We start from the raw sequence: 57,253 nt of genomic DNA, 5'->3' as shown, positions 1-57,253 counted from the left end.
GTCGGCACCGGTGGACAACTGGGCCGAGCCGGCGGCCAGTTTGGCATTTCCATCGGACAACTTGGAGGCACCGGCCGCCAATGCAGTGGAACCGTCCAAGAGGCCGGGGGAGGAAGGATCAGCGGGGCTGCCCTTGATTCCCGTCATCAACGAGTCCGTGCCCGCCGCCAAGCGCGACGTTCCGTCTGTCATGCTGGCAGTGGCCTTGAGGAGACCTGGGTGCTCAGGGTCGCCCGGTACGCCGTCCATGCCCACGCGGATCTTTGCTGTTCCATCGGCGAGCATTTGGGTTCCCAGAACCACGCCCGGGGACGCTGGATCCTGGCTGTTGAGTTTCTGGGCGAGAGTGGCGAAACCTGCCGTCAGCTTCCCGGTGCCTGCAGCCAGCTTCCCGGTGCCATCGGCGAGCCGTTCGGTGCCGCCGTGCAGTTGCGCCGCTCCGGCCGAAAGCTGGCCCGCCCCGGCTTGCAATTGCGAGGCTCCGGCGTCGAGGCGATGCGCGCCGTCGTTGAGGGCATTGATCTGCGCCTTCAGCGCCGCCAGGGGCACCACGCCCTGGACGCCATTGGCGGCGTCGGCGAGCTGCTGGAGCCCTTGGGCCAACGCAGCCGAGCCTGTTCCTTTGGTGGGATCGTCTCCGGCTCCCGGATACCCCTTGAGCTGATCGGTGCCTGCCGCGAGCCTGGCGGCGCCCGCGTCGAGTTGCGCAGCACCGGCGTCGAGCTGGGCGGCTCCGTTGTTGAGCTGGTTCGCGCCGTTGTTTAGTTGGGTGGCGCCGTCGCCGAGATTGTTTTCGGCGTCTCCGCCCGGCGTCGGAGTCAGTGCTGCGGAAAGTTGCAGGGCACCTGCCGCGAGCTTCTGCGCGCCGTCGTCCACTTTGTAGACTCCCGGCGCAAGCTTGGCGTTGACGTCATTCTGGATCTTCACGGCCCCCGTAGCGAGTTTGTCGGCGCCGTCCTTCAACTGCTGGGCGCCCGGGGCAAGTTTGCCCTGGATTCCGTTTTGGACCTTTGACGCGCCATCAGCCAGCTTGGCCGCGCCCGTCCCGGCTTCAGCGGCTCCGCCTGCAAGCCTCGCCGCGCCGTCCCTGAGCTGGCCCGCGCCCGCAGATGCCTGACCTGCGCCGTCATCCAGTTGCGCCGACCCTGCCGCGATCTTCCCAATGACCAAGGTGTAGAAACCGAGGAGCGCGATCAGCAGGAGTGCGAGTACGGCAATAGCGATTATCTGGGCACGGCTTCGTGTACTGGTCGAAATGGCAGGGTTCGGTGTCATGGGCAATTCCTCTCGATGACTTCCCGGCAGCGGCGCTGCTGCCAGGGATCCCCCCATGTGACGCAGCTAACAGGCGACTTGGCCTGCAGCTGCGCCACGAAACAAGTGCGTGACGTTGGTTACCGATTGGTAACTTACCGAGAGTAAAGCTAAGGCCCTGCCGATTGCAAGGGTTTTTTTGTCCACGCCGGCCGATCGCCGGGGGTGCCGGCCAGGGCGATGAGGGCGTGCGCGGCCGATTTGTGTGCATCGAAAGTCTCGGGTAAAGTAATTACTCGTGCTGAGGGGCACGGAGCGAAGGTTTAGGCCTTAGAATCCGGCCTAAAAGTGCCAATGGGATATGGTGTAATTGGCAACACTACGGTTTCTGGTACCGTCATTCTAGGTTCGAGTCCTGGTATCCCAGCTCTGAATAATCCGCATATATGTGCGGGAATTTGGAGTTTCGAAACGGTTCGCCGATTTGAAACAATGCTGAATGTATGAAATACTCATTCAGCTTGAATGCCGGAAGCGGTATTCAATAAAGCAGTAAAACAAAGTACAAGGCCCCATCGTATAGCGGCCTAGTACGCCGCCCTCTCACGGCGGTAACGCGGGTTCGAATCCCGCTGGGGTCACAAAATGAATCCCCCGGAACCATCAGGTTCCGGGGGATTTTTCTTTCCCAAGGTGCGGGTGAGACGTCGGACCCCGTACCTTTCTCCCCTTGTTTGCCGCGCGAAAGCCCAGGAATGACGCGACTTGCCGTGTCGCAGGCGGTTCCCCGTGTCAAAAGGGGGGAGAACGGTACCGGGGCAGCTCAGGTGGTCTTCTGGAGGGCTTCTGCGGCGTCCCTGACCTTGATGAGCGTGCGCAGGTTCCGTGTGGTGGTGCTCGCCTTGTAGCGGGTCTTTGCGGAGAGCTTGCTGAAGGGGCTGTCCAACGTGCCTCCCGCCGGGGCGAGCCATGCCGAGGCCTCGGGACCCAGCCGGACGTGCTCGACGCCGCCCTGCCCTGGGGGGCCGAGGGCTGTGCCGGCGTCGAATAGCTCGTCCAACATGGCAGTGTCCGAGGCGAGGGTGATGTAGCTGTGCGTGGTTTTGTCGTCGGCGGGATAGGGGCAGGCTTCCACCAGTTCGGCAACGCGTTCCGCGGTCAGGACCACCACCCAGGCGTCATAGCCAAATGCTTCCCTCAAGCATTTCTCGAACTGCTCCTTGACTCCCGCCGAATCGAGCTCGCTTTGGAGCACCACGTTGCCACTGGCCAGAAGGGTTTTGACGTCGGTGAAGGGGTACGCCTTGAGGGCTGCTTTGAGGTCGGCCATCTTGATGTTGATCCCGCCCACGTTGATCCCGCGCAGGAACACGGCAAAGCTGTTCATGCGCCTACCCTACCTGCGCCCGCCTACGGGAGGGGTGCAGAGGGGAAGAATGCGGAACCGGTTAGTCGTTGTTCTTGCGCAGGGCTTCAGTCAGTACCCGGGCGGCGTTGCAGACAACTTCGGCATGCAGACGTCCAGGCTGGCGGGTCAGGCGCTCGATGGGGCCCGAGATGGACACCGCCGCAATGACGCGGCCGGAAGGGCCGCGCACGGGTGCGGAGACCGAGGCGACTCCAGGCTCGCGTTCGCCGAGGCTCTGGGCCCAGCCCCGGCGTCGTACTCCTGCGAGGACGGTCGGCGTGAACCGGGCGTTCTGAAGTCCGTCCAAGAGGCGGTCGTGGTCTTCCCACGCGAGCAGGATCTGGGCAGCGGAGCCGGCCTTCATGGAAAGCTGGGTGCCCACCGGAATAGTGTCCCGCAACCCGATGGGGCGTTCGGCCGAGGCAACGCAGACGCGCCAGTCGCCCTGGCGTCGGAAGATCTGGGCGCTCTCTCCCGTGGCGTCGCGCAACTGGATCAAGACCGGGCCCGCAGAGGCGATGAGCCGGTCTTCGCCGGCCGCCGAAGCAAGCTCGACAAGGCGGCTGCCGAGGACAAAGCGGCCTTGGATGTCGCGGCTCACGAGGCGGTGGTGGACGAGCGCCAGCGCCAGCCGGTGCACGGTGGGGCGGGCCAGGCCTGTTGCTGCCACAAGTTGAGCCAAGGTGGTTGGCCCCGCCTCAAGTGCGTCGAGCACTTGGGCCGCTTTATCGATGACGCCGACTCCACTAGAATTGTCCATGTAATGATATTGCCGTCTCAATATCTGAGATGCAAGTTGTTTCACTGGCGCAGTTTGGATCACTGATGTTCAGTGGAAGTAGTCAAGCCAACCGCAGTGAAGGGAGCAGGCCGTGGGAAAGACACTGGCCGAGAAAGTTTGGGATGCGCACGTGGTGCGCAAGGGCGAAGGCGAAGGAGCCAACGCCCAGCCCGATCTTCTGTTCATCGACCTGCACCTCGTGCATGAGGTGACCTCCCCGCAGGCCTTTGAGGGCTTGCGCCTGGCCGGGCGCCCTCTGCGCCGCCCCGACCTCACCATCGCGACGGAAGACCACAACACGCCGACGCTGGATATCGACAAGCCGATTGCCGATCTGACAAGCCGGACGCAGATCCAGACCCTGCGCAACAATTGCAAGGAGTTCGGAGTCCGCCTGCACTCGCTCGGCGACGCCGAGCAAGGCATTGTGCACGTTGTCGGCCCGCAGCTGGGCCTCACCCAGCCCGGCATGACTGTGGTCTGCGGCGATTCCCACACCTCGACCCACGGCGCCTTCGGAGCGCTCGCCATGGGTATCGGCACCTCCGAGGTGGAACACGTCATGGCCACCCAGACCCTGTCCCTCAAGCCGTTCAAGACGATGGCCATCAACGTTGAAGGCACCCTGCGCCCGGGCGTCTCGGCGAAGGACATCATCCTTGCAGTCATCGCCAAGATCGGCACGGGCGGCGGGCAAGGCTACGTCCTGGAGTACCGAGGCTCGGCAATCCGGGCGCTCTCTATGGATGCCCGCATGACGATCTGCAACATGTCCATCGAAGCCGGTGCCCGCGCCGGCCTGGTGGCTCCGGACCAGACGACCTACGACTACATGTACGGCCGCCCGCACGCCCCACAGGGCGAGGAGTGGGATGCCGCCGTCGAATACTGGAACACGCTGCACACAGACGACGACGCCACATTCGATGTCGAGGTGGACCTCGACGCCGATACCTTGGAGCCGTTCGTGACCTGGGGGACCAACCCGGGCCAGGGGATTTCGCTCAACGAGGCGGTACCTTTCCCGGCGGACTTCGGTGACGAGAACGCCAAGCTGGCCGCCGAGCGCGCGCTGCAGTACATGGGCCTCGAAGCCGGGACACCCATGAAGCACATCCGGGTGGACACGGTCTTCCTGGGGTCCTGCACCAACTCCCGCATCGAGGATCTCCGTGCCGCCGCCGATGTCATCCGAGGGCGCGAAAAGGACCCCAAGGTCCGGATGCTCGTGGTCCCCGGCTCGGCACGCGTCCGCCTTGAGGCCGAAGCCGAGGGCCTGGACAAGGTGTTCAAGGAATTCGGCGCTGAATGGCGTTTCGCCGGCTGCTCCATGTGCCTGGGCATGAACCCGGACCAGCTGGAACCGGGGGAGCGCTGCGCATCCACCTCGAACCGCAACTTCGAGGGTCGCCAGGGCAAGGGCGGCCGCACCCACTTGGTGTCGCCGGTAGTCGCTGCAGCCACGGCGGTACGCGGAACGCTGAGCTCGCCTTCGGACCTGGAGCCTGCCTCTGTTTCCGCATCCACCACCACCGACGCCGCCTAGGAGGATCCCCATGGAAAAGTTCACCACCCACACCGGCATCGGTGTCCCGCTGCGCCAGAGCAATGTGGACACGGACCAGATCATTCCGGCGGTCTACCTGAAGCGGATTACCCGCACCGGTTTTGAAGACGCCCTGTTCGCCGCATGGCGCAAGGACGCATCCTTCATCCTGAACCAAGAGCCCTTCAGCACCGGCTCCGTACTTGTAGCAGGACCCGATTTTGGTACCGGTTCCTCCCGCGAGCACGCAGTCTGGGCATTGAAGGACTACGGGTTCAAGGCCGTACTCTCCTCCCGGTTCGCCGATATTTTCCGGGGCAACTCGGGAAAGCAAGGCCTCTTGGCGGCAGAGCTTGCCCAGGACGACATCGAGCTCATATGGAAAGTGCTCGAAAACGCGCCCGGCACCGAAGTCAAAGTGGACCTCGTGTCCAAGACCGTTGAGTGCGGTAACGTCGTGGCACCCTTCGAGATCGATGACTACACCCGTTGGCGCCTCCTGGAAGGCCTGGATGACATCGGCCTGACGCTCCAGCACGAGGAAGACATCACGGCCTACGAGGCCACAAGGCCTTCATTCAAGCCGAAAACCTTGCCGGCGCGCACCCAGTAGGGTGGCGGCACACGGCCGGAGGCTGCCTGAGTAGCTTCTGCACCTTGAAAGGACCGGCGCACCCGAAGGAACGGGTGCGCCGGTCCTTTTCGTGTGCGTGCCCGTTTCGCAGGATATGTTCATGGCCTGATCCCGGCGTTGTACAGCTTCATGGTCGTCGTTGGGGTTGGAATGAGGGGTTATCCATGGATCGGGAACTAACGCGGGGTCACTTACGGCCCATGCCGGGCGGCAACATGGGCCGTAAGTGACCCCGCGTCGCTGAAAGCCAGCCTTCGCCGCGCCCCGGCATTTCGAATCGGTAACGCCAGCTTTTATGCTTAGCTGGAGCCTTCGTAAGTGTGGGGGCATCAACTCGTGAGGAAACCGGTATAGATGAGTAGTGTTCTGACAATCCGCGGCGGCGTCCCTTTGACCGGCCGCGTCACCGTCAGAGGTGCCAAGAACCTTGTTCCCAAGGCCATGGTGGCTTCCCTCCTCGGCAACGAACCTTCGGTGTTGCGGAACGTCCCGGAAATCAAGGACGTGGAGGTGGTCACCAGCCTGTTGCAGCTCCATGGCGTGACTGTCGAGAAGGATCCCGTCACCGGCGATCTCACCCTGGATCCCAAGAATGCGAAGACGGCATCCAGCACGGCGATCGATGCCCACGCCGGGGACTCCCGTATCCCGATCCTGCTGTGCGGTCCTTTGATCCATGCCATCGGCGAAGCGTTCATTCCGGATCTCGGCGGCTGCAAGATCGGGGACCGGCCGATCGATTACCACTTGAACGTGCTCCGCCAGTTTGGCGCCGTCGTCGAAAAGCGCCCGGGCGGTATCCACATTTCCGCTCCCAAGGGTCTCCACGGCGCCAAGATCTCACTCCCGTACCCGTCGGTGGGAGCCACGGAACAAGTCCTGCTGAGCGCCACGCGCGCCGAGGGCATCACCGAACTGAGCGGCGCCGCTACCGAACCGGAAATCATCGACCTCATCGCTGTGCTGCAGAAGATGGGTGCCATCATCAGCGTCCAGACCGATCGCACCATCCGGATCGAAGGCGTTCGGGACCTGGGTGGCTACGACCACCGCGCATTGGCGGACCGCAATGAATCGGCGTCGTGGGCTTCAGCGGCCCTGGTGACCCGCGGAGACATCTTCGTTGAGGGTGCTTCCCAGCGGGACATGATGACCTTCCTCAACACCTACCGCAAGGTGGGCGGCGGCATGGATATCCGCGAGGACGGCATCCGTTTCTACCACCCTGGCGGAAAGCTGAGCCCGCTCGTCCTTGAGACCGATGTCCACCCGGGCTTCATGACCGATTGGCAACAGCCACTGGTGGTCGCCTTGACCCAGGCTGAAGGCGTGTCCATCGTCCACGAAACCGTGTACGAAAACCGCTTCGGCTTCACCGACGCCCTGACCCGCATGGGCGCAACCATCCAGGTCCACCGCGAATGCCTAGGGAGCGTGCCATGCCGCTTCGGCCAACGCAATTTCCTGCATTCCGCTGTCGTCTCAGGACCCACTCCGCTGAGGGGCACCGACATCGACATCCCCGATCTTCGTGGCGGATTCAGCCACCTTATTGCGGCGCTCGCGGCAACCGGCACGTCCAGGGTGACCGGGATCGACATCATCAACCGCGGCTACGAGCGCTTCACTGAAAAGCTCGCCGGGCTGGGCGCCGATTTCGACCTCACCGAATCCAAGTAACGGGAGACACCTTGAAGGAATCGGCCCAGAGCCGTGCCATGTTCGCTGTTCTTGCGGGAATTGCGCGACCGCTCATGAACATCCTCATGGCAAAGAAGTGGGAGGGGACCGAAAAGCTCCCTGCGGGTGGCTTCATCGCCGCGCCGAACCACTGCACCGAGATCGACCCCATTGTCGTGGGGCACATGCTCTACAACATGAAGCGTCCACCGCATTTCCTCGCGAAAGCGGGCCTCTTCAAGGCCCCCGTCCTAGGTAGCCTGTTGCGCGCCGCGAACCAGATTCCTGTAGAGCGTTCGACGACGGGGGCGAACCGCTCGTTGCAAGCCGCCCAGGAAGTGGTGGATGCCGGCGGCGCCATCATCATCTATCCGGAGGGCACTTTGACGCGCGATCCGAATTTGTGGCCGATGAAGGGTCACACGGGAGCGGCTCGCCTGGCACTCCAGACCGGTGCTCCCGTGATTCCCATTGCCCATTGGGGTGCCCATGAGGTGTTCCCCCGGTACGCCAAGCGCCTGCATGTCTTCCCGCGGAAGACCTCCCGCATCTTGGTCGGCGATCCCGTGGATCTCAGTGCTTTCCAAGGCCGGCCGCTGGACCGGGCCACACTGGTTGAGGCGACGGACGTCATCATGGACGCCATCACGGAACTTCTTGCAACCTTGCGCGGGGAAGAACCGCCCAAGGAACGCTGGGACCCTGCCGCCCACAACCAGTCCAAGCACGGCCGCTTCCAAGCGACTGAGGGAACCTCGGGCGCCGACGGCACGGACGGACAGAAGTGACCTCCGGGGAAGAACTCATAGGCGACCAAGGTGTTGTCGCCGTGCTTGGCGCAGGATCCTGGGGCACGACGTTCGCAAAGGTCCTGGCGGACGCTGCACTTGCGACCGGCGCGGAGCGCAGTATCCGCATTTGGGGCCGGCGGGACGAAGTGGTCGCCCAGATCAACGCGGAGCACCGCAACCCCCAGTACTTGAAGGACATCGCGCTGCCCGATTCCATCACGGCCTCGACAGATGTGGCCGAGGTCCTTGCGGGCGCCGGAATCGTGATCCTCGCCGTGCCGGCGCAGTCCCTTCGGCTTCAACTGCGCAAATGGAAACCGCTCGTGGCCCCGGGCGCCGTGGTCGTTTCCCTCATGAAGGGCCTTGAACTCGGTACGGATTCCCGCATGAGCCAGGTCATCTCCGAGGAACTCGATATTCCGCAGGAACGCGTGGCCGTTGTTTCGGGACCCAACCTGGCAATGGAGATCGCGCGCCAGGAACCGACGGCTTCCGTGGTGGCATGCAGCGACGAAGCCACCGCCGCATCGTTCGCGCTCTACTGCACCGCACCGTACTTCCGCCCCTACACGAGCAACGACGTGGTCGGCGTCGAAATCGGGGGAATCGTGAAAAACGTGATTGCCCTTGCAGTCGGAATCTGCGAGGGCAAGCAAATGGGCGACAACACCAAAGCATCGGTGATCACGCGCGGGCTTGCGGAGACCTCGCGGCTGGCCCTTGCTTTGGGTGGCGAAGCGCGCACGATGGCGGGTCTTGCCGGACTGGGAGACCTCGTGGCCACCTGTTCTTCGCCCCTGTCCCGGAACCACACCGCGGGGCGGTTGCTCGGCGAAGGCTTGACCCTTGAACAGGTCACCGAGCACATGACGCAGACGGCGGAAGGCATCAAATCCGGGTACGCTGTCTACGAACTAGCCGGAAAACTCGGTGTCGACATGCCGATCACTGCGGCCGTGGTAGCCGTCCTTGAAGGCAAACTGTCCGTTGATGAACTTGGGCCCAGACTCCTGGCCCGCTCCCTGAAGTCCGAAGGCGATTACTGACTGTGACCGAAGAATCCCTGTCTGCCGGAACTGCTGAGTCCGCCGGAACTGCCGAGTCCGCGAAGCCGGCCGAACATCGGCGCCCGCGCGTCGCCGTGCTCTTTGGCGGCCGATCCAGCGAGCACGCGGTCAGCTGCGTGACGGCGGCCGGCGTCATGGGCGCCATCGACAAGAGCAAGTACGACGTCGTCCCCATCGGGATTGCCAAGTCTGGCCAGTGGGTGATCCCGTCCGCTGACATCAGCCAGTGGTCGCTGAGCGCCTCGGCCTTGCCTGAGGTGGCGCCTTCCGGGAAGACCGTAACCCTCGCTGAGGTGGGTGGAGCCCACCAGCTGATCGTCACGGCACCGAATGCGGTGCCCGAAGAACTGGGCTCCGTGGACGTCGTGTTTCCGCTCCTGCACGGCCCTTGGGGCGAAGACGGCACCATCCAGGGCCTACTGGAGCTCTCGGACACCCGCTATGTGGGAGCCGGGGTCCTCGCATCCGCCGTCGGCATGGACAAGCATTACATGAAGGTTGTTTTCGAGGCCGCCGGGCTCACCGTGGGACCGTATGTCGCCGTCACTGATCGTGAATGGATCAACGACGCCGAAGCCGTGCGCAAGCGCGTGGACCGCCTCGGCTTTCCTGTCTTCGTGAAGCCCGCCCGCGCCGGTTCCTCAATGGGGATTTCCAAAGTGGATTCGATGGATGACTTGGACGCGGCGATCGAAGAAGCACGACGGCACGACCTCAAGCTGGTGATCGAGGCGGGCATTGTCGGCCGCGAAATCGAGTGCGCCGTCCTTGAAGGACGTGGCGCTGCGGCGCCGCGAACCTCCATGCCGGGGGAAATCGCCGTTGCTCCAGGCGAACACGAATTCTACGACTTCAATGCCAAATATGTGGAGGACGGCGCGGCAGCCCTTAGCTGCCCGGCCGACATTCCGGACGAGGCCATTGCGCGCGTCCGTGAGCTCGCGGCGGCTGCGTTTGATGCGGTCGGTGCCGAAGGCCTCAGCCGCGTGGACTTTTTCTACACTCCGGACGGCGAACTCATCATCAACGAGATCAACACGATGCCGGGCTTCACCCCGAAGAGCATGTATCCGCAAATGTGGGCGGCTTCCGGACTGGGTTACGCCGAGTTGATCGACGAGCTCATCTACCTGGCGCTCAACCGCAAAACCGGCCTGCGCTGACAGCCGGCTGGGGTTGACGACGTCCCCGCGCTGATAATCAGCCTGGGCTGCCTTCGCTACTTGCCCGGGGTGCTCGTCGGCAGGTTCTGCAGCAGCTCAGGCTGACCGATGCACTTGCGTACCGCCTTGATTTTCGCCGCGGCTGGCGCCAGATCGGCAAGGACCGTGGCGGAGCTGATCTTGTTCGGGTCCATAAGGATTTCGGTCGCGGGCTCGCGACCGTAGGTGGTCAGGGTCCAGACCGGGTCGCCTTCCTTGATGACCCAGTCGACGTCGTTGACAGTGACGCAGCGGTCCGTGGTGGGGCCCGGCACGTTGACGCCGCAACGCAGAATCAGGACAGACGGATCGCCCCACGCCGCCGTGGCCTGGCTGTTGGTCTTCCGCAGGGCGGCGTCGCCGATGGTGTCCGGGAGCGACACCATCATGGGTGCGCAAGCGGCGTTCGCGGCATCAGCGGCGGGCTTGACGTCGACGACGGGGGAGCAGGCCGCGAGCGTAAGAACCGAAACCGCGGCGGCCGTCAGGGAGCAAAGGGCGCGGACGTACACAGCGGCTTTCGTTTGTTGCATTGATCAAGCCTATCTCGGCTGCGGCAATCCGAGGATCGGGAAGCGGGCGCCAAGGGACAGCCTTTGTTGTCGGCGGTTCGCGATAGCGTAGAGCTGTGTCCATTGAACAACAGACTGTCGGCGAGCTCTCCGAAGGCGAGCTCCTCGCGCGCATCTTTCCGCGCCTGAACCACAGCAACAGCGTGCTGCTCGGGCCGGGGGACGACGCCGCCGTCGTCGCCGCCCCTGATGGCCGGACCCTCATTTCCATCGACACCCAGACCCAGGACCAGGACTTTCGCCTGGAGTGGAACAACGGATACCGGACTACGGGGTATGACGTCGGCTGGAAATCGGCGGCTCAGAATCTCAGCGACATCAACGCAATGGGTGGTACCGCCGTCTCCCTCGTCGTCAGCTTGACCATGCCGTCCGGCACCCCGGTGCCGTGGGTTGAGGACTTCGCGGATGGCCTGACAGCCGGCATCGTCGGCTTGGGGGCTGGCGATTGTTCAGTTGCCGGGGGAGACCTGGGCCGTGGCCGCGAAATCGCGGTGACCGTCGCCGTCGTCGGGACAATGCATGGGCTTCCTGCTGTCTTGCGCTCCGGGGCTTGTCCTGGGGACACCTTGGCCTTTGCCGGAACTGTTGGCCGCGCCGCCGCGGGACTGGCGCTCCTTGAAAGCACCATACCCGTGGGCAATCTGAACCCTGCCCAGCGCGCACTCATGGACAGCCAGTGCCGGCCGCAGCCGCCTCTCGCTGCAGGACCGCAAGGAGCCAAGGCAGGAGCGACTGCCATGATGGACGTCTCCGACGGGCTGTTGCGCGACGGCGCCCGCCTCGCCGAAGCCAGTGGCGTCGCACTCGACCTCGATCCCATCGCGCTCAAGGCCCTCGCCACACCCTTGGAAGCTGCCTCGGCTCCTCTGGGCCTCGATCCCATGGACTGGATCCTGGGTGGGGGAGAGGACCATGGCCTGCTGGCGACATTTCCAGCAAATGTTCAGCTACCTTCCGGCTTCACTGCGATAGGCTCGATCCAGGCCGTTGCCGAAGGACAGCACAGCGGCGTCCGGATAGCGGGAATGCCCGCTGACACCGTGGGATGGGATCACTTTGCAGACTAAGATTGCCGCCAATACGCACGCCATGAAGCGGTGGCTGGGCAAAGCGGAGACGACGCTCGGGAACCACAGCGACCGTCTCAACGCCATCAACATCTTCCCGGTGGCCGACGGCGACACCGGCACCAACCTCTACCTCACCGTCCGCGCCGCCGCGGCAGCATTCGCCAGCGGTTCCACTGTGGATGAACCGGCAAACGACGTCGGTGCTGTCCTGGCCGCGGCCGGACGGGCGGCCATGGAGCAGGCCCGGGGTAACTCCGGGACACTCTTTGCCGTCTTTTTGTGCGCACTGGCTGAGCCGCTGGGCGGGCACACGCGCCTTAGCGCGCCGCTGCTTGCCGCAGCCCTGAACCGGGCCCAGATCCGGGCTTGGTCGGCCTTGAGCGAGCCGGTGCCCGGCACCATGCTCTCCGTTCTCGAAGCTGCCGCAAGGGCAGCGGGTGAGTGCGATACTGCGCACAACGGCGATGACAGCAACCAGGCCTTGGGCCTGGCGCTCGATGCCGCCGTCAATGCCGCGCTGGATGCCGTGGTGCAAACCGAGGACCAACTTGCCCCGCTGCACGCCGCCCATGTTGTGGACGCGGGCGGGGTAGGCATGTTGTTGATCCTGGACTGCCTGCGTTCGGCTGTGCTCGGCGAAGAACTCCAGGATGAGCTCCTGGACGGGCTGCACGGCTATGACCTGCAGGATCCGCATATCCACGCCGGAATGCCCGACGACGACGGCGTCGAGGTCATGTGCACTATCAGCCTTTCACCGCTGGCAGCTGCCACGCTCCGTCAGCGCTTGGACGAACTCGGCGACTCCGTGATCATGAGCCAGGTAGGCAGCGCGAGCCACGTGGGCAGCCCGGCAGGACCGGACGACGCCGGGTACGACGATGATGACGACGAGGACGCCGCAGAAGTGAGCTACCGCTGGCGCGTGCACGTTCACGTTCCGGAAGCTGAACCCGCCGTCGCTGTCATCCGCTCACTCGGGGACCCCACCGACATTTCCGTCAGCCAACTGTCGATGCCGCGCGACCCAGGCCTTCCGGCAGGCCAGCACGGGCATGAATACTGAGCTTCAGCTTCCCCTTGAGCGGAGGATCGGCACACGCTCCGCTTCCGTCATCGAGAAGCACCTTGGCCTGGACACTGTCGGGGAGCTGCTGAACTACTTTCCCCGCCGTTACTTGAGCCGTGGGGAGCTGACGCCCATCAGCAAACTGCCGTTGGATGAAGAGGCCACCCTCATCGCCAGGGTCCTGTCCAACTCAACCCGGCAAATGCGGGCAAGGCGGGGATCGTTGACGGACGTCGTGGTCACGGACGAGGCCAGCGGTGAGCAGATTCCGGGAACGTTAAAAATCAGTTTCTTCAACGGCTTCCGCGCCCGCAGCGAACTCCAGCCGGGGCGCCGGGTGATGTTCTCCGGGAAGGTCAGCCGCTACGGCGGATCCTTGGGCATGACCAATCCGGACTTCATGCTGCTCGACGAGGACCCGGAGCTGGCCGGTTCCGTCGATCCGGAAAAGCTCGCGGCCATGCCCATTCCCGTGTACCCGGCCACCGCGAAGCTCACCAGTTGGTCCATCCACAAGGTCATCACCACGCTCCTGGACACCATCGATGTGGACAGCATCGAGGATCCGCTGCCTGCCGACATCGCGTCCCGGGAGAAATTCCTGGGAGTAGGGGATGCGTACCGGCTGATCCATTCTCCGGAAACGGCGGCGGACTGGCAGCGCGCCCGTGACCGGTTCCGCTACCAGGAAGCGCTGGTTCTGCAGACTGCGCTGGCGCGGCGCCGGGCCCAGTTGGCTGCCGAGGAGGCCACCGCCCGTCGGCCCCTGCCCGAAGGGCTCCTTGCTTCCTTCGACCGACAACTGCCATTCACGCTGACGGCAGGCCAATCCGCGGTCGGTAAGACGCTCTCCCACGAGCTGGCACAGGACTCGCCGATGAACCGCTTGCTGCAGGGCGAGGTCGGTTCCGGAAAAACGATCGTGGCTTTGCGGGCCATGCTGCAAGTGGTGGATGCCGGCGGGCAGGCTGCACTGCTTGCACCCACGGAGGTCCTCGCGGCACAGCACTTCGATTCCATCCGGAGGACCCTGGGCCCACTGGCCCGCGACGGTTTGTTCGGGGGCGCCGGGATGCTGGGCGGGGCCGGATTGCTGGACAGCGGCCCCGGACCGGTCCAAGTCGCCTTGCTGACAGGCTCCATGCCGGCGGCCGCCCGCAAGCAAGCCATGCTGGACGCGGCCTCGGGCAACGCCGGGATCGTGATCGGCACCCATGCGCTGCTGAGTGACAAAACATCGTTCCAGGACCTGGGGCTGATCGTGGTGGACGAGCAGCACCGCTTTGGAGTGGAACAGCGCGACGCCCTGCGTGCCAAGGCCAACCGGCCGCCCCACCTCTTGGTGATGACCGCCACTCCGATTCCGCGCACCGTTGCCATGACCGTCTTCGGCGACCTCGAAACGTCCGTGCTGGACGAACTCCCTGCCGGCCGGGCGCCCATCTCCACCCACGTCGTCGGGCTCGCAGAAAATCCGGGCTGGGCGGCGAGGATCTGGAGACGCTCGCGGGAAGAGATCGACGCCGGCCACCAGGTGTACGTCGTCTGTCCCAAGATCGGAGACGACGACGACGGCGACTTCAGCCCGGGCGAAGCAGAGCCAAGCGACGCCGAACTTTCGGAAGAGGGCCCCGCGCGCGAGCTCGCCTCGGTGACAGCCGTCGTCGAAACGCTCAGCCAAGAGCCCGCCCTGCGCGGTGTCCGGGTGGAGCCCCTCCACGGACGGCAGGATCCGGCGCTCAAGTCCGAAACCATGGCCTCGTTCACCGCCAACGAGACCCAGTTGCTGGTGTCCACCACGGTCATTGAGGTGGGCGTGGACGTCCATAACGCCACGCTGATGGTGATCCTCGATGCTGACCGCTTCGGTATTTCGCAACTTCACCAGCTGCGCGGGAGGGTGGGCCGCGGCGGTCTCCCGGGGACGTGCCTTCTGGTCACGACGCTCGAACCCGGCCATCCAAGCCGCAGGCGCCTCGATGCCGTTGCTTCCACAACCGACGGCTTCGAGCTTTCCCAGGAAGACCTGAAGCTACGCCGCGAAGGCGACATCCTGGGCGCCTCCCAATCCGGCGGGCGCTCCACCCTTAAGCTGTTGCGGGTCCTGGAGCATGAGGACGTGATTGCCCGTGCCCGAACCGATGCCCAGTGGCTCGTGGCGAACGACCCCCTGCTGGAGGGCCAACAGGCCCTGGCCGCGGCAATTGACGAATATCTGAACCCCGAAAAGGAGGCGTTCCTTGAACGCGGCTGAGGAATCCACGCCGGAAGGCGCGCCCGTGTGCGGCGCCCCGGGAGTTGGCCGGTGAGCCGGATCATTGCCGGCATGGTCGGCGGCAATCCGCTGGTCAGCGTCCCGGGAAACACCACCAGGCCCACGACGGACCGCGTCAAGGAGGCCTTGTTCTCGCGGCTCGAAGCCCTCGACGCGATCGACGACGCCCGGGTTTTGGATCTTTATGCGGGTTCGGGCTCGCTAGGCATCGAAGGTGCCAGCCGGGGCGCGCGCTCGGCCGAACTCGTGGAGTTCGACGCGCGCGCCTCCGAGGTCTGCCAACGAAACGCAGACATGGCCAACCAAGTGCTCGGACGCAGGATCGTCTCGGTCCATCGTTCCAAAGTGGAGTCCTTCCTGGAACGCGCGGCGGATGACGTCCTCTGGGACCTGGTGTTCCTGGATCCGCCGTACCCTTTGGATGAGCCTTCCCTCAAGGCTGTCCTGGCCAAGCTTGCCTTCCACCTCGATGAAGGCGCCGTGGTGGTCGTCGAGCGTTCCTCACGGTCACCGGAACCGGACTGGCCGGACACCCTCGAACGGTTTGCCGACAAGAAGTACGGCGAAACCAAGCTCTGGTTCGCCGAACCCGTCTAGCGCATGCTCGGCGACGCTGCGCTAGCCCGAAACGCGGCGCTAGCCCGATAACCAGCGCTAGCCCGAAATCCGGTCCAGCTCCACTCCGCTCAGTACAGCCGCCGGATGCGGCCCCCGGGCCAGGAGTTCCGCTGTCCAGCCGGCTGGCCACGGCCGGCGCGTCCCCACCAGGATGATGTTGCCGGGGTACCGGCCGGCGAACGTGCCGCTCTCGGCGAAGGCGGCAACGTCGGGCATCGCCCGGCGCATCGCGGCGACCTGGCTGCGCACCAGGGTCAAGGCCGCTTCGTCGCCGACATTGACGATGAGCACCCCGTCGGGCCGGAGCCGCGCCGCGGCCTCCGCATAGAACTCCTGGCAGGCGATATGCGCCGGAGCCTCGGGACCGGAGAAGATGTCCAGGATCACGACGTCGAACTCGAGTCGCGCGGGCAGTTCGGCGAGGGTTTCGCGAGCGTCGCCGATATGGGTCTCCAAGCGGGTGCCGTGCGGCATGGGCAACTTCTGCAGCACGAAATCGAGCAATTCACGTTCGAGCTCGACGGCGTGCTGTTCCGAACCGGGCCTCGTCGCCTCGATGTAGCGGGCCAGGGTCAAGGCCCCCGCGCCAAGATGAAGGGCAGTGATGGCCTGTCCGGCCGGCGCGGCCAGATCCACCACATGGCCGATCCGCCGCAGGTACTCGTAGAAGATTTCCGCGGGTTCCGCGAGATTGACATGGGATTGCTCGGCGTCGCCGATGCGCAGAATGTAGGCACCGCCGATCAGCGCGTCGGCCTCGATCGCTGCATGCTGCCCGGTGGTCCGCAGGAAGCGCCGTCCCTCGTGACTTTGGCCGGTGGACACAGTCAGAGCTTGTCCCGCAGGGTGGCCAGCCTGGCGGCCGCTTCTTCCAATACTTCGGTCTTCTTGCAGAACGCGAATCGCAGAAGGCTGCGCGTCCTTTCCGCGCCTTCCGGGTGGCAAAACACCGGGACGGGGATGGCAGCCACTCCTACGAGCCCCGGCAGTCTTCGTGCCAGGTCCACGGAGTCGCTGATGCCGAGGGGCGCGGTGTCCACATTGATGAAGTATGTTCCCTGCGGCGTGTAGACATCGAAGCCGGCGGCCCGCAGTCCCTCAGCGAGGATGTCCCGCTTGTGCTGGAGAGCGGACGCGATGCCGGCGTAGAACTCATCGGGCAGGGCGAGGCCTACGGCGATTGCACTTTGGAAGGGAGTGCCGGAGCTGTAGCTGAGGAATTGCTTGACGGTTCGGATCGCCGCCACGAGGTGGGCCGGTCCGCTGAGCCAGCCGATCTTCCATCCGGTGAACGAAAACGTCTTGCCGGCCGAGGAAATCGTGACACTTCGTTCGGCTGCTCCGGGGATGCTGGCGATCGGAAGGTGCCGCACCCCGAAGGTGAGGTGCTCGTAGACCTCATCGCTGAGGATCACGGCATCGTATTTCCGGGCGAGTTCGACGATTCGTACCAACACCTCGCGAGGGAACACCGCGCCCGTGGGATTGTGCGGGTTGTTGAGGAGCACAAGCTTCGTGCGCTCGCTGAATGCCGATTCCATGGCGTCCACGTCCGGAAGGAAGTCCGGCGCCAGCAAAGGAGCGGTCACATGCTTGGCCCCGGCGAGTCCAATGATGGCGCCGTAAGAGTCATAGAAAGGCTCGAAGGTCAGCACCTCGTCGCCCGGTTCGATGAACGCGAGCAATGAGGCGGCGATGGCTTCAGTGGCCCCGGTGGTCACAATGACCTCGGTCTGCGGGTCCGGGGTCAGTCCGTAGAAGTGTTCCTGGTGCGCGGCGATGGCTTCGCGAAGTTCAGGGATGCCTTTGCCCGGTGCGTACTGGTTGGCTCCCGCCGTAATGGCTGCTTGGGCTGCTGCCTTGATTTCCGCAGGCCCGTCCTCATCCGGGAATCCCTGGCCCAGGTTGATGGCGCCGGTGGATATTGCCAGGGTGGTCATCTCTTCGAAGATGGTCACTCCGAGGCTGCCGTCGGCCGAAAGCAGGTTTGCTCCGCTGGCGGCTCGTTGCCAAGGGGCGACGGACGTGTTCTCGCTGAGAGAGGCCGGGCTCGTCACTGTGGGGTTGCCTTCCTGGGTGCTGGCATCCGGCTCGTCCGGCCCGCCGTTTCAGCCATGGTATCGCCATAGTGCCTGCGGCCCCGGATGGGGTAGGTTCGAACCATGAGACGCGCAGTGTGCCCTGGCTCCTTCGACCCCATCCACAACGGACATTTGGAAGTCATCGCAAGGGCCGCCGGCTTGTTCGACGAAGTCGTCGTCGCGGTGTCCACCAACTACGCGAAGAAGTACCGCTTCAGCCTGGAAGAACGCATGGACATGGCGCGGGAGACCCTGGCTTCGTTGCGGGGCATCATCGTGGAGCCGATGGGTGAGGGACTGCTCGCCGAATACTGCAGGCACCGGGGAATTTCGGCGATCGTGAAGGGCCTGCGTTCGTCTTCCGATTTTGACTACGAACTTCCCATGGCCACCATGAACCGCCAATTGTCCGGCGTCGAGACTGTCTTTCTTCCGGCGGAGGCCCATTACCTGCATTTGTCCTCCACGCTGATCAAGGAAATTTCCCTCCTTGGCGGCGATGTCTCCGATTTCGTGCCCAAATCGGTGCTCAAAAGGCTCCTGGCTGGCGGGTCGGCAGCGGAGTAGCCCCGCAACGGGTAAGCTGGATCGGTACCTCGGGCAGAACGCGTTGCAATTGACCCGGTTTGAGTCCGTTCACGCGTTCAGGCTAAGATGGTACGTCGGTCATATGTTCTACAGGAGTTCTCATTAAGCGAGATGCAAGTTCGCCTTTGACGCTGGACGTCAAGGACCTCGGACGTAGTCCAGGAAGCATGCGGACGCTCACGGAACATGTACCCGCGCCAAGTGACCTTGGCGTGGCACTCATTGGCGTTCAGGAAGGCTCGGATATCGAGCTCGACTTGAGGCTTGAGGCCGTACACGAAGGAATTCTGGTATCTGGAACCGTATTCGCTGAAGTCAAGGGCGAATGCGGACGATGCCTGGATCCCCTTGCGTATGACCTTGAGGTCAATGTGCAAGAACTTTTCTTCTATGAGGGCGTCGAGCTTTCGGACGAAGAAGACGATGAAGAGCAACGTCGAGTCGAGCACGATCTAATCGATCTTGAACCGGTGTTGCGGGACGCGGTTGTAACCATGCTGCCGTTCCAGCCGGTGTGCCGGGAAGACTGCCAGGGCCTCTGCTCAATATGCGGAGTGCGTCTGGAAGACGAGCCGGGGCACCACCACGAGGACCTGGATCCTCGCTGGGCTGCCCTAGCTGAACTGGCTAAGACCGACCGGCAAACTGATTAGTAAGTGCTGACTAAAAGAGAAATGAGATAGCCGTGGCTGTTCCCAAGCGGAAAATGTCTCGCGCAAATACACGCGCCCGCCGTGCCCAGTGGAAGGCAACTGCCCCCAACCTGGTCAAGACCATCGAAAACGGCCAGGTTGTTTACAGCCTGCCGCACCAGGCAAAGGTCGTAACCGACTCCGCCGGGACTGCGCTGTTCCTTGAATACAAGGGCCGCAAGGTCGCAGACGTCTAAATCCGCCACAAGGCTGACAAGGATGTCTTCAACTGAAGAGCTTCTGAAGCGTCTCGGTGTCTCCATTGACGCCGAGACGCTTCGTCTTGCTCTGACACATCGTTCATACGCGTATGAAAATGGCGGGATTCCCACCAATGAGCGCCTCGAATTCCTGGGCGACTCCATTCTGGGCTTTTCCGTGACCGATTCGCTGTACCGCGACAACCCGGCACTGCCGGAAGGCGAACTCGCCAAGCGGCGCTCCGCCGTCGTCAGCACCCGCGCCTTGGCGGGTATCGGCCGGGACCTCGGCATCGGAGAATTCATCTACCTCGGGCAGGGCGAAAGACTCACCGACGGCAAGAACAAATCTTCAATTCTCGCTGACACCATGGAAGCGCTCATTGGCGCAACCTATCTTTCCAACGACATGGAGACCGCCCGGCAACTGGTCATGCGGCTCGTTGGTCCGTTGCTGAAGGACGCCGCAGCCCTTGGGGCCGGCACCGACTGGAAGACCAGCATGCAGGAGCTTGCCGCGAGCCGTCAGCTCGGGTCCATCTACTATGCCGTCGAAGGCTCCGGTCCGGACCATGCACGCACCTTTGAGGCAGTGCTCCAGATCGGCGGCACCGCCTACGGCAAAGGCTCGGGCCACTCCAAGAAGGAAGCCGAGCAGGAAGCCGCCGCGGATGCGTGGCGCACGCTGAACAGCAAAGTCACGCTGAACAGCAAAGCCGACGCTCCAGCCGATCCTGCGCACAGCGCCTGAGTCCGCATGCCGGAACTGCCCGAAGTCGAAGTGGTCCGCCGTGGCCTGGCACGTTGGGTACGAGGCCGGACCATCACGTCCGTGGACGTCCTGGACCCCCGCTCTATCCGCCGCCATGCGCTAGGCACGGAAGACTTTATCGGCAACCTTGAGAACTCCACGGTTTTGGACGTCGTCCGCCGGGGTAAGTTCCTGTGGATGCCCCTGCGGACCGAGGAATCCCGCAGCGCCGCTGGCACCGCCGGCGACGTGTCCGCCGAGGCGATGCCCGGCGTCGCGCTGATGGCGCACCTGGGCATGAGCGGGCAACTCCTCATGCAAGACCCCGGGGTTCCCGATGAGAAGCATCTCAAAGTCCGCCTCCGGCTCAGCAGTTCCGACGGCATGCCCGAACAGCTGCGGTTTGTGGACCAACGGATCTTCGGCGGACTGTTTGTCACCTCCCTTGTACCGACGCCCGATGGCGGGCCCGGGGGCCAAGGCGAGACACCCCTCCCGGAAATTGCCGAAGAAGCCTCCCACATTGCCCGTGATCCGCTGGATCCGCACTTTTCCTTTGACGACTTTTACCGCAAGATCAAGGCCCGCAAGACCGGGCTCAAGCGTGCCCTGTTGGATCAGGGAGTTATTTCGGGGATAGGCAACATCTACGCCGATGAGGCCCTTTGGCGGGCCAAACTCCACTATGCCAAGCCGACAGACACCCTTAAGCGGTCAGATGCCGTGAGGCTCGTCGATGCCGCCAAGGAAGTCATGAGCGACGCCCTGGCGGCTGGTGGGACGAGCTTTGATTCGCTTTACGTCAATGTCAACGGAGCGTCGGGATACTTCGCCCGGTCCTTGGATGCCTATGGCCGGGCGGGCGAACCGTGCAGGCGTTGCGCGGCTATAGGGTTGCCGGGTGTGATCAAGCGCGAGCAATTCATGAACCGCTCTTCCTACACTTGCCCAATCTGCCAGCCGAAACCCCGCAACGGCCGCTGGTAGCGGCCCGGAAATCCGTTACACGTACCTAAAACAGGTAGTACTACGCTACTCAATTCCTCCTTCCGGCTGACAGACTGCCGCTATGAAAGCCTGGGCTGTCCGGATCGCCGGATGCCACTGGTTCGGAGACGAGGGATGGGGGCGCCTGTGTACATTTCAATGGCTGACCGCACCGGCGGTAAGACGGATCCCCGCACGGCACGCACGGAACTGCAGGCCGGCCCGGGGGTGGCCTTCCGGTTGTCGCCGGTCATCCTCTGGCTTGGAATCGTCAGCATGGTCACCGATATTTCCTCGGAGTCCGTCTCGGCCATCCTCCCGCTGTACGTCACAGGGTTCCTAGGCCTCTCCACCATCGCCTACGGCTTCATTGACGGGCTCAACCAGGGCGCCAGCGCCATCGTGCGAATTGCTGCCGGCTGGGCATCCGACCGTACCGGGCACCCGAAACGGGTGGCCATGGCCGGCTACGGCCTGTCCATGCTGGCACGGATCGGGCTCCTGTTCGTCGGCGGATTCTGGTCGCTCATCGGGGTAGTCGCCGGCGACCGCATCGGCAAGGGCATCCGCACGGCGCCGCGGGATGCCCTGATCTCGGCGGAAGCCCAGCCGGAACATCTGGCCAGATCTTTCGGTGTGCACAGGATGCTGGACAACATCGGCGCCGCAACAGGGCCGTTGCTGGCGTTCCTGGTCCTCCTGCTGATCCCGAACGGGTTCGGCACGGTTTTTGTGGTCTCGGTGGCGTTCGCCGTGATCGGCGTTGCAGTGTTGGTCTTGGTGGTGCCGGAACGGAGGACGCCGCGTGCGGCAGAGGCGCGGACAAGCGCACGTCCTGCCTTTAGATGGAGCCAGCTGAAGGAACCCGGACTCACGAGGCTTCTTGTGACGGCCGGGCTGCTGGCCTTGCTGACTGTTGGAGACGGTTTTATCTACCTCGTCCTGCAGGACCGGGACTCGTTCGCCGTGCAATGGTTCCCGCTGCTTTACGTGGGAACGAATATCATCTACCTTGTCCTGGCGGTTCCGATCGGGCGGCTTGCGGATCGCTGGGGCCGGGTCCGGGTGTTCCTCGGCGGCCACCTTGCCTTGCTGGCCTGCTATGTGCTGGCGGCGGCCCCCTTCGGAGGGATCGGTGTCACGGCGGCTTGCCTGATGCTGTTGGGGCTGTTCTACGCCGCAACCGATGGAGTGCTGGCAGCGCTCGCCAGCCGCTTGGTCAGGCCCGAGAAGGTGGCCACCAGCATCGGCGCCGCCCAGACTGTCGTCGCCCTGTGCCGGATGGCGGCGTCAGCGGGCTTCGGGATCCTTTGGTTCGCCATCGGAGCGTCCGCTGCCATGCTGACAGCCGCCGTCGTGTTGGCTGCGGTGCTGGCGGCCACGGCAGTGCTCATGGGCACGTCCCGGAAACAGGCGGCCGACGCATGACGCCGCGCAGCCGGAAACCGGCCGCGGAACGGAGGGCTGCAATGCGGCCCACCACTCAGGGACGGACCGGCGAAACAACCGGGCAACGGTTGATGATCAGCAGGCAGCGCCTCATAACGCTGCTGGTGATCACAGTCACCGCGATCGTGGCGGCTGGAATCTATGCGGCGCTGGAATTCCAGGGTGCCAAAGCGAGCCAAGCCGCGCCGCCCCCTGTTGAAGTCACCACGTCGCAGGCCTTGCCGGTTGCACCTTTCGTTCTCTTCCGCAACACCGCCCCGGGCCAAGGCTTCGGCGAGGCTGCGACAGTACCGTTGACGGATCCGGGTGGCCCGAGGGCATTGAGCGGAATAGCCTGCGACCGCGTCTACGGCACGTCTGCGATGGCGTTTTGCCTGCAGACCAAACACGAGCTCGCTACAAACTTCCAAGCCTCGGTGTACGACAGCCACTGGAAGCAGACGGCGAGTTGGCCTCTTCCAGGCATCCCGAGCAGGGCACGGACCAATGCCGACGGTTCACTGATGGCCTCCACCGTTTTCGTGTCCGGCCACTCCTACTCCGCAGCCGGATTCTCAACGGAAACCGTCATCCGGGACCAGGCCGGGCCGGTCAGCGGAAACCTCGAAGGCTTCGCGCTGATCCTGGACGGAAACAGGATCAAGGCCACTGACAGGAACATCTGGGGCGTCACCTTCGTCCCCCGGCAGCCGGATGTCTTCTATGCCACGGCCTCCTCCCAGGGCAAAATCTGGCTCGTAAAAGGGAGCATCGCCGGGCGGACGCTGACTGTAGTCGGCTCGGGGATTGAATGTCCCTCCGTATCCCCGGACGGCACCCGCATCGCCTACAAGAAGAGTGACTCCGGCTCCCTGACCGGCCACCGCCGTATCGCCGTCCTGGACCTCGCCAGCGGCAAGGAGACCGTGCTGTCCGAGCAGCAGAGCATCGACGACCAGATTGAGTGGCTGGACAACTCCACCCTGCTATACGGCCTGCCGCGTAACGGCTCTGAAACCGACAGCGACATCTGGTCGATCCGGACCGACCCTTCCGCGGCACCCGCCCTCTTCATTGAGCACGCATGGTCTCCCTCAGTGGTCCGGTAATGCGCCCGGCCGCAGCCAATCCGGGCCATTCGGCGGGAGGGCGGTAGATTTAGGCCGTAAAGCAGCCACTGCCGCCATTGAAAGAGAACCGAAACACCTTGCACCTGAAAAGTTTGACTGTCCGGGGATTCAAGTCGTTCGCGTCGGCCACGACGTTCGACTTCGAGCCGGGAGTCACCGCCGTTGTCGGCCCCAACGGTTCGGGCAAGTCCAATGTGGTTGACGCGCTGGCCTGGGTCATGGGCGAACAAGGTGCCAAGACCCTGCGCGGCGGCAAAATGGAAGACGTCATCTTCGCGGGTACCTCGGGGCGGCCACCATTGGGCCGCGCGCACGTTGCGCTGACGATCGACAACGCCGACGGCGCCCTGCCGATCGAGTACAGCGAAGTCACCATTTCCCGCACACTGTTCCGGACCGGCGGATCCGAGTACGCCATCAACGGCTCGCCATGCCGCCTCCTGGACATCCAGGAACTGCTCTCGGATTCAGGCCTTGGCCGGGAGATGCATGTGATCGTGGGGCAGGGGCAACTCGACCGTGTCCTGCACGCCACCCCAGAGGACCGCAGGGGATTCATCGAAGAAGCGGCAGGCATCCTCAAGCACCGGCGTCGCAAGGAAAAGACCGTCCGCAAGCTGGAAGCCATGCAGGCGAACCTGCAACGCCTTGGCGACCTCACGACAGAAATCCGCCGCCAACTCACGCCGCTGGGCAAACAGGCCGAAGTCGCCCGCCGCGCCCAGACCGTGCAGTTCGACGTTCGTGACGCCAAGTCCAGGCTGTTGGCCGATGATCTCGTCCAGCTGACCCGGGCGCTGGAGAAGGACGTCGCCGACGAAGCCGCGTTGAAAGAGCGCCGCGAGGTGGTGGAAGCGGAGCTCGGCGCAGGCCGTCAACGCCAGATCCGTCTTGAGCAGCTCGCGGCTGAGGCCACACCCAAGCTCAATGCGGCCAGGGACAACTGGTACCAGCTGTCGGCAACCAGGGACCGGCTTCGCGCCTTGGGATCCCTCGCTACCGAGCGCCGCCGTCTCCTCGGTTCCTCCGATGCTGCCCCGGATTCAGGCCGCGACCCGGATCACCTGGACCGTCAGGCCGCCCGGGTCCGGCAGGAACAGGCGGAGCTGGAGCACGACATCCTGGCGAAGCAAGCAGCCCTGCTCGAGGCTACGGCAGCCAAACAGGAAGCCGAGAACCTTGCCGCGGCAGAGGACAAGCGCCTGACAGCCGTGTTGCGGGCAGCGGCCGATCGCCGTGAAGGCCTCGCGAAACTCGTAGGTCAGTTGGCCGCCGCACGATCGCGGGCCGAGGCCGCCGAGGCCGAGAGGGGCCGGCTCAGGGAATCGCTGGCAGCCGGCGAGGAACGCCGTCGCCACGCGCAAAGTGAGTTTACGGCCCTCGAGTCACAAGTGGCCGGCGTTGAAGACGGCGAAGAAAGCCTCGACGCCGAATACGAAGACGCCAGCACCCTTCTTGACGAGATCAACGCCGAGATTGAAGCGTTGAAAGCTGCCGAACGCGATGAAATCCGCCAACGCGATTCGCTCACCGCCCGCCGTGATGCTTTGCAGCTCGGACTCAACCGCAAGGATGGCTCTTCGCGGCTTCTGTCTTCGGACCACCCTGGAATCCTGGGCTCGCTGGCTTCCCTCCTGACGGTGGAGCCCGGGTATGAGACCGCCGTGGCCGCAGCGCTTGGCAGTGCTTCCGACGCCGTCGTGGTGGCGGACGGCGCGGGAGCCGTCGCCGCGATGCAGCTGTTGAAGGACGCCGACGCCGGACGCGCCTCACTCTTGGTGGCGGGCGCGGTCCCCTCCGCGGCTCCGGAGCCCGGCCTGCGGGAACTGCCAACGCTGCCTGACGGTGCGCGCTGGGCTGCCGAGTTGGTGGCGACTGACGCCAGCGAAGCCAGTGGCGCGGTGAACCTCCTGGCGTCCACCGCCGTCGTCGACGACTTGCATGCGGCGGCAAGCCTCATTGCCGGCAACCCGACGCTCACTGCGGTGACCCTCGAAGGCGACGTCTTCAGGGCCCTGACGGTAGACGGTGGATCGGCCACGGCGCCGTCGCTCCTTGAAGTCCAGGCCGCAGTGGACGACGCCGACACCCGGCTCCTCGAGCTCACCACCCGCCTTGAACGGGGCAAGTTCGCGCTGGCTGGAGCCGAAGCACGCCGGGCCGATGCCCAGGAACGGGCGAACGCGGCGCTCGACAAACTTCACGACTCGGACGCCCGCCTGGCGGCAGTCGCGGAACGGCTCGGCCACCTGAACTCCCAGTTGCGCAGCGCCGTCGGGGAACGCGATCGAATGGCCGAGTCCCTGGCCAAGGCCGAACTGAACATCGCCGTGGCAGAGGAATCCCTTGAGCTTGCCGCGGAACGGCTGGCCGCGGCGCAAGAAGCCCCCCAGGAAGAAGAGCCTTCCACGGAGCACCGCGATGCCTTGGCCCGGGCTGCCAGCGATGCCCGGTCCCGTGAGATGGAGGTCAGGCTGGGCTTGCGAAGTGCCGAGGAACAGCTCGCCGCGACCAGCAACCGGGCCGCATCCCTCGAACGGGCCGCCGCAAGCGAACGGCGGGCACGTGAAGAAGCCGCGCGCCGGGCCATGCGCCGCAAAGCCCAAGCCGAGCGGGCCTCCGCCGTCGCTTCCGCCGTCGAACAGGCCGTACGTTTCGTCGATGTGTCGGTGGACCTGGCTGCCCGCGCCCGCGACCTGGCCGAGGCGGTCCGGGAGCAGCGCGAAAAGGAACTCGGCGATGTCCGGAGCAGCAATGAGACGTTGGCCCAGGAACTTGCCGGACTGACGGATTCTGTTCACCGCGACGAACTCGCCCGAGCCCAGCAAAGGCTCAGGATCGAAGCGTTGGAAACCCGCGCCATCGAGGAACTCGGCTTGTCAGCGGAACAAATCGTGGCCGATTTCGGTCCGGAGCAGCCCGTTCCCGTGCCTGCCGCTTCGGTGGACAAGTGGGCCGAACTCCGAACGCCGGTGGACGAGGACGGAAACGCCATCGTCGAAGGTGTCCCCTTTGTCCGCGCCGAGCAGGAGAAACGGCTCCGCAAGGCCGAACGGGACCTCGCCGCCCTTGGCAAAGTAAACCCGTTGGCGCTCGAGGAATTTGCCGCGCTTGAGGAACGCCACCAATTCCTGAGCACGCAGCTGGAAGACCTCAAATCCAGTCGCAAAGACCTTTTGGACATCATCAAGGAAGTGGACAACCGCGTCCAGCAGGTGTTTGCTGAAGCGTTCGCCGATACTTCCAAACAGTTCGACCATGTCTTTGCGCGGCTCTTCCCGGGCGGGGAGGGCAAATTGGTGCTGACGGACCCCGATGACATGCTGACCACCGGCATCGAGGTGGAGGCAAGGCCCGCCGGGAAGAAGATCAAGCGATTGTCCTTGCTTTCCGGTGGCGAACGGTCGCTGACAGCTGTCGCGCTGCTCGTGGCGATTTTCAAGGCGCGGCCCTCGCCGTTCTACGTCATGGATGAAGTGGAAGCCGCGTTGGACGATACGAACCTGGGCAGGCTCATCACGATTTTCGAAGAGCTGCGCGAGTCCAGCCAGCTGATTGTCATTACGCACCAGAAGCGGACCATGGAGGTCGCGGACGCTCTCTACGGAGTGACAATGCGGGGCGACGGCGTGTCCACCGTCATCAGCCAAAGGCTCGGTGCCGAGGTCTAGCTTTGTGAGAAGCTAGGGGAGTGAACGATCTCCTCCCCATTATTTTGTCCATTGTCGCTGCCATCGTGGTGGTCGGAGGGCTGATTCCTGTCCTGCTCAAGGCGCGGAAGTCCTCCTCGACTTACGCTGGAACGCGCGACGCCAACGACCCCGCCGACAAGGCCCCGGCAGGCGGCGGAACGATCGTCGACGACGCCACCGGGACCGCGCCGGATCGCACGGTGCCCGGGCCCGTCGTCGAGCCCGCCGAGCTCGCCGTACCGGAGACAGACGTTCCGGACGACGCCGCAGGACTGGAACTTATCCAGGTGGAGACCCCCGCGCCTGTCGAGGGCCGCCTCAACCGGCTTCGCGCGCGATTGGTCAAATCCAACAGCATTCTCGGCAAGGGTCTCCTGGCCCTGCTTTCGAGCGACAAGATCGACGAGAACGTCTGGGACGAAGTCGAGGAAACACTGCTCCTTGCCGACCTCGGCACCGAGCCCACCATGCAGCTGGTCGATGCCCTGCGCGCACGGGTCAAGGTCCAGGGCACCCGCAGCCCCGAGGACGTCAAGGCCCTCCTGCGCGAGGAGCTCATCAAGCTCGTGGATCCCACGATGGACCGCAGCTTGAACGTGGAACGCAAGGGAGCCCACCCGGCCATCATGATCGTCGTCGGCGTCAACGGGGTGGGCAAGACCACCACCGTCGGCAAGCTCGCGCGCGTTCTCGTGGCCGAAGACAAGGACGTCCTGCTGGGCGCAGCCGACACCTTCCGCGCAGCGGCTGCCGAACAGCTTGCGACGTGGGGCCAGCGAGTCGGCGTCGCAACCGTCCGGTCGCACGTCGTCGGCGCGGACCCCGCCTCTGTCGCCTATGAAGCCGTCAAGTCCGGCATTGAGCAGGAAGTGGATGTCGTCATGATCGACACCGCCGGCCGCCTGCAAAACAAGGTCGGCCTGATGGACGAGCTCAGCAAGGTCAAGCGCGTCATCGAGAAGCTGGCCGAAGTGGACGAAGTCCTGCTGGTGCTGGATGCGACCACCGGCCAGAACGGCCTGAACCAGGCCAAGGTCTTTTCCGAAGTGGTCAACATCACGGGAATCGTGCTCACGAAGCTGGACGGCACGGCGAAGGGCGGGATCGTCGTCGCGATCCAAAAGGCCCTCGGCGTGCCGGTCAAGCTTGTCGGCCTCGGCGAAGGACCGGACGACCTCGCGCCGTTCGAGGCCGAAGCCTTCGTCGACGCCCTGCTCAACTAGGTGCATCCAGCCCAACTAAATAGCAGTTAATGTCGTTTTCAGCCCTGAAAACGACATTAACTGCTATTTAGTTGGGCTAGTCGATGCGCTCCGGGCCGCGCTGCATGGGCTCACGCGCAACGGACCAGCCGACGGCGGCGAGCAGGAGGATGCCGCCGGTTGCGCCGAACGCCCAGCCGTATCCGAGCCCATCGGCCAGGAGTCCGACGAGGACCGGGCCAACGATCGCTCCGGCGTCAGAGGCCATCTGGAAGACGGCCAGCACCTTGCCACCGGAGCGGCCACGACCGATGATGTCCCCGACGGCGGCCTGCTGGGCAGGGTTGAGCAAGCCGGAGCCGAAGCCCGCCGCCGCAGACGCCGCGAAAAACGCGGGAAGATTGCCCGTCAAACCGATGGCCGCGGTGGCCAGGCCGGTGACGACCAAGCCCAGCAACATCATGGGCTTGCGGCCGAAAGTGTCAGCCATACGGCCGGAGAAGGTCAGCGCCAGCGCGTTTCCGCCGGCAAACACTGCCAGCGCCCAACCCGCCGAGGCCGATCCTCCGGCCAGGACAACCACAGCGAACAATGGCACAGTGGCCATGCGCACGCCGAAGGTCGCCCAGCCGTTGCTGAAACTGGAGAACAGGGCGGCCCGGTACGCGGAGTCGCCCAGGGCCTCCTTCATCTGCATCGCCGGCCCCGCCGCGCCACCGCGGTCGGCTGCATTTGAACTGCCCGTCAGCTGCGTGCGCACAACCAAGGCCGCCAGGACCAGGGCTGCCGCGTAGGCAAGGAACGGGACGCGCAGGCCGAACCCGGCCAACAGGCCGCCGACCACAGGGCCAAGGACGCTGCCGATCAGGAAGGCGGAGGCATACGCGCCGGAGACCCGCCCACGGCTTTCCGGAGGGGCGAGCCTGATCAACAGGCCCATCGCAGCAACCGTGAACATCACGGAACCAGCCCCGCCAAGGCCCCGGAAAACGAGCAGCTGCCAATAGTTCTGGGCGAAGGCGCACGCTGCCGTCGACGCCGCCACAATCAGCAACCCTGCGATGTACACGGGACGCTCGCCGAAGCGGCCCATCAGGGCACCCCCGGCCGGGGCGAACACCAAGCGCATGAAGGCGAAAATACTCACGATCACCGCGGCGGCCGTCGCTCCGACGTCGAAAGTCGTAGCGAACTGGGGCAGCACGGGTGCCACGAGGCCGAAACCCAGTGCGATGAGGAACGCTGCCGCCAACATCACCTTGATGTCCCGTGGCATTTCAGCCTTCGCGGCCCTCGCTCCTTGATTGGCGGGGGATTCGGGGCTTGCGGTCATGGCGTTGGGGTCCTCTGGGTAGTTGGAAAGCAGGGGATGTGGAACTGACGAAACATATCCGTAACAAGGGTGATATGCACCATTTACGTTCGAGAAGTTCTTGTAACAGCCCCGCAATCTAAAACCTTCGCAGGTGAAACACTGCCCCGCAAAACTCTTATGTAGAACGCAATTGCGTTGGGACAGGCGGCAAAGTCCGCAACAAAGAGCAGAGAGGACGTAGACCATGGAATTCAGCGCCGGTCTCGTTTGGCTCCTGGTCGCGTCAGCCTTCGTGCTGTTCATGACCCCGGGCCTGGCATTCTTCTATGGCGGCATGACCCGTGCCAAGGCCGCCCTGAACATGATGATGATGAGCTTCATCGCCATCGGCACAGTGACCATCGTCTGGGTCTTGTGGGGCGCATCGATGTCCACGAGCAACACGGACAACTTCTTCCAGCTCTTCGCAAACCCGTTCAGCCACTTCGGTCTGCACAACTTCACGGATCCCGCTGACCTCCTCAAGGTAGGCTACGCCGCCACCTTCGCGATCATCACCGTGGCCCTCATCTCCGGTGCCATCGCGGACCGTGCCAAGTTCTCGGCCTGGACGCTCTTCACCCCGATCTGGGCAACCCTTGTCTACGCACCCATGGCCTACATGGTCTGGGGCGGCGGCCTCTTCTCCAAGGACGGCTGGTTCGGCCAGACTTTCGCTCCGGTCATCGACTTCGCCGGTGGCACCGTGGTGCACATCAACGCTGGTGTGGCTGGCCTGATCCTCGTCCTGATCATCGGCAACCGCAAGGGCTTCGGCAAGGACCCGAACCACCGTCCGCACAACGTGCCCCTGGTCATGCTCGGTGCCGCCATCCTCTGGTTCGGCTGGTTCGGCTTCAACGCCGGTGCAGCAGCAACCGTGGAGCAGGCGGGCCTCATCTGGATCAACACCCTCGCTGCTCCGGCAGCGGCCATGCTCGGCTGGCTTATCGTGGAGCGCATCCGTGACGGCCACCCCACCTCCCTCGGTGCCGCTTCGGGTGTCGTTGCCGGCCTGGTTGCCATCACCCCGGCTTGTGCCAACGTTTCTCCCCTCGGCGCCATCGCACTCGGCGTCGCAGCCGGCGTTGCCTCGGCCCTCGCGGTCGGCCTGAAGTTCAAGCTTGGCTACGATGACTCCCTGGATGTCGTCGGCGTACACCTGGTGTCCGGCATCATCGGCACGGTGGCCATCGGCTTCCTCGCCACCCCGACCCAGGGTGCTGCAGGCCTGTTCTATGGCGGAGGTACCACCCAGCTGGTTGCACAGTCCCTTGCAGCGCTTTGCTCGATCGTCTTCACGGGCATCATGACGTTCATCATCGCCTACCCGATCCACAAGCTCATGGGCTTCCGCATCTCCGAACGCCAGGAGATCGCCGGCGCAGACCTCAGCCTGCACGCCGAGACGGCATACGAGTTCGGCGTTGGCGGCCACGGCGGAAGCTTCCAGCCCTTGCACGACCTCATCACCGGCAAGTCATCGTCCGAAACAGCTGACGAAGCATCCGTATCAGGCAAGGAGAGTGTCCAGGCATGAAACTCATCACGGCGATCGTCCGCCCGGAGAAGCTCGACGCCATCCGAGAGGGGCTCGAAGCATACGGGGTACAGGGACTGACGGTCAGCGCGGCCAGCGGCTACGGCCGGCAGCGCGGTTACACCGAGGTGTACCGCGGGGCCGAGTACAACGTGGATCTGCTTCCCAAGATCCGCGTGGAGGTCCTGGCCACGGATGAGCAGGCAGACGACATCCTCGATGTCCTGATTGCTTCTTCCAACACCGGCCGCGCCGGTGACGGCAAAGTCTGGACCGTGGACGTCTACGAAGCCGTCCGTGTCCGCACGGGCGAGCGAGGCGCAGCAGCCATCTAAGGCACCAACGCAAAGAGGGGCCGGGTACCTGGAAAGGTACCCGGCCCCTCTTGCGTGTGCGCGCTTCCGACGGAGCACGGCCAGCTGGCTAACCCCCGACGGCGGTGGGCCAGTCTGCGGGACCGGGCCCGCCGGCGTCGTACTCTTCGAGCGGCACCGAATCCTTGGCCCAGGCCTTGATCACGGGCTCGATGATCCGCCAGCAGTCGACGGCGGTGTCGCCGCGGACCGAGAGCAGCGGATCTCCGGTAATGACGCCCTCCAACACTTCTCCGTAGGGCAGCAGATCGGAGGCATTAAGTTCTGCGTTGAGCGTCACGCGATCCAGCGTGAAGATGTTTCCTGGACCGTTGACGTCGACGTCGATCTGCAGGGTGTCCGGACCGAACCCGATGCGGAGCTGGTTGGGCGAGTCCACGCCCTCGAACCCGGACGGCAGGTGTGGAACGGGCCGGAAGGTGACGATGGCCTCTTTCCGCGCGGCACCCAGCGCCTTTCCCGAGCGCAGGATGAAGGGGACGCCTTTCCAGCGCCAGTTATCGATTCCCACTTCGACTTCCGCGAGCGTCTCCGTTTCCCGTGCAGGGTCCACGCCCGCCTCCGCGACATAGTCCGGCACGTCCCGATCGCCGATCCGGCCAGCTGTGTACCGCGCCCGCCGAGTGGACTTCTTATACGGTGCGGTGATGCTGCTCGCTCGAAGTACCGTTGAAATCGCGTCGCGGAGATCGCGCTCGCCGATGCTGGAGGGGGCATCGATGGCCAGCAGCGCCATGATGTGGAGCAAATGGCTCTGGATCATATCCTTGAGGGCGCCGGCTCCGTCGTAGTAGCGTGCGCGCCCTTCGAGTGCGAGGTCTTCATCGAAGATGATCTCCACCTTCTCGATATGGTCCCGGTTCCACACCGGCTCCAGGAACCTGTTGGCGAAGCGGAGTCCCAGGATGTTGAACACGGTGGCCTTGCCCAGGAAGTGGTCCACGCGGTGGATGTGGTCCTCGGGGACCAAAGCGGCGAGGGTCTTGTTGAGTTCCCGGGCGGATTCGGAACTGGATCCGAAGGGTTTCTCCATCACCAGGCTTGTTCCGGGAGGAAGCTGCTGGGCGGTGAGGACCTCGCAGGCCTTCTGGCTGATATGCGGTGGCAAAGCGAAGTAGACCGCGATTGGTGCTTCGAGCGCGGCCAGGAGCGTCGCGAGCCGGCCCTCCGCAGTGACATCCACTTGATGGTATTCGGTACTTTTCTCCAGGGCCGCGATTGCTTTCCTGCCCGCGGCACCTGCACCCTTGGCGGCCTCCTCGAAGGCACCGCCCACACGTTTGGTCCACTGTTCGGGCGTCCACGGGTCGGAGCCGGCTCCAACAAGCTTCAGGCCGTTCGCAAGGCCGCCGGCCACGAGCCTGGCAAGGCCCGGCAACAGCAATCGGCCCGTCAGATCTCCGGAGGCGCCTAGGATGAGCAACGTATTTACTGTTGTTTTGCTGGTCACTGTGCCAGCATGCCATCTTGCAGGCGCGTCTTGGTACCCTAGATAGTCGAGTCCCTCAGTTGACTCAGATTTGTTTGGGGCAGGAATCGTCAAGATATTGGTGCGTCGGAACGGCCGCCATTCGTAGACCATTGAAAGAAGTGCACGGCGCGTGTTCAATTCACTCTCTGACCGGTTGACAGCAACCTTCAAGAATCTCCGTGGCAAGGGCCGCCTCACCGAGGCCGACGTCGACGCCACCGTCCGCGAGATCCGGCGTGCCCTTTTGGACGCCGACGTTGCCGTGCCCGTGGTCCGCGAGTTCACCGGCCGCATCCGTGAACGTGCCCTGGGCGCTGAGGTTTCCGCGGCCCTGAACCCGAGCCAGCAGATCGTGAAGATCGTCAACGAGGAGCTCCAGGAGATCCTCGGCGGCGAGACTCGTCGTATCCGCTTGGCGAAGACCGGCCCCACCATCATCATGCTCGCCGGCTTGCAGGGTGCGGGTAAGACCACCCTCGCCGGCAAGCTTGCCAAGTGGCTCAAGGCCCAAGGTCACAGCCCCGTGCTCGTTGCCGCCGACCTCCAGCGTCCCAACGCCGTAACGCAGCTCCAGATTGTCGGCGAACGCGCCGGCGTACCTGTGTTTGCTCCGCACCCCGGCACCACCTCGGATCTGGATGTTCCCACGGGCGACCCGGTCGCCGTCGCCCGCGCCGGCGTCGACGAAGCCCGCCAGAAGCTGCACGACGTCGTGATCGTGGACACCGCGGGACGCCTCGGCGTCGACGCCGAAATGATGGACCAGGCGCGCCGTATCCGCCAGGCGATCATCCCGAACGAAGTGCTGTTCGTGATCGACTCCATGATCGGCCAGGACGCCGTCAACACGGCGGTTGCCTTCGATGAAGGCGTCAACTTCACGGGTGTCGTGCTGTCGAAGCTCGACGGCGACGCCCGCGGTGGTGCGGCCCTGTCGGTCGCGTCGGTCACCGGGAAGCCGGTCATGTTCGCGTCTACCGGCGAAGGACTCGACGACTTCGAACTGTTCCACCCGGACCGCATGGCCTCCCGCATCCTCGACATGGGCGACGTTCTCACCCTGATCGAACAGGCCGAGAAGAACTGGGACAAGGACGAAGCTGCCCGGATGGCGAAGAAGTTCGCCGACCAGGAAGACTTCACCCTGGACGACTTCCTCGCCCAGATGCAGCAGATCCGCAACATGGGCTCCATGAAGAAGATGCTCATGATGATGCCGGGTGCGCAGAACATCCGCCAGCAGCTGGAGCAGTTCGACGAGCGCGAAATCGATCGCGTGGAGGCGATTGTCCGCTCCATGACCCCGCACGAGCGTCTGGCTCCAAAGATCATCAACGGTTCCCGTCGCGCCCGTATCGCCCGTGGTTCCGGCGTGCACGTTTCCGAGGTCAACGGCCTCCTGGAGCGTTTCGCGCAGGCACAAAAGATGATGAAGAAGCTGGCCCAGGGCGGAGGCATGCCCGGGATGCCTGGCATGCCCGGCCTCGGTGGCGGTTCCCGCAAGGCAAGCAAGAGCGCGCCCAAGAAGAAGGCCCGTTCCGGAAACCCCGCCAAGGCGGCCCAGGAACTGCGCGACGCCGAGAACAAGCGGGCGAACGCCGTTCGCACCGGGGCAGCATTCGGCCAGCCTTCCGGCGACTTCGACCCCTCGCAGCTGAACCTGCCCAAGGGCTTCGATAAGTTCCTCGGCAAGTAGCGCTCCCGCCCAACTGGCTAGCAGTAGGTGTCGTTTTGACGCCCCAGAACGACAATAACTGCTAGTGAGTTGGGTTGTCGGCCCCGTGCCATAGGCTGGGGGGATGCAAAAGCAGCGCGTCGTGTTCGTCCATGGAGCAGGCACATTCGGCGCTGCCGCGTGGCCGAAACAGCATGGCATGGCGCTGGCATACGATGCACTGTTCCTGAAACGCCACGGCTTTGATGCGCAGGCCGAGCCTTTGGAATCCGATGTTGCAGCCGATGTGGAGATTATCCTCGAGTGCCTCGGAGCTCGGGAGGCCGCTTCGGCGGCCGGCCCCGCGCGTGGAGGCCATGTCGTGGCGCATTCCCAAGGCGCGATTTCCGCCATGCTGGCTGCGGTGGAGAGGCCGGACCTGATCCGCTCCCTCGTGCTGGTTGAACCGGCGTGCCTTTCCTTGACTGCTGAATTGCCCGCCACCGCGGCTTACCGGGCACTGATGGAGCCCTTGTTCGCGATCCGGAACGAACTCAGCGACGACGATTACCAACGTGAATTCGTCCGCCGGGCGTTTTCCTCGGAGGCTGCAGTCCTCAGCACTCCGGAGGCCAGGCGTACCGCGCGACGCCTGCGGCTCCAAGCGCCGCCGTGGGAAGCGCCCCTGCACATTGTGCCGGGCGTTCCCACGCTTGTCCTGACCGGTGGTTGGGAACCCCTGTACGAAGAGATCGCCGGCTACCTGCAGGAAACCGGTGCCCTCCACCGCGTTGCGGCTGGAGGACACCGGCCTCATGACTCAGTTGAAGGAGACCGGATGATCCGCTCCTTCATCGCGGATGTCAGCCGCGCCGGGTCAGTCCAAGCTTCCTGATCAGTTCAGGCTTCCTGACGTCGCCTCACGTTTTCCTGCGGGAACCTCGAGTTCGGGCAGGTAGACCTTTCCGCCGGATGCCAGGAACTCCTCGCTCTTTTCGCGCATCCCGCTGTACATTTCCGCGATGGCTGCCTGGGAATCCGCGGAGCCGTATTCGTCACGGATGTCCTGGCTGATGCGCATGGAGCAGAATTTCGGGCCACACATGGAGCAGAAATGCGCCGTCTTGGCCGGTTCGGCGGGGAGGGTCTCGTCGTGGAACGCTTCGGCCGTGACTGGATCCAATGACAGGGCGAACTGGTCACGCCAGCGGAACTCGAAGCGGGCCTTGGAGAGGGCATCGTCGCGTTCGTGGGCGCCCGGGTGTCCCTTGGCAAGGTCCGCGGCGTGGGCGGCGATCTTGTACGTGATCACGCCGGTCTTGACGTCGTCCTTGTTTGGCAGGCCCAGGTGTTCCTTCGGGGTGACGTAGCAGAGCATCGCGGTTCCGTAGCGTGCGATCTCCGTGGCGCCGATGGCCGAGGTGATGTGGTCGTAGCCCGGAGCGACGTCCGTGACCAGGGGACCCAAAGTGTAGAACGGAGCGCCCTTGCAAAGCTCCTGCTGGCGCTCCACGTTTTCCCGCACCAAGTGGAAGGGAACGTGGCCGGGTCCTTCCACCATGACCTGGACGTCGAATTCCCACGCCCGCTGCGTCAGCTCGGCCAGGGTGTCGAGCTCGGCGAACTGCGCGGCGTCGTTGGCGTCCGCCGTCGCTCCCGGGCGCAAGCCGTCGCCGAGGGAGAACGCGACGTCGTACTTGGCGAAAATTTCGCAGAGCTCGTCGAAGTGGGTGTAGAGGAAGTTTTCCTCGTGGTGGGCCAGGCACCAGCCCGCCATGATGGAGCCGCCGCGGGAGACGATGCCCGTCACGCGGTTGGCAGTGAGCGGCACGTAGCGCAGCAGCACGCCGGCGTGGATGGTCATGTAGTCCACGCCTTGCTCGCACTGTTCAATGACAGTGTCGCGGAAGATTTCCCACGTGAGCTTGTTGGCTTCGCCGTTGACTTTCTCGAGGGCCTGGTAAATGGGCACGGTGCCGATCGGCACGGGGGAGTTGCGGATGATCCACTCACGGGTGGTGTGGATGTCGTCGCCCGTGGACAGGTCCATGACCGTGTCGGCGCCCCATTGCGTTGCCCACTGCAACTTGTCCACTTCCTCGGCGATGGAACTGGTGACGGCCGAGTTGCCGATATTGGCATTGATCTTCACCAGGAACGCCTTGCCGATGATCATCGGTTCGGATTCGGGGTGGTTGATGTTGTTGGGGATGATGGCCCGGCCTGCGGCGACTTCGCTGCGGACCAGTTCAACATCGCAGTTTTCGCGTAGTGCCACGAACTGCATTTCGGGCGTCACGATGCCCTGCTTGGCATAGTGCATCTGTGTCACGGTCTTGCCGTCGACGGCGCGGCGGGGCACCGGCTGTGCGCCCTTCCACTCCGCCGAGGCCGCGCCGCGGCGCACGGCAGACTTGCCGTCGTCGAGAAGGTTCCGTTCGCGGCCGCTGTAGGCCTCGGTGTCGCCGCGGGCTTCGATCCACTCGCTGCGGAACGGTTCGAGGCCCACGACGGGATCACTACCGGGTCCTGCGGTGCGGTACACCTGGAATGGCGCGTTGGCCTCGCCGTTCGGGGACGGTTCCAGGGCTATTTCAGTCACTGGAACCCGGATTCCCGTTTCGGCATCTTCAAGGAACGAGAGGGAATGCGACTTGAGGGACTGTGTCACCTCTTGGGCCGATCCGTTTTGGGTAGGGCTCAGCTGTGTTTCTTTGGTGCTCAAAGGATTACTCACTTCCTTCGCCGGCATTACCCGGACAGGTTCAACGGTCGCAGGCTGCGTCAGCCCGATCTCAGCCCTTGCAAGGGCCCCCGTGTGGTCGTAGACGAAGCTACCACAGCTGAGAGTTCCAGAGACAGATGTGACCGAGGACAGATGTGACCGGGCCGGGCGCGGCGTCGGAGTCTAGGGTGGAATCATGGCGGAAATCATCGAATTCAGCGGCACCGTCCTCACCGGGCCGGACGTGGAACGGCGCGGCCTCTGGTCGGTCGACGGACGGCTGACCTTTTTGCGGCCTGCTGCCGTACCGGACGTCGTCCTGGACGGATGGGTGGCGCCCGGACTTGTCGACTCACACTGCCATGTTGGCTTGGGCAAGGGTGGAGCGGTGGACGAGGAGACTGCCCGTCTGCAGGCAACGGCGGATCGTAACGCCGGGACGCTCTTGATCCGCGACGCGGGATCCGCAAGTGACACGCGCTGGCTGCAGCGCCGGGCGGACATGCCCAGGATCATCCGCGCAGGCAGGCACATCGCGAGGCAACGCCGGTACATCCCCGGGCTGGCCGAAGAGGTTGAGCCGGAGAATCTGGTGGAGGCGGTGCGCAAGCAGGCCCGGTCCGGAGATGGCTGGGTCAAGATCGTCGGGGACTGGATCGACCGCTCGGCCGGGGATCTTGGCCCGTCCTTCCCGGCCGCCGTCGTCAAGGACGCGGTGGCGGCGGCACACGACGAGGGGGCCCGGGTGACCGCCCATTGCTTCGCCGAAGGGACTATCGTCGACGTGCTCGACGCCGGCATCGACTGCATCGAGCACGCCACCGGTCTCCTCCCGCACCATATTCCGCGGCTGCTGGACCAGGATGTTCCGATCGTCCCGACCCTCATCAACATTGCGACTTTTCCGGACATCGCGAAGCAGGCTGAAACCAAGTTCCCGCGTTACGCCGCCCACATGATCGCGTTGTGGGAGCGCCGGCATGAGCGGGTCCTCGAGGCGTTCGACGCCGGTGTGCGGGTGTATGCCGGGACCGACGCCGGCAGCGTCATCAAGCACGGCCGGATCGGCGAGGAAATTCTGGAACTGCACCAGGCCGGCCTTCCGGCGGCCGCCGCCCTCGATGCCGCCTGCTGGTCCGCCCGCGAGTGGCTGGGTGCCGACGGCATCAGCGAAGGCGCCAGTGCCGACGTCGTGCTCTACGCAAACGATCCCCGTGCGTCCCTTGAGATCGTGCTGAAGCCGCAATGCACCGTGCTGAGGGGACACATTTCAAGAAGCGCCGGGCATTAGGAATAAATTGAAGCTTCAAGTAATTTAGATACATAGAGGTTGCCGAAGGGCGGCGCCACGAAAGCCGGGAGTTTCACATGACCATCACATCCAGCCAGGATCTCCTTCCTGCCGAACTCACCATGGGCACTGTCATGCTCAAAGTGGGGGACATGAAGCTCATGGGCGACTACTACCAGCGGGCGCTGGGCCTGGACGTCGTCGCCGAACAGGATGGCGGACTCTACTTTGGCAGGCTCGGCAAGCCGCTGGTGCACTTGGCTCCGGCCTCCGGGCTCCAGATCCCGGGCCGCGGAGAGGCCGGGCTCTTCCACACGGCTTTGCTCTTCGAAGACCAGTCATCGCTCGCCGCAACTGTTGCCTCGGCGGCGCAATACGAACCCCATGCCTTCGTCGGCAGCGCAGACCACCTCGTCAGCGAGGCCTTCTACTTCACCGACCCGGAGGGCAACGGCATCGAGCTCTACTACGACAAGCCCCGCGAAGGCTGGGAGTGGAACGGTAGTTCGGTCGTCATGGACAGCCTGCCGCTCCCGCCGCAGCGCTACCTCCAGCAGTACTTGAGCGAATCGGCGGTGACCGGCCAGCATGAGGCGGGCGCCGGCGTCGGGCATGTCCACCTGCAGGTGGGCGACGTGCGGACCGCCCATGATTTCTACGTCGACACCCTGGGCTTCGAGCAGACGGCCGGCTGGCATGGGCAGGCCCTGTTCGTCTCCGCGGGCGGCTACCACCACCACATGGCCATGAATGTGTGGAACAGCCGCGGTGCAGGTCCGCGCAAGGACACGCTCGGCCTCGGCGAGGTGGTCATCGAGGTGCCGTCAGGAGACGACGTCGGCGCGCTCGCCGATCGCCTCAAGGTTGCCGGCATCGCGTCCCACCACACCGGCCAGGAGCTGCGCTTCGAGGACCCGTGGCGCAACCGGCTGCGCGTCGCCGTCCGCTAGCGTCCAACTTGCTCCCCGACTTCGCTTCGCTCAGCCGGGGACCCCTCGCAAGTTACACTTAGGCTCGACGGCGTGGCGCGCACTTTTCGGCCACGCCGCAGCTCCGTTGGCACGAATGAATGAGAGTAGTTTCCATGGGCTTTGCTGAAATCTTTGTTGCCACCCACGATGAAGCACTCAAGAGGGCCGCTGCCCTGGAGAAGGGCAGTGACGTATCCGGCGCCGCGGTACGGATCCCGGGAATCAGCGATTTTGAAGTAGAACAACTTGGCGACCTGGCCGGCACGGCCGTGCACGCAGCCGGGGCCGACTATGAGCTCGCTTTGGTGGACGTCACCAGCGACGCCTTGCTGGGCGTCCCCGAAGCCATGGTGCGTGCCTTGTCTGAGCTTCTCAGCTACGAGACCGAGGGCGAGGGAAGCATCCTCGACGACGTCGCCGAACGCTGGGCGGCCCAAGAAGATATGCCCTTTGACGCCCAACAGTCCCGGCTGTATGTCCAGCAGTTGGCGTCGCTCGCGAGCGACGTCGAGAAGGCCGAACGGGCCGGTCTCTACGTCTGGTCCGCCGAGCAGTAACCCTGCGGTAAACCCGCCGCACGGCCGCGTGTTCGAAATACTGGCTGCCATCTGGCACAATAGACAGGTACTCGATCCGCGTGGCCCCTCTCTCCGTGCGTGCATCTTGTCCTTGGAACCCTCAAGTATGGCCCGCCCCACGGGTGCAGAACGACGGGCTCAACCCCGTTTCAGAAACAGGAGTGACCACAAAAGTGGCCGTAAAGATTCGCCTTAAGCGCTTCGGTAAGATGCGCGCACCGTACTACCGCATCGTCGTCATGGACTCCCGCGCCAAGCGCGATGGCCGTGCGATTGAAGAAATCGGCAAGTACCACCCCACCGAAGAGCCCTCGTACATCGAGGTCGTCTCCGAGCGTGCACAGTACTGGCTGTCCGTCGGCGCCCAGCCGACCGAGCAGGTTGCCGCGATCCTCAAGATCACCGGTGACTGGCAGAAGTTCAAGGGTCTCCCGGGCCAGGAAGGCACGCTGAAGACCAAGGTCGCCAAGCCTGCTTTCGTTGCACCGGAGAAGGGTTCCGTCATCATCCCGGAAGCCATCACCAAGAAGGCCAAGCAGTCGGAAGCAACTGAAGCTCCCGCTGACGCTGAAGCAGAGACCACCGAGGCTGAGTAAGTTGCTGGCAGAAGCGCTCGAGCACTTGGTCCGTGGCATCGTTGACAGCCCTGAGGACGTCAAGGTCAGTGCCAAGAACAACCGCCGCGGGGAATCCCTCGAGGTGCGTGTTCACCAGGACGATCTCGGACGGGTGATCGGTCGCCAGGGTCGCACCGCACGCGCTTTGCGCACTGTGATTGCGGCATTGGCGGGCGGCGAGCAGGTCAGGGTCGACGTCGTCGACACCGACCGTCGCCGGTAACGCGCTCAGCAATACTTGTCTTAGATCCGGCCCCTTCACCAGATTATGGTGGAGGGGCCGGATTGTTTTACGAGCAAAACCCCCAGCCTTGGTCCCTAAGTCGGCCCAGCGAAGAAATCAGAGGAACCCCATGCAGCTCCAGGTTGCCCGAATCGGCAAGCCCCACGGAATCCGCGGCGAAGTCACTGTCCAGGTGCTCACTGATGCCCCCGGCGATCGTTTCGTCCCGGGGACCGAATTTGTGGTGGAGCCCGCAAAGGCCGGTCCCTTGACCATCAGCAGCGCCCGCTGGAACAAGGACATCCTGTTGCTCGGTTTCGAAGAGATCTCCACGCGCAACCAGGCGGAGGAAATCCGCGGCGCGAAGCTGTTCATAGAGACGGAAGAACTGGAGGAGGACGACGACGAAGGCTGGTACGAGCATGAGCTCGTCGGCCTTGAGGTCCGTGTCGGCTCGCAGACCGTGGGCAAGGTAACCGCACTCAACACGATGCCCGTGCAGGATCTGCTGGTCATTGAAGACGCGGACGGCAAGGAAATCCTGGTGCCGTTCGTCGAAGAGATCGTGCCTGAGGTCAACGTCGAGGACGGCTACGTGCTTCTTACCCCTCCGCCGGGCCTCTTCGAACTGAACACTGACGCTTCGGGCTCCGATACGGAAGAGGACGACGCCCACACCAAGGATGACGCCTAGATGCGCATCGATGTCGTCAGCATCTTTCCCGAGTACCTGGCGCCACTCGAGCTTTCCCTCATAGGCAAGGCCCGTCAGGATGGGCTTTTGGAGCTCAATGTCCATGACTTGAGGACCTTCACCACGGACAAGCACCGCACCGTGGACGACACTCCGTATGGTGGCGGTGCGGGCATGGTCATGAAACCCGAACCCTGGGCCCAGGCCTTGGAATCCATTGCCGATGCGCGGCTTGCCGTAGCGGAAAGCCCCGCAACTGACGGCCCATCCGACGGACCGACGAAAAGGCCGGTCCTGATCGTCCCGTCGCCCGCGGGGGAGCGTTTCAACCAGGCCCTCGCCTATGAGCTCGCCGAGGAAGAGCAACTCGTTTTCGCCTGCGGCCGCTATGAAGGCATTGACGAGCGCGTCATCGAGTGGGCGGCAGGACACTTCACGGTCCGCCCGGTCAGTTTGGGCGACTACGTCCTCAACGGCGGCGAGGTTGCAGTCCTTGCCATGGTCGAGGCCATCGGACGATTGCTTCCGGGCGTCGTCGGCAATCCCGAATCCTTGGTGGAGGAATCCCATTCAGACGGCTTGCTGGAGTACCCGGTCTACACGAAGCCCTCGTCGTGGCGCGATCGTGACGTGCCCGCCGTCCTCTTGAGCGGCAACCACGGCAAGATCGCCCAGTGGCGGCGCCACGAACAGTTCCGCCGCACGGCGGAACGCCGCCCGGACCTGCTCGCAGAGTTCGACGCCGGCCGCCTGACACGCGCGGACCGCACCGCTTTCGGCGAACTCGGGTACGACGTCGTCGACGGCCGGTTGCGGCACCGCCCGGACGGCAACCTCCCGGACTGAGCCCCGCCGTCGGGCAACTTCATCCTCCAGCCGGCCGCAACCACCGGGCCGCATTCGCGGGATTGGCCGGAACTCCCGGGGTGTGGCAGAATTAACCCTTGTGTCTACTGGGTTCGCGCCTGCCACAGGGGGAGCGTCACCAACAGCATGACAACCCGGAACCACCAATCAGTGGCGGTATCGGACTTGAAAATCTTCGGCGGTAATTTCCGGACGGCTTTGCGCCCCGGGCTTGCCCGCCGTGACCCAAAGTGGATGACCTGTGGCGTTCACCAGGAGTGGATTAATGCATATCCTCGATAGCGTAGATGCAGCTTCGCTGCGTAACGATGTTCCCGAGTTCCGCGCGGGTGACACCATCAAGGTTCACGTGAACATCATCGAAGGCAAGAACTCCCGTGTCCAGGTCTTCCAGGGCTTCGTCCTGGGCCGCCAGGGTGACGGCGTTCGCGAAACCTTCACGGTCCGCAAGGTTTCCTTCGGTGTCGGCGTAGAGCGTACCTTCCCGGTTCACTCCCCGATCATCGAGAAGATCGAGGTCGTCACCAAGGGTGACGTCCGTCGCGCCAAGCTCTACTACATGCGCGCACTGCGCGGTAAGGCTGCGAAGATCAAGGAAAAGCGCGACTTCGCCACCGGCAAGTAGGTCTTTCGACCAACAGCGGGTCCTGGATTCGTGTCCGGCCTGCGCCGGAGAAATCCGCAACGCAACAGGAAACGAATCATGGACCACGCAAAACGCCAGCCCCGGAAACAGGGCTGGCGTTTTGTTTTGCTCGCATTTGTCCTGGCCGTGGCAATCAGCGGGCTTGTCCGGTCCTTGTGGCTAGATGTCTACTTCATCCCCTCCGAGTCCATGGAGCCGATCCTGGGCACCGGGGACCGCATCCTTGTCTCCCGGACTGATTTCGCCGCAGACCCTATTCGCCGTGGAGACATCGTGGTCTTCGACGGCAGGGGAACCTTTGCTCCGCTGAACAGCGGCAAGGGACCGTTTGCCGACGCCGTGGCCGCCACCGGCCATTGGCTGGGCCTGACGGGAAGCGAGACGACATACGTCAAACGTGTCATCGGGCTTCCCGGAGACCACGTTGTTTGTTGTGGCACCGATGGAAAACTCACAGTCAACGGTCAGCCGCTTGAGGAACCCTATCTTTATCCCGGCGACACGCCGAGCGAACAGAGGTTCGACGTCATCGTTCCGAGTGACCGATTGTGGCTCATGGGGGACCACCGTTCACGATCGGCCGATTCGCGCGGCCTTCTGGGCGCACCCGGCGGAGGAATGGTGCCACTGGAGCGTGTCATCGGGCGTCCGGTCCGGATTATCTGGCCGCTTGATAGATTTGCAGAACTGCCTCGCCCTGCGCAGGCCGGTACAACCTCGAAGAACGGACGATAGATGCCCGAGACAACTCCCGGGAAGCCGGAACGGCACGACGACGATGCCCGGCTCCTGGACGGACCGTCCGCTCCCCGCATGGATCTCGCAGCGGACGACGCCGATCCGGCCCCGGACAGGGGGACCGGCCCGGCGGCTGCCTCGCCTGGGGAGCAGGAGTCTCCGCGCCGCGCCGCGCGGCGGGGTTCGCGGCTGGCTTCGGACGAAAGCGATCGGTCTGAAACTGCCGGCAAAACCCACGCCAGTCCGTTCCTCGGCTGGCTCAGGGAAATCGGCACCGTGGTGGTCATCGCCATCGTGTTGTCCTTCCTCATCAAGACTTTCCTGTTCCGTGCCTTCTTCATTCCCTCGGAGTCCATGGTCAACACCCTTGACGTTGACGACCGGATCTTCGTTAATCTGCTGGTTCCGCAGCCTTTCGCACTGGAGCGCGGCGACATCGTGGTCTTCAAGGACACACAAGGATGGCTGCCCCCCACGCAGAAGGCGGCGCCCGGGCCCTTCAAATGGTTCCAGGACGGACTTGTCTTCGTCGGGTTGCTACCGGACGAGACCAATCAGCACCTCGTCAAGCGCGTGATCGGCCTGCCGGGGGACAGGGTCTCGTGCTGCGACAGTTCCGCGCGGGTCAGCGTCAACGGCACGGTTCTTAACGAGAGCTACATCAATCCTGCCCAGGTTCCCATGGCCAAGTCTTTCGATGTGGTGGTCCCTGCGGGCAAAATTTGGGTTATGGGCGACAACCGCAACAACTCGGCCGACTCCCGGGAACACCAATCAGTCAATGGTGGTTTTATCGACATCTCCGACGTCGAGGGCAAAGCCACGGTGATTGCCTGGCCCATCAACCGTTGGCAGATCCTTGACAACCACTCCGAGGTCTTCCGCAACGTTCCTGCGCCGTCGCCCCAGAACACGGCTTCACCCACGGCTCCAGCGAGCAAATGATGGCGCCCGCAGGGACCAGGACGGCGGGAGCGGCAATGCCGGTTCGAACGCAGCGGAAACCCGCCGCGCGGACCAAGCACGCTCCTGATTTTCCGACCCTGGACGTCGAACGGGGTTTCCTGGCTCCGGGGGTCACGCTCCTGGCCGGTGTCGACGAAGTAGGGCGAGGAGCCCTTGCAGGGCCGGTATCGGTGGGGATCGCCGTCGTCGATCTCAGGGACCACGGCTTGCTCGCCGATGTCCGCGACAGCAAACTTCTCAAGCCCGAAGACCGCGAGCGTTTGGAACCGCTGGTTCGCGAATGGGCGGTTGGCTCCGCAGTGGGCCACGCAAGTTCGATGGAGATCGATGCACTGGGCATTGTGGGTGCCCTGCGCCTTGCCGGAACACGCGCCTGGTTCGAGATTCTCGACTCGGGCGTGCATCCGGACCTCGTGCTGCTGGATGGAAGCCACAACTGGCTCTCGCCCCAGAGCCAAGGTTCCTTATTCGACGTCGAGCCATCCGGTCCTGCCTGCGAGGCGCCAGTGCACACCCGCGTGAAGGCGGACATGAGCTGCCTCAGCGTGGCGGCTGCCAGCGTGCTGGCCAAGGTGGCCAGGGACCGCATCATGCTTGGCCTGCACGAGGAATATCCGGCCTTCGGCTGGAACGAGAACAAGGGCTACGCCACGTCCTTCCACCGCGATGCCATCAGATCGTTGGGTCCCACGCCGTACCACCGGACCAGCTGGAACCTGATCTAGACCCCGCTTTTCCCTGTCCTGGATGCCGCCCGCCCAACCTTGGCGGCGTGTGCCCGCTCTATGGTGCAAGATGGATCTATGAGTGCCGAGGATCTTGAGAACTACGAAACCGACATGGAGCTGCAGCTCTACCGCGAATACCGCGACGTTGTTGGTTTGTTCAGCTACGTTGTCGAGACCGAACGGCGGTTCTATCTGGCGAACCACGTTGACCTGCAGGCCCGCAGTGCCGATGGCGAGGTCTATTTCGACCTCACGCTCCAGGATGCCTGGGTTTGGGACGTCTACCGTTCGGCGCGTTTCGTGAAGAATGTCCGGGTCATTACGTTCAAGGACGTCAACGTCGAAGAACTTCCGCGCAGCGAGGAACTTTCCCTGCCGAAGGACGGCGACCTAGGCGATCTTGGCAACCTGGGCAACTAGGAAGCCCGACAACTAGTCCTCCACACCGTCTGGCTGACGGAGTTTTCCCACATAGCCGAACTGCCCCCTGTCTTTGGATTCTCCGCGCCTCCAGGCTGGAAGCGGAGGTGGTCATGAAAGCCAAAGACCAGTTGGGCCGGCACGGCGAAACGCTGGCCGTCACTTTCCTTGAAACCCAGGGAATGCGGATTGTGGACCGCAATTGGAGATGCTCCGAGGGCGAGATCGACATCGTGGCGCTCGACGGCGACACTCTGGTGATCGCCGAGGTCAAGACGCGGAAGAACCTGGCCTATGGGCACCCTTTCGAAGCGGTCGGCGCTGCCAAGCTCGCTAGGCTCCATCGCCTGGCTTTGTCCTGGTGCCGTGATCACGAGCTGCGCGTCCTGCGCCGCCGGGTGGATGTGGTGGGAATCATCGACGACGGCGTGGGCGAGCCACAGCTCGAACACCTCAAGGGTGTGGGCTAGATGGGCGTGGGCCGAAGCTACTCCGTTGCGCTGCTTGGCCTGAACGGTTACATCGTGGAGGTCGAGGCAGATATCGGCCAAACCCTCCCCAATTTCGTGATCCTGGGTCTGCCGGATGCCTCCTTGAACGAAGCCAAGGAGCGCATTCGTTCCGCGGCACAGAACTCAGGCATCCCGCTGAGTCGTCGAAAGATCACCGCGAACCTGATTCCGGCCTCACTGCCGAAGCGCGGCTCGGGATTCGACCTCGCGATCACCATGGCAGTATTGCGCGCTGCCGGTGATATCCGTTCTACGGAAGGTACTGTCTTCATCTCCGAGTTGGGATTGGATGGCAGGTTGAGGCCGGTTCGCGGCATCTTGCCGGCGGTCATGGCAGCTGTTCAGGCAGGTCATCAGGAGATCGTGGTGGCGCACGCAAACGTCGCCGAGGCGGAGTTGGTTCCGGGCGCGGTGGTCCGCGGCTATAAGACCTTAGCCCGCCTTGCGTTTGATTTCGGGGCCAATCCGCAGGACCTGGCCCTGGATTACGATCCGGCCGATGGTGACGTTGCAGGAGACCACGACGTCGGGGCCGCGGTTGTTCCGGATCTTTGTGATGTCTCGGGGCAAGGCGATGCCCGCCGCGCCTTGGAGGTTGCGGCAGCCGGCGCACATCATGTGCTGCTTTGCGGGCCGCCCGGTGCGGGCAAGACGATGCTTGCCGAGCGGCTCCCGGGGCTCTTGCCGGATTTGGGGGACCAGGAAGCCATGGAGGTCACGGCGATCCACTCGCTTTCGGCTGTCCATGTTGATTCGGTACGGCTGTTGCGTCGCCCGCCCTTTGAGAACCCACATCACAGCGCCACCGCCGCAGCAATCATCGGCGGTGGTTCCGGCTTGCCGCGGCCGGGGGCGGCATCACGGGCGCATCGTGGCGTTTTGTTCCTGGACGAGGCCCCCGAGTACGAACGCCGGGTCCTGGACGCCCTGCGGCAACCTCTGGAGAGCGGCGAGCTGGTCATCCATCGCTCCGCCGGCACAGCCGCATATCCGGCCCGCTTCCAGCTGGTCCTCGCGGCGAACCCTTGCCCTTGCGGGAAGGCCACTGGGAAGGGAGTCGATTGCACCTGCACCCCGGTGATGCGGCGCCGCTACTTCGGGCGCATGTCCGGGCCGTTGCTGGACAGAGTGGACATCCAGCTTCAGGTGGAGCGTGTATCCCTCGCGGACTTCGGGCAATCCGGAGCAGAGGAGGACACGGCCACGGTCGCCGGGAGGGTCCATGCCGCCCGGTCGCGGCAACGTGAGCGGCTCGGGAGTTTCGGGATGGAAACCAACTCGCAGGTTCCCGGGCGGGTACTGCGCGGCGAACTGCGACTCCCTTCCGCGACCACGAAGATCCTGGATACTTCCCTGGAACGTGGAATCCTCACGGCCAGAGGTTACGACCGCGTCCTGCGTCTCGCGTGGACCCTTGCTGATCTGGGCCACAGAGACCAACCCCACAGCGACGATATCGGACAGGCCCTCGGCTTGCGGCAGGCGGTTGCGGCCGCATGAAAGGACACGCCATGACTGAACACGGCCAGCGGCTCACCTCGGACGCTCCGGACCGGAGCAGGGAGCGACTCGCCCGGGCAGCGCTATCACGGCTGATGGAACCGCAAGATGCGGCCGGGCTCGCGCTCGTGCAGGCCGCAGGGGCCGTTGACGGTCTCAGAATAGCTACCGGCGAACTCGCTCCCGGGCACGGGCTTGAGCAGGAAGTGGCTTCCTTGTTGGTGGACAATGGGGTTTCTTCTGCCGGGGCTGGTTTGGCTGCTGCATTGAGAAGGTGGGCGCCACGGATCCCGGATCTTGCACCGGACCGCGATCTTGCCACCATGCAACGCCTGGGTGGTCGCATGATCATCCCTGGGGACCCGCTGTGGCCCGCGCAGTTGGCAGACCTGGGCCTTCATGAGCCGTTGTGTTTGTGGTGGCGGGGACACGAATTGGCGTTCCCACCCATCCGGCGGGTTGTGGCCCTCGTAGGCTCACGGGACAGTACAAGCTATGGGGCCTCAGTAACGGGTGATTTCGCCTATGGGCTGGGTCAGCGCGGCTGCACCGTCGTGTCTGGAGGGGCTTACGGTATCGACGCCCATGCGCACCGTGGGGCTTTGGCCGGGGGCACCAGCGACATGCCGACCATCGCGGTGATGGCCGGGGGCGTGGACCGATACTATCCGTCCGGAAACGAGGATTTGCTGCGTGCCGTGGCAAACCAAGGTGCGCTCATTTCTGAAGTTCCCCCGGGCTCGGCGCCCACCCGTTACCGCTTCCTTCAGCGGAACAGGATTATCGCTGCCTTGGCAGCCGTGACCGTGGTGGTGGAAGCTCGATGGCGCTCGGGAGCCTTGAATACAGCCCATCATGCCGAATCCATCGGCAGGGCGGTCGCCGCGGTCCCGGGGTCCATCCACAGCGCCAACTCTGCGGGCTGCCATCGGCTCCTCCGGGATGGCGGAGCTGTTTGCGTCACGGACGTCGGAGAGATCGCTGAACTGGCAGGGTCGAGCGGTGAGGGGCTCGTCGGGGACAAGGAAACGGCAGCCTCGGATCACGACGGGCTCACCCTCGAGGACCTCATCCTGCTCGACTCCCTGCCCGTCCGTTCTACGAGCTCGGTGGAGAAGCTCGCGGTCGTTGCGGGACTCAGCCCCGAGTCCGTCAGGGCAGGTCTTGGACGCCTCGGCCTGTTGGGCTTGGCGGTATCAGTGAGTGGCGCGTGGAAAAGGTCCGGAAAGAGATATTGAGGGGGGTGCGGTGCGGGCCTGACGGGATCACACGAGCCCGGACCTTGGCTGGCTCCCGCACGGAACGTGGCGATGCCAGCCACCGGGCCCCGCGGCTGGCACAGTGGAAGGGTGCAAGAGAATCCGCTCCCCGAAGCACTCGCCGGGTCCGTTCAGCACTTCCGGCGTTACCTCGAAAGCGAACGGGCCAGGTCCGCCCACACGGTGAGGGCGTACATCGCCGACGTCGAGAACCTACTGCGCTTCGCTGCCGTGGAGGGCGTGGGGGAACTCGCGGACCTGGAACTCGGCACCCTTCGACGTTGGCTGGGGGCACAAAGCGAATCCGGCCGGTCCAGGGCAACACTCGCCCGGCATGCCGCGACGGCCCGCGCATTCACCGCCTGGGCCCTGCGGGAAGAACTCATCGCGTCGGACCCCGCCATTCGCCTCCAAGCCCCCAAACGGGACCACACACTCCCCGGAGTCCTTCACCAGCAGCAAGTCTCCAGGATCTTCGAAAACCTGTCAGAGGCAGCCGCGGAGGGCTCTCCGATGCCGTTGAGAAACCGCGCCGTCGTCGAATTGCTCTACGCCACAGGGATCCGCGTCGGCGAGCTCGCCGGCCTGGACATCGATGATCTCGATCCGGACCGCCGGACTCTTCGCGTGCTCGGCAAAGGCAACAAGGAACGGACGGTGCCCTATGGGGTCCCGGCTGCGCTCGCCGTCGACGACTGGCTCCGCCGCGGACGCCCACGGCTCGCAAACGAGCGCAGCGGGCCGGCACTCTTCCTCAGTTCAAGGGGCAACCGCATCGATCAGCGCCAGGCCCGCAGCGTCGTCAACGACCTCCTGGCAGCCTTGGGGGATACCGCGGCAACCGGCCCCCATGCCCTGCGTCACACCGCCGCCACCCATTTGCTCGACGGCGGCGCGGACCTGCGTGCCGTGCAGGAAATCCTGGGACACAGCAGCCTCGCAACAACCCAGATCTACACCCATGTGTCGGTGGACCGGCTCCGGAAGAGCTATCAACAAGCCCACCCCCGTGCTTAAGGACCAGAAACCGTGCCACACTTCGAACAGTCCCAGAGGAGGAAAACCGCCCGTCCGTGAATCGCACTGGCGTAATTCGGGTCGGTACGGCAAAATGAAAGCACTGCGGGGGAACTTTCAACCAAAACTTGAATGTTCTTCCGCTGCGGAAAAAATCATAGATAGGTAGGAAAACCGGAACAGCGCGGCACCCGCGCAGCACATTTTCATCCAGGCAGAGGTCGTTGGGGAAGACGTACCTACAGCTATGGAGGATGGAATGTCTGTTGCAATAACCCGCGGTGTCTTGTTTGTGCATTCGGCCCCTACCGCGTTGTGCCCTCACGTTGAGTGGGCCATCGGATCGGTCGTTGACAAGCGGACCGATCTTGAGTGGACCCCTCAGCCGGCCGCGCCCGGAATGTTCCGCGCCGAGCTCTCCTGGGCAGGAGTCCCTGGAACGGGTGCCCAATTGGCTTCGGCACTGCGAGGATGGGCGCACCTTCGCTACGAAGTCACCGAGGAGCCCAGCCAAGGCGTCGACGGCGCGCGTTGGTCGCACACACCGGAGCTGGGTATTTTCCATGCCGTCACCGATGTCCACGGCAACATCATGGTGACTGAGGACCGCATCCGCTACGCCTACGAGTCGGGGGCGGGAGATCCTGCCGCCGTCTACCACGAACTTTCCTTGGCGCTCGGTGAGGCCTGGGACGAAGAGCTCGAGCCCTTCCGCCATGCCGCTGAAGGCGCCCCTGTGCGCTGGCTCCACCAGGTCGGTTAGGCTCCACCAGGTCGGTTAGGGAACGCCAGCTCGGTTAGGGAACGCCCGGTCGGTTAGGGAACAAAGTTCCCAAAATAGCTTTTCCATAGCAAAGAGGAGGGCCCCACCACGGTGGGGCCCTCCTCTTGTGCCTTGCTTTGTTCGTCGAAGCTCCGGCGACTGTCAGACGTTGCGGATGGCGATGACGGCGTTGTGGCCGCCGAAACCGAAGGAGTTGCTCAAAGCGACAATGTCACCGGCAGGCAATGTGCGTGCCGAAGTGACGACGTCGAGCGGGATCTCCGGATCCTGGTTCTCAAGGTTGATGGTCAACGGAGCCTGGCGTTCGTAGACGGCGAGGACCGTCAGCACCGCTTCTACGGCCCCTGAAGCGCCCAACAGGTGGCCCATCTGCGACTTGGTGGCGGAGACCGCCACATTGTCGACGTGGGCGCCCAGTGCCGCGCGGAGCGCCGTGTACTCGGGCTTGTCACCAACAGGCGTCGAGGTGGCGTGGGCGTTGACGTGCACGACGTCCTCAGCTTGGATGCGGCCATCGAACATGGCAGCCTTCAAAGCGCGGGTAGCGCCCAGGCCTTCCGGGTCCGGTGCCGTGATGTGGTAGGCGTCAGCCGTGACTGAAGTGCCGGCGAGCTCAGCGTAGATGCGTGCGCCGCGGGCGATCGCGTGCTCCTCGGCTTCCAGGACCAGGGCGCCGGCGCCTTCACCCATGACAAAGCCGTCGCGGTCGCGGTCGTATGGCCGCGAAGCGTGCTCGGGATCGTCATTGCGGCGCGAGAGGGCCTGCATCGAAGAAAACGCGGCGAGCGGCATCGGGTGGATGGCGGCTTCGGCGCCGCCGCAGACGACGACGTCGGCCTTGCCGGAGCGGATGAGATCCAGGCCGAGGTGCAAGGCTTCGGTGCCGGAAGCGCAGGCAGAAACCGGGGTGTGCGCACCGGCGCGGGCACCAAGGTCAAGGCTGACCGCGGCGGCGACGCCGTTCGGCATGAGCATGGGAACCGTCATGGGCAGAACCCGGCGGGGGCCCTTTTCCCTCAGCGTGTCCCAGGCGTCCAGGAGCGTCCAGACGCCACCGATACCCGTGGCGAAAGCCACGGCAAGGCGATCGTGGTCGATTTCGGTGATACCGGAATCAGCCCAGGCCTCGCGGGCGGCGATGACACCGAATTGCGTGGACGGGTCCATGCGCTTGGCTTCTACGCGGCTCAGAACCTCGAGGGCCGGCGTCGAGCACCGGGCGGCAAAGTGGACCGGAAGGTCATACTTGGCAACCCACTCGTCCTCGAGTGTGTGGGCACCGGAGACCCCTTTGAGCGCGTTCTTCCACATCGTGGGGACGTCGCCGCCGATGGGCGTTGTGGCGCCCAGACCGGTTATGACTACTTTGCGTGCCATGCGATCACTCTCTGTCGGATCAGCCAACCCACGTGCTGTTCTCACTGGGGAGGCAGGAAAAAACTTTGGGAGATAAAGCAGCTGTGCCGGGCTTCGGATGCAACAGGGCGCACCCGAAGTCCGGCACAGTTGAGGCCAGGCTAGGCCTGTGCGTTCGAGATGAAGTTGACGGCGTCGCCGACGGTCTTGAGGTTCTTGACCTCTTCGTCCGGGATGCGCACGCCGAACTTCTCTTCGGCGTTGACGACGATGGTCATCATGGAGATGGAGTCGATGTCGAGGTCCTCGGTGAAGGACTTGTCCAGCTCCACGGCTTCGGTGGCGAGGCCGGTCTCTTCGTTCACGATTTCAGCCAGGCCGGCCAGGATTTCTTCGTTGCTAGCCATTGTTGGCTCCTTTTCTTGTTGTGCCGGCTATTGCCGGAATGGGGGCAAACCGCGGTTACGGCTTGGGTTTCAAAGCGCTATTCAATTGGAAGGCAGGCGCGGTCCGAAACTACGGAAGAACGATTACCTGGGCACCAAACACAAGACCGGCACCGAAGCCGATCTGCAAGGCGAGGCCGCCGCTGAGCGCCGGGTTCTCCTTGAGGAGTCGGTGCGTGGCCAGCGGAATGGAGGCGGCAGAAGTATTTCCCGCATCGGCGATGTCCCGTGCAACCACCACAGTCTCGGGAAGTTTGAGCTTCTTGACCATCTCATCGATGATCCGCATGTTCGCCTGGTGCGGGACAAACGCCGCCAGATCCAAGGCTTCAATGCCTGCGGCGTCGAGGGCTTGCTGGGCAACCTTCGCCATTTCCCAGACGGCCCAGCGGAAGACCGTCTGGCCGTCCTGGCGGAGCGTCGGCCAGACATCCTGCGCTGCGGAAATAATGGCCTGATCGTCGGATTCATCCGAGTGGCGGGCAGTCTCGCCAAGGTTGCGGACTTCGTCGAGGGAATGCGTCATGCCGATCGCGTTCCACTTGCTGCCATCGGATCCCCAGACGGACGGGGCAATGCCGGGCGTGTCGGACGGGCCGATGATCACGGCGCCCGCACCGTCGCCGAGAAGGAAGGAAATGGTTCGCTCATGGTTGTCGATGACGTCCGAGAGCTTCTCGGCGCCGACCACCAGGACGTATTCAGCCGCGCCCGATCGGACCAAGGCGTCGCCCTGGGCGATGCCATAGCAGTAGCCTGCACATGCCGCGGAGATGTCGAAGGCCGGTGCAGGGGTGGCGCCCAAACGGTCGGTGAGGGCGGCGGCGGCGGACGGCGTGGCATACGGGTGCGTGACGGTGGAGACGATGACGGCACCCAGCTGGGAAGCCTCAATGCCGGCCTGCTTGAGTGCCTCGCGGGCAGCGCCTTCGGCCATGTCGATAACGCTGACATCGGCCGCAGCGCGGTGGCGGGTCACGATGCCTGTGCGCTGGCGGATCCATTCGTCCGAGGAATCGATCCACTGGCAAACGTCGTCGTTGGTGACGATGATGTCAGGGCGGTATGCCCCGATGCCGATAACGCGCGAGTATGCGTTCGTCGGCGCTTGCTTGAGTACGGGGGCGCTCATGCGTCTCCCTCCAATTCCGCGAAGAGTGCAAGTGCGGCGGACAAGTCTTCCGGCGTCTTGACGGCAACGGTTTTCACGCCGGGCATGCCGCGCTTGGCGAGGCCGGCCAAGGTGCCGGCAGGTGCCAGTTCGATGAGTCCGGTGACTCCGCGCTGGACCAGGTTCTCCATGCAGAGGTCCCAGCGCACCGGGCGCGAGACCTGGGCGATCAGGCTTTCGACGGCGGCGCCGCCGTCCGTTACTTCCTGGCCATCGAAGTTCGAGAGCAAGGGAACCGTGGGAGCCTGCGGTTTGAGCGACGGCCGCAGTGCTTCAAGCGCGCTCACGGCCGGGGCCATGTGGGAGGTGTGGAATGCTCCGGCGACCTTCAGCGGGATGACCCTGGCCTTGGCAGGCGGGTTGTCAGCCAGCGCCTGGAGCTGTTCGAACGTGCCCGCGGCAACCGTCTGGCCCGCGCCGTTGACGTTCGCGGGAGTTGCGCCCGCTGCCTCGATAGCGGACAGCACCTCGGCCGGATCGCCGCCGACGACGGCACTCATTCCGGTGGGGGTGACGGCGGCGGCAGCGGCCATGTTGTTGGCACGCTCGCGGACAAACGTCATGGCTTCTTCCTCGCTCAGGACACCCGCAAGCGCCGAGGCCGTGATCTCCCCGACCGAGTGGCCGGCAAGGACGATCGGAAGGGTACTGAGTTCGACGTCGAACAGCGATTTCGCTGCCACGAGCCCTGCGGCAACAATCAGGGGCTGCGCGACGGCAGTGTCCTTGATGGTTTCTTCATCGGAGGTGGTGCCGTGGGCCTTGAGGTCGATGCCTGCGATTTCGCTCAGGGAGGCCAAATGGCCTTCTACGGAAGGGAGCTCCAGCCAGGGGGCCAAAAATCCAGGGGTCTGGGAGCCCTGTCCAGGGCAGACGATTGCAAGCACGTAACCAGCTTTCCAAATTGCCGCGTGAACTACTGGTGTTTGCGTACACCAAGCTCACTGGGTCAGTTTGTAGGAAGTCTACAACGGTTCAACCCGCGGATCGGGTACCGTGACGCTCCGACGTCGCCTTTGGCTGGGCCGAAAGCCTGCCCACAACCAACGCGGTTTGGAGCACGAAAGCCTCCCGGGGGAGGAGGGGATCCCACCCTGTGACGTCGCAGACGCGCTTGAGACGATACCGCACCGTGTTTGCGTGGACGAACAGCTCGCGGGCGGTTGCTTCGAGGGAATGGCCCAGTTCCAAGTAGGTTCCGAGGGTTTCAACAAGGCCGTTGGATGCGGCCAGCAGCGGCCGGTAAATGTTCTTGATCAGGGAACGGCGGGCGGCGTCGTCGCCTGAGACTACGCGCTCCGGGAGGAGGTCGTCAGCGGCTACCGGTCGCGGAGCCGACGGCCAGGCCTTGGCAGCTGTGAGCCCTGCAAAGGCTGCCTGTGCGGAGCTGCTTGCCTCCAACAGTGACCCGGCCTCGGGTCCATAGACCACCGCGCCGGGGGCGAACAGCTCGCTCAGTTTCAGATACGCGGTGTCGCGGTCTTGGACGCCACCGAGGATCAGGATGAGGCGATCGCCCTGGATGCCGACGAGGGCGTCCTCGGCGTAGCGTCCGGCGGTCCGGCGCAACTCGCTCACGTAGCTTGCGCTTGGTTCCGACGGCGAGTTGCCCACCATCACCGTGAAGCGCTCCTGGGCCTTCCAGCCGAGGGCCGCGATGCGGGAACGAAGGGCGTCGGTGTTCTCGCCACGGAGGATGGCGTCCACGATCAAGGCTTCGAGCCTGGTGTCCCAGGAACCGCGGGATTCGGCGGCGCGGGCATAGACATCGGCTGCGGCGAATGCCACTTCCCGCGAGTAGCGCAGGACCGCTTCGCGCAAAGAGGGCTGGTCGGCTTCGGGTGCGATGACGGGGACCTGGTCCTCCACCACCTCGACGACGATCCGGATCAGCTGGAGGGCCTTTTGCAGGCTGATGGAGCGGGTCAGTTCGGTCGGAGCATTCCCGAAGACGTCCGTCAGGATCCACGACGGCGAGCTCGGCCTCTCGTACCACGTCACGAAAGCCGCGATTCCGTTTTGGGCAACCAGGCCCAATGCTGAGCGTTCATCGGAGCTCAGCCGGCTGTACCATGGCAACGATTTCTCAAGCTTGCGCATGGTGGTGGTGGACAGTTGCCCCACATTGGCACGGAGCCGCTTGAGGGTCTCCGCCTTTTCGGGTGATAACGTGCGCGCGGCCGCTTTGCGTTTCGCGGGGGTTTGATTCGGCTCTGCCATGCCTTGAGCATACGGCGCATCATCCACAAGCTCCATTTGTGCGAAGGCTACAACTGCGATTGGTGCACGTCACGTGACTGTCCGCGTCGAGTGGTGCTGAGCGGCGATTGTTACTGCCCGGATGTTAAAGCCCGGGTGTTAAAGCCCGACGGCGGCCCGCACCTTTCGGTGTGGACCGCCGTCGAGATGTTGCTTGCTTCTCTGGAGGCTTAGCTTTCGCCGCCCGCCCCTCCGGTGGTGCCGGCGTTGACGTCGAGGAGGCTGTACTTCTCGATTGCCTGGGCCGGCGCCTGCACGTCAACTTCGCCTCGGCGGGCGAGGAGTTGGAGGGCTTTGACGACGATGGAGTGGGTGTCGTTTTTGAAGAAGCGGCGTGCGGCTTGGCGGGTGTCGGAGAATCCGAAGCCGTC

The 57,253-nt window shown here is 64.2% G+C and carries 55 protein-coding genes, 2 tRNA genes and 1 riboswitch (1 of these 58 cut by a window edge); of the genes, 42 read left to right on the top strand and 15 right to left on the bottom strand.

Features of this window, described 5'->3' with window-relative positions; genetic code table 11:
* Window positions 1-1,275, bottom strand: the 5' portion of a protein-coding gene (locus tag ACFVTG_RS23380; protein WP_390283141.1) for a hypothetical protein. The gene continues 189 nt to the left of window position 1, outside the view; only the first 1,275 of its 1,464 coding nucleotides appear in the window; it begins with the start codon at window positions 1,273-1,275; its stop codon lies off the left edge, out of view.
* Between the two features lie 334 nt (window positions 1,276-1,609).
* Here ACFVTG_RS23380 and ACFVTG_RS23375 point away from each other — a divergent pair.
* Both ACFVTG_RS23375 and ACFVTG_RS23370 read left to right on the top strand, forming a co-directional pair.
* Window positions 1,610-1,681, top strand: a tRNA-Gln gene (locus tag ACFVTG_RS23375).
* Window positions 1,682-1,822: 141 nt separating this feature from the next.
* Window positions 1,823-1,895 (top strand) — tRNA-Glu (locus ACFVTG_RS23370).
* A gap of 182 nt (window positions 1,896-2,077) precedes the next feature.
* Here ACFVTG_RS23370 and ACFVTG_RS23365 read toward each other — a convergent pair.
* Together ACFVTG_RS23365 and ACFVTG_RS23360 are read right to left on the bottom strand one after the other, a co-directional pair.
* On the bottom strand, window positions 2,078-2,641 hold the full coding sequence (locus ACFVTG_RS23365) for a DUF1697 domain-containing protein (RefSeq protein ID WP_284751150.1): 564 nt from the start codon (window positions 2,639-2,641) through the stop codon (window positions 2,078-2,080).
* Between the two features lie 61 nt (window positions 2,642-2,702).
* Window positions 2,703-3,422 carry an IclR family transcriptional regulator gene (locus ACFVTG_RS23360; RefSeq protein WP_028264661.1) on the bottom strand — a complete coding sequence of 240 codons (720 nt, stop codon included), beginning with the start codon at window positions 3,420-3,422 and terminating at the stop codon, window positions 2,703-2,705.
* A 112-nt stretch (window positions 3,423-3,534) separates the two neighbouring features.
* On the opposite strand from ACFVTG_RS23360, the gene leuC reads away from it, so the two are divergent.
* The 6 genes from leuC to ACFVTG_RS23330 all read left to right on the top strand — a co-directional run bounded on the left by leuC (window position 3,535) and on the right by ACFVTG_RS23330 (window position 10,324).
* Entirely contained in the window at window positions 3,535-4,989 is a 1,455-nt protein-coding gene (leuC, locus tag ACFVTG_RS23355; RefSeq protein WP_390283138.1) for a 3-isopropylmalate dehydratase large subunit, read from the top strand.
* Between the two features lie 10 nt (window positions 4,990-4,999).
* Window positions 5,000-5,602 (top strand): 3-isopropylmalate dehydratase small subunit, encoded by a 603-nt coding sequence (gene leuD, locus ACFVTG_RS23350; protein ID WP_284751148.1) that lies wholly within the window; start codon window positions 5,000-5,002, stop codon window positions 5,600-5,602.
* A gap of 375 nt (window positions 5,603-5,977) precedes the next feature.
* Window positions 5,978-7,303, top strand: coding sequence for a UDP-N-acetylglucosamine 1-carboxyvinyltransferase (gene murA, locus ACFVTG_RS23345; protein ID WP_284751147.1), 1,326 nt, complete (start codon window positions 5,978-5,980; stop codon window positions 7,301-7,303).
* A gap of 11 nt (window positions 7,304-7,314) precedes the next feature.
* Window positions 7,315-8,091 carry a lysophospholipid acyltransferase family protein gene (locus ACFVTG_RS23340; protein WP_390283135.1) on the top strand — a complete coding sequence of 259 codons (777 nt, stop codon included), beginning with the start codon at window positions 7,315-7,317 and terminating at the stop codon, window positions 8,089-8,091.
* Window positions 8,088-9,140: an NAD(P)H-dependent glycerol-3-phosphate dehydrogenase gene (locus ACFVTG_RS23335; RefSeq protein ID WP_390283133.1), complete on the top strand. Its 1,053-nt coding sequence runs from the start codon at window positions 8,088-8,090 to the stop codon at window positions 9,138-9,140. The genes ACFVTG_RS23340 and ACFVTG_RS23335 overlap by 4 nt, the downstream gene beginning before the upstream one ends.
* A 17-nt stretch (window positions 9,141-9,157) precedes the next feature.
* The gene (locus ACFVTG_RS23330) at window positions 9,158-10,324 is read left to right on the top strand and encodes a D-alanine--D-alanine ligase family protein (RefSeq protein WP_390283159.1); all 1,167 of its coding nucleotides are present in this window, start codon (window positions 9,158-9,160) and stop codon (window positions 10,322-10,324) included.
* Window positions 10,325-10,380: 56 nt separating this feature from the next.
* On the opposite strand, the gene ACFVTG_RS23325 is transcribed toward ACFVTG_RS23330, so the two are convergent.
* Window positions 10,381-10,896 (bottom strand): DUF3515 family protein, encoded by a 516-nt coding sequence (locus ACFVTG_RS23325; protein ID WP_284751143.1) that lies wholly within the window; start codon window positions 10,894-10,896, stop codon window positions 10,381-10,383.
* 95 nt (window positions 10,897-10,991) lie between these two features.
* Here ACFVTG_RS23325 and thiL point away from each other — a divergent pair, with 95 nt between their 5' ends.
* From thiL to rsmD, 4 genes are read left to right on the top strand one after another with little or no spacing between them, the layout of a single operon-like run.
* A complete protein-coding gene (thiL, locus tag ACFVTG_RS23320) occupies window positions 10,992-12,005 on the top strand; it encodes a thiamine-phosphate kinase (protein WP_390283130.1) in 1,014 nt (337 codons plus the stop codon).
* A gap of 22 nt (window positions 12,006-12,027) precedes the next feature.
* Window positions 12,028-13,074, top strand: coding sequence for a DAK2 domain-containing protein (locus ACFVTG_RS23315; protein ID WP_390283157.1), 1,047 nt, complete (start codon window positions 12,028-12,030; stop codon window positions 13,072-13,074).
* Entirely contained in the window at window positions 13,064-15,331 is a 2,268-nt protein-coding gene (locus ACFVTG_RS23310; RefSeq protein ID WP_390283128.1) for an ATP-dependent DNA helicase RecG, read from the top strand. The genes ACFVTG_RS23315 and ACFVTG_RS23310 overlap by 11 nt, the downstream gene beginning before the upstream one ends.
* Before the next feature lie 51 nt (window positions 15,332-15,382).
* Window positions 15,383-15,949 carry a 16S rRNA (guanine(966)-N(2))-methyltransferase RsmD gene (gene rsmD, locus ACFVTG_RS23305; RefSeq protein ID WP_390283126.1) on the top strand — a complete coding sequence of 189 codons (567 nt, stop codon included), beginning with the start codon at window positions 15,383-15,385 and terminating at the stop codon, window positions 15,947-15,949.
* Window positions 15,950-16,006: 57 nt separating this feature from the next.
* Here the strand turns inward: rsmD and ACFVTG_RS23300 are convergent, their stop codons facing one another.
* On the bottom strand, window positions 16,007-16,795 hold the full coding sequence (locus tag ACFVTG_RS23300; RefSeq protein ID WP_390283124.1) for a spermidine synthase: 789 nt from the start codon (window positions 16,793-16,795) through the stop codon (window positions 16,007-16,009).
* Window positions 16,796-16,797: 2 nt separating this feature from the next.
* Window positions 16,798-18,027, bottom strand: coding sequence for an aminotransferase class I/II-fold pyridoxal phosphate-dependent enzyme (locus ACFVTG_RS23295; protein ID WP_390283122.1), 1,230 nt, complete (start codon window positions 18,025-18,027; stop codon window positions 16,798-16,800).
* 105 nt (window positions 18,028-18,132) lie between these two features.
* Between ACFVTG_RS23295 and coaD the strand changes: the two genes are divergently transcribed.
* The 9 genes from coaD to ftsY all read left to right on the top strand — a co-directional run bounded on the left by coaD (window position 18,133) and on the right by ftsY (window position 28,742).
* Window positions 18,133-18,618: a pantetheine-phosphate adenylyltransferase gene (gene coaD, locus ACFVTG_RS23290; protein ID WP_236811552.1), complete on the top strand. Its 486-nt coding sequence runs from the start codon at window positions 18,133-18,135 to the stop codon at window positions 18,616-18,618.
* A gap of 146 nt (window positions 18,619-18,764) precedes the next feature.
* Window positions 18,765-19,292: a DUF177 domain-containing protein gene (locus ACFVTG_RS23285; RefSeq protein WP_059387665.1), complete on the top strand. Its 528-nt coding sequence runs from the start codon at window positions 18,765-18,767 to the stop codon at window positions 19,290-19,292.
* A gap of 32 nt (window positions 19,293-19,324) precedes the next feature.
* The gene (gene rpmF / locus ACFVTG_RS23280; protein WP_028264646.1) at window positions 19,325-19,528 is read left to right on the top strand and encodes a 50S ribosomal protein L32; all 204 of its coding nucleotides are present in this window, start codon (window positions 19,325-19,327) and stop codon (window positions 19,526-19,528) included.
* Window positions 19,529-19,550: 22 nt separating this feature from the next.
* Window positions 19,551-20,282, top strand: coding sequence for a ribonuclease III (rnc, locus tag ACFVTG_RS23275; RefSeq protein WP_284751137.1), 732 nt, complete (start codon window positions 19,551-19,553; stop codon window positions 20,280-20,282).
* Window positions 20,283-20,288: 6 nt separating this feature from the next.
* Complete coding sequence (mutM, locus tag ACFVTG_RS23270; RefSeq protein WP_390283118.1) at window positions 20,289-21,269, top strand: bifunctional DNA-formamidopyrimidine glycosylase/DNA-(apurinic or apyrimidinic site) lyase; 981 nt, start codon at window positions 20,289-20,291, stop codon at window positions 21,267-21,269.
* Window positions 21,270-21,428: 159 nt separating this feature from the next.
* A complete protein-coding gene (locus tag ACFVTG_RS23265) occupies window positions 21,429-22,697 on the top strand; it encodes an MFS transporter (RefSeq protein ID WP_390283116.1) in 1,269 nt (422 codons plus the stop codon).
* 41 nt (window positions 22,698-22,738) lie between these two features.
* The gene (locus tag ACFVTG_RS23260) at window positions 22,739-23,806 is read left to right on the top strand and encodes a TolB family protein (protein WP_390283114.1); all 1,068 of its coding nucleotides are present in this window, start codon (window positions 22,739-22,741) and stop codon (window positions 23,804-23,806) included.
* A 98-nt stretch (window positions 23,807-23,904) separates the two neighbouring features.
* Window positions 23,905-27,498: a chromosome segregation protein SMC gene (gene smc / locus ACFVTG_RS23255; protein WP_390283112.1), complete on the top strand. Its 3,594-nt coding sequence runs from the start codon at window positions 23,905-23,907 to the stop codon at window positions 27,496-27,498.
* Window positions 27,499-27,518: 20 nt separating this feature from the next.
* Window positions 27,519-28,742 (top strand): signal recognition particle-docking protein FtsY, encoded by a 1,224-nt coding sequence (gene ftsY / locus ACFVTG_RS23250; protein ID WP_390283110.1) that lies wholly within the window; start codon window positions 27,519-27,521, stop codon window positions 28,740-28,742.
* A 76-nt stretch (window positions 28,743-28,818) separates the two neighbouring features.
* Here the strand turns inward: ftsY and ACFVTG_RS23245 are convergent, their stop codons facing one another.
* On the bottom strand, window positions 28,819-30,054 hold the full coding sequence (locus ACFVTG_RS23245; protein WP_390283108.1) for an MFS transporter: 1,236 nt from the start codon (window positions 30,052-30,054) through the stop codon (window positions 28,819-28,821).
* A 226-nt stretch (window positions 30,055-30,280) separates the two neighbouring features.
* On the opposite strand from ACFVTG_RS23245, the gene ACFVTG_RS23240 reads away from it, so the two are divergent.
* A complete protein-coding gene (locus ACFVTG_RS23240) occupies window positions 30,281-31,615 on the top strand; it encodes an ammonium transporter (protein WP_284751132.1) in 1,335 nt (444 codons plus the stop codon).
* On the top strand, window positions 31,612-31,950 hold the full coding sequence (locus ACFVTG_RS23235; RefSeq protein WP_028264639.1) for a P-II family nitrogen regulator: 339 nt from the start codon (window positions 31,612-31,614) through the stop codon (window positions 31,948-31,950). Before ACFVTG_RS23240 ends, ACFVTG_RS23235 begins: the two co-directional genes overlap by 4 nt.
* An 88-nt stretch (window positions 31,951-32,038) precedes the next feature.
* Here the strand turns inward: ACFVTG_RS23235 and ACFVTG_RS23230 are convergent, their stop codons facing one another.
* Window positions 32,039-33,439: a glucose-6-phosphate dehydrogenase gene (locus ACFVTG_RS23230; protein WP_390283105.1), complete on the bottom strand. Its 1,401-nt coding sequence runs from the start codon at window positions 33,437-33,439 to the stop codon at window positions 32,039-32,041.
* A gap of 151 nt (window positions 33,440-33,590) precedes the next feature.
* Between ACFVTG_RS23230 and ffh the strand changes: the two genes are divergently transcribed.
* Window positions 33,591-35,156, top strand: coding sequence for a signal recognition particle protein (ffh, locus tag ACFVTG_RS23225; protein WP_284751130.1), 1,566 nt, complete (start codon window positions 33,591-33,593; stop codon window positions 35,154-35,156).
* 103 nt (window positions 35,157-35,259) lie between these two features.
* On the top strand, window positions 35,260-36,009 hold the full coding sequence (locus ACFVTG_RS23220; RefSeq protein ID WP_390283102.1) for an alpha/beta fold hydrolase: 750 nt from the start codon (window positions 35,260-35,262) through the stop codon (window positions 36,007-36,009).
* Here the strand turns inward: ACFVTG_RS23220 and thiC are convergent, their stop codons facing one another.
* Entirely contained in the window at window positions 36,010-37,839 is a 1,830-nt protein-coding gene (gene thiC, locus ACFVTG_RS23215; protein ID WP_284751128.1) for a phosphomethylpyrimidine synthase ThiC, read from the bottom strand.
* A riboswitch (TPP riboswitch) is annotated at window positions 37,835-37,942 on the bottom strand. (Overlaps the previous gene by 5 nt.)
* Window positions 37,943-38,035: 93 nt before the next feature.
* Here thiC and ACFVTG_RS23210 point away from each other — a divergent pair.
* The 17 genes from ACFVTG_RS23210 to ACFVTG_RS23130 all read left to right on the top strand — a co-directional run bounded on the left by ACFVTG_RS23210 (window position 38,036) and on the right by ACFVTG_RS23130 (window position 51,629).
* Window positions 38,036-39,130, top strand: coding sequence for an amidohydrolase family protein (locus ACFVTG_RS23210; protein WP_390283100.1), 1,095 nt, complete (start codon window positions 38,036-38,038; stop codon window positions 39,128-39,130).
* Between the two features lie 77 nt (window positions 39,131-39,207).
* Window positions 39,208-40,080, top strand: coding sequence for a VOC family protein (locus ACFVTG_RS23205; RefSeq protein ID WP_284751126.1), 873 nt, complete (start codon window positions 39,208-39,210; stop codon window positions 40,078-40,080).
* A 134-nt stretch (window positions 40,081-40,214) separates the two neighbouring features.
* Window positions 40,215-40,658 carry a hypothetical protein gene (locus tag ACFVTG_RS23200; RefSeq protein WP_284751125.1) on the top strand — a complete coding sequence of 148 codons (444 nt, stop codon included), beginning with the start codon at window positions 40,215-40,217 and terminating at the stop codon, window positions 40,656-40,658.
* 194 nt (window positions 40,659-40,852) lie between these two features.
* Window positions 40,853-41,275 carry a 30S ribosomal protein S16 gene (rpsP, locus tag ACFVTG_RS23195; RefSeq protein ID WP_059387673.1) on the top strand — a complete coding sequence of 141 codons (423 nt, stop codon included), beginning with the start codon at window positions 40,853-40,855 and terminating at the stop codon, window positions 41,273-41,275.
* Between the two features lies 1 nt (window position 41,276).
* On the top strand, window positions 41,277-41,519 hold the full coding sequence (locus ACFVTG_RS23190) for an RNA-binding protein (protein ID WP_028267532.1): 243 nt from the start codon (window positions 41,277-41,279) through the stop codon (window positions 41,517-41,519).
* Window positions 41,520-41,649: 130 nt separating this feature from the next.
* Window positions 41,650-42,213 (top strand): ribosome maturation factor RimM, encoded by a 564-nt coding sequence (gene rimM, locus ACFVTG_RS23185; RefSeq protein WP_390283096.1) that lies wholly within the window; start codon window positions 41,650-41,652, stop codon window positions 42,211-42,213.
* Entirely contained in the window at window positions 42,214-43,059 is an 846-nt protein-coding gene (gene trmD / locus ACFVTG_RS23180; protein ID WP_390283094.1) for a tRNA (guanosine(37)-N1)-methyltransferase TrmD, read from the top strand.
* Window positions 43,060-43,345: 286 nt separating this feature from the next.
* Window positions 43,346-43,705, top strand: coding sequence for a 50S ribosomal protein L19 (rplS, locus tag ACFVTG_RS23175; protein WP_059387674.1), 360 nt, complete (start codon window positions 43,346-43,348; stop codon window positions 43,703-43,705).
* Window positions 43,706-43,783: 78 nt separating this feature from the next.
* Window positions 43,784-44,461 (top strand): signal peptidase I, encoded by a 678-nt coding sequence (gene lepB, locus ACFVTG_RS23170; protein WP_390283092.1) that lies wholly within the window; start codon window positions 43,784-43,786, stop codon window positions 44,459-44,461.
* A complete protein-coding gene (gene lepB, locus ACFVTG_RS23165) occupies window positions 44,462-45,409 on the top strand; it encodes a signal peptidase I (protein ID WP_390283090.1) in 948 nt (315 codons plus the stop codon). It abuts the gene before it with no gap.
* 35 nt (window positions 45,410-45,444) lie between these two features.
* Window positions 45,445-46,155, top strand: coding sequence for a ribonuclease HII (locus tag ACFVTG_RS23160; protein ID WP_390283088.1), 711 nt, complete (start codon window positions 45,445-45,447; stop codon window positions 46,153-46,155).
* A 78-nt stretch (window positions 46,156-46,233) separates the two neighbouring features.
* On the top strand, window positions 46,234-46,578 hold the full coding sequence (locus ACFVTG_RS23155) for a DUF2469 domain-containing protein (protein ID WP_059387678.1): 345 nt from the start codon (window positions 46,234-46,236) through the stop codon (window positions 46,576-46,578).
* A gap of 113 nt (window positions 46,579-46,691) precedes the next feature.
* Window positions 46,692-47,048, top strand: a complete 357-nt coding sequence (locus tag ACFVTG_RS23150) for a YraN family protein (RefSeq protein WP_284751118.1) — start codon at window positions 46,692-46,694, stop codon at window positions 47,046-47,048.
* A complete protein-coding gene (locus ACFVTG_RS23145; RefSeq protein ID WP_390283085.1) occupies window positions 47,049-48,590 on the top strand; it encodes a YifB family Mg chelatase-like AAA ATPase in 1,542 nt (513 codons plus the stop codon).
* Window positions 48,591-48,601: 11 nt separating this feature from the next.
* Window positions 48,602-49,828, top strand: a complete 1,227-nt coding sequence (gene dprA, locus ACFVTG_RS23140; RefSeq protein WP_390283083.1) for a DNA-processing protein DprA — start codon at window positions 48,602-48,604, stop codon at window positions 49,826-49,828.
* Between the two features lie 72 nt (window positions 49,829-49,900).
* Window positions 49,901-50,866, top strand: a complete 966-nt coding sequence (locus ACFVTG_RS23135; RefSeq protein WP_390283081.1) for a tyrosine recombinase XerC — start codon at window positions 49,901-49,903, stop codon at window positions 50,864-50,866.
* A 259-nt stretch (window positions 50,867-51,125) separates the two neighbouring features.
* A complete protein-coding gene (locus ACFVTG_RS23130; RefSeq protein WP_078108617.1) occupies window positions 51,126-51,629 on the top strand; it encodes a DUF3145 domain-containing protein in 504 nt (167 codons plus the stop codon).
* Between the two features lie 162 nt (window positions 51,630-51,791).
* Here the strand turns inward: ACFVTG_RS23130 and fabF are convergent, their stop codons facing one another.
* The 6 genes from fabF to ACFVTG_RS23100 form a co-directional block, all read right to left on the bottom strand.
* Window positions 51,792-53,027, bottom strand: a complete 1,236-nt coding sequence (gene fabF, locus ACFVTG_RS23125) for a beta-ketoacyl-ACP synthase II (RefSeq protein WP_284751104.1) — start codon at window positions 53,025-53,027, stop codon at window positions 51,792-51,794.
* 140 nt (window positions 53,028-53,167) lie between these two features.
* Window positions 53,168-53,413 carry an acyl carrier protein gene (locus ACFVTG_RS23120; RefSeq protein ID WP_028267518.1) on the bottom strand — a complete coding sequence of 82 codons (246 nt, stop codon included), beginning with the start codon at window positions 53,411-53,413 and terminating at the stop codon, window positions 53,168-53,170.
* Between the two features lie 109 nt (window positions 53,414-53,522).
* Window positions 53,523-54,584 (bottom strand): beta-ketoacyl-ACP synthase III, encoded by a 1,062-nt coding sequence (locus ACFVTG_RS23115; protein ID WP_390283078.1) that lies wholly within the window; start codon window positions 54,582-54,584, stop codon window positions 53,523-53,525.
* Complete coding sequence (locus tag ACFVTG_RS23110; protein WP_284751102.1) at window positions 54,581-55,510, bottom strand: ACP S-malonyltransferase; 930 nt, start codon at window positions 55,508-55,510, stop codon at window positions 54,581-54,583. Before ACFVTG_RS23110 ends, ACFVTG_RS23115 begins: the two co-directional genes overlap by 4 nt.
* 88 nt (window positions 55,511-55,598) lie before the next feature.
* Window positions 55,599-56,843, bottom strand: coding sequence for a CdaR family transcriptional regulator (locus ACFVTG_RS23105; protein WP_284751101.1), 1,245 nt, complete (start codon window positions 56,841-56,843; stop codon window positions 55,599-55,601).
* A gap of 209 nt (window positions 56,844-57,052) precedes the next feature.
* On the bottom strand, window positions 57,053-57,253 hold a 201-nt coding region (locus ACFVTG_RS23100; protein WP_390283076.1), incomplete at its 5' end, for a hypothetical protein.

This window comes from Arthrobacter sp. NPDC058127, from assembly GCF_042884555.1.
Lineage (GTDB): Bacteria > Actinomycetota > Actinomycetes > Actinomycetales > Micrococcaceae > Arthrobacter.
Note: the sequence above shows the minus strand (reverse complement) of the source record. Positions and strands in the feature narration are given on the sequence as shown.

Coding starts and splice junctions, on each gene's coding strand:
- ACFVTG_RS23210 (WP_390283100.1), top strand. CDS start 38,036: ATGGCGGAAATCATCGAATTCAGCGGCACCGTCCTCACCGGGCCGGAC.
- ACFVTG_RS23205 (WP_284751126.1), top strand. CDS start 39,208: ATGACCATCACATCCAGCCAGGATCTCCTTCCTGCCGAACTCACCATG.
- coaD (WP_236811552.1), top strand. CDS start 18,133: ATGAGACGCGCAGTGTGCCCTGGCTCCTTCGACCCCATCCACAACGGA.
- ACFVTG_RS23150 (WP_284751118.1), top strand. CDS start 46,692: ATGAAAGCCAAAGACCAGTTGGGCCGGCACGGCGAAACGCTGGCCGTC.
- rnc (WP_284751137.1), top strand. CDS start 19,551: ATGTCTTCAACTGAAGAGCTTCTGAAGCGTCTCGGTGTCTCCATTGAC.
- ACFVTG_RS23200 (WP_284751125.1), top strand. CDS start 40,215: ATGGGCTTTGCTGAAATCTTTGTTGCCACCCACGATGAAGCACTCAAG.
- ACFVTG_RS23135 (WP_390283081.1), top strand. CDS start 49,901: ATGCCAGCCACCGGGCCCCGCGGCTGGCACAGTGGAAGGGTGCAAGAG.
- trmD (WP_390283094.1), top strand. CDS start 42,214: ATGCGCATCGATGTCGTCAGCATCTTTCCCGAGTACCTGGCGCCACTC.
- ACFVTG_RS23365 (WP_284751150.1), bottom strand. CDS start 2,641: ATGAACAGCTTTGCCGTGTTCCTGCGCGGGATCAACGTGGGCGGGATC.
- ACFVTG_RS23245 (WP_390283108.1), bottom strand. CDS start 30,054: ATGACCGCAAGCCCCGAATCCCCCGCCAATCAAGGAGCGAGGGCCGCG.
- ACFVTG_RS23105 (WP_284751101.1), bottom strand. CDS start 56,843: ATGGCAGAGCCGAATCAAACCCCCGCGAAACGCAAAGCGGCCGCGCGC.
- ACFVTG_RS23260 (WP_390283114.1), top strand. CDS start 22,739: ATGCGGCCCACCACTCAGGGACGGACCGGCGAAACAACCGGGCAACGG.
- rimM (WP_390283096.1), top strand. CDS start 41,650: ATGCAGCTCCAGGTTGCCCGAATCGGCAAGCCCCACGGAATCCGCGGC.
- ACFVTG_RS23315 (WP_390283157.1), top strand. CDS start 12,028: ATGAAGCGGTGGCTGGGCAAAGCGGAGACGACGCTCGGGAACCACAGC.
- ACFVTG_RS23360 (WP_028264661.1), bottom strand. CDS start 3,422: ATGGACAATTCTAGTGGAGTCGGCGTCATCGATAAAGCGGCCCAAGTG.
- fabF (WP_284751104.1), bottom strand. CDS start 53,027: ATGGCACGCAAAGTAGTCATAACCGGTCTGGGCGCCACAACGCCCATC.
- ACFVTG_RS23155 (WP_059387678.1), top strand. CDS start 46,234: ATGAGTGCCGAGGATCTTGAGAACTACGAAACCGACATGGAGCTGCAG.
- ACFVTG_RS23160 (WP_390283088.1), top strand. CDS start 45,445: ATGCCGGTTCGAACGCAGCGGAAACCCGCCGCGCGGACCAAGCACGCT.
- dprA (WP_390283083.1), top strand. CDS start 48,602: ATGACTGAACACGGCCAGCGGCTCACCTCGGACGCTCCGGACCGGAGC.
- ACFVTG_RS23310 (WP_390283128.1), top strand. CDS start 13,064: ATGAATACTGAGCTTCAGCTTCCCCTTGAGCGGAGGATCGGCACACGC.
- murA (WP_284751147.1), top strand. CDS start 5,978: ATGAGTAGTGTTCTGACAATCCGCGGCGGCGTCCCTTTGACCGGCCGC.
- ACFVTG_RS23265 (WP_390283116.1), top strand. CDS start 21,429: ATGGCTGACCGCACCGGCGGTAAGACGGATCCCCGCACGGCACGCACG.
- ACFVTG_RS23220 (WP_390283102.1), top strand. CDS start 35,260: ATGCAAAAGCAGCGCGTCGTGTTCGTCCATGGAGCAGGCACATTCGGC.
- leuD (WP_284751148.1), top strand. CDS start 5,000: ATGGAAAAGTTCACCACCCACACCGGCATCGGTGTCCCGCTGCGCCAG.
- ACFVTG_RS23145 (WP_390283085.1), top strand. CDS start 47,049: ATGGGCGTGGGCCGAAGCTACTCCGTTGCGCTGCTTGGCCTGAACGGT.
- mutM (WP_390283118.1), top strand. CDS start 20,289: ATGCCGGAACTGCCCGAAGTCGAAGTGGTCCGCCGTGGCCTGGCACGT.
- ACFVTG_RS23325 (WP_284751143.1), bottom strand. CDS start 10,896: ATGCAACAAACGAAAGCCGCTGTGTACGTCCGCGCCCTTTGCTCCCTG.
- ACFVTG_RS23120 (WP_028267518.1), bottom strand. CDS start 53,413: ATGGCTAGCAACGAAGAAATCCTGGCCGGCCTGGCTGAAATCGTGAAC.
- lepB (WP_390283092.1), top strand. CDS start 43,784: ATGGACCACGCAAAACGCCAGCCCCGGAAACAGGGCTGGCGTTTTGTT.
- ACFVTG_RS23240 (WP_284751132.1), top strand. CDS start 30,281: ATGGAATTCAGCGCCGGTCTCGTTTGGCTCCTGGTCGCGTCAGCCTTC.
- lepB (WP_390283090.1), top strand. CDS start 44,462: ATGCCCGAGACAACTCCCGGGAAGCCGGAACGGCACGACGACGATGCC.
- ACFVTG_RS23235 (WP_028264639.1), top strand. CDS start 31,612: ATGAAACTCATCACGGCGATCGTCCGCCCGGAGAAGCTCGACGCCATC.
- rplS (WP_059387674.1), top strand. CDS start 43,346: ATGCATATCCTCGATAGCGTAGATGCAGCTTCGCTGCGTAACGATGTT.
- ACFVTG_RS23130 (WP_078108617.1), top strand. CDS start 51,126: ATGTCTGTTGCAATAACCCGCGGTGTCTTGTTTGTGCATTCGGCCCCT.
- ACFVTG_RS23115 (WP_390283078.1), bottom strand. CDS start 54,584: ATGAGCGCCCCCGTACTCAAGCAAGCGCCGACGAACGCATACTCGCGC.